The following is a 54612-nucleotide window of genomic DNA, read 5'->3' on the forward strand; positions in this document are numbered from 1 at the left end:
AGTCGGAGCAGGCTTGTCCTGTGACGGCGTACCTTTTGTATAATGGGTCCGCGAGTTCGTGTTGGCAGCGAGCTTAAGCCGTTAGGTGTAGGCGCAGCGAAAGCGAGTCTGAACAGGGCGTATAGTTGCCGGCATGAGACCCGAAACCGAGTGATCTAGCCATGGCCAGGCTGAAGGTGGGGTAACACCCACTGGAGGGCCGAACCCACGCCTGTTGAAAAAGTCGGGGATGAGCTGTGGCTAGGGGTGAAAGGCCAATCAAACTCGGAAATAGCTGGTTCTCCGCGAAATCTATTGAGGTAGATCGTTCGGTGGTCACCCTCGGAGGTAGAGCACCGGAAGGGCTAGGGGGGCCCAAAGCCTTACCAAACCCTACCGAACTCCGAATGCCGAGGAGTGCAGCCGGGCAGACAGACGGTGGGTGCTAAGGTCCATCGTCGAGAGGGAAACAGCCCAGACCACCAGCTAAGGTCCCCAAATCGTGGCTAAGTGGGAAAGCATGTGGGACGGCCAAAACAACCAGGAGGTTGGCTTAGAAGCAGCCATCCTTTAAAGAAAGCGTAATAGCTCACTGGTCTAATAGCTGTCCTGCGGCGAAAATGTAACGGGGCTCAAGCCACGTACCGAAGCTGTGGATGCTCGAAAGAGCGTGGTAGCGGAGCGTTCCGTAGGCCTGTGAAGGTGGCTCGCGAGGGCTGCTGGAGGTATCGGAAGTGAGAATGCGGACATGAGTAGCGACAAGGAGAGTGAGAAACTCTCCCGCCGAAAGTCCAAGGGTTCCTGCGCAAGGTTAATCCGCGCAGGGTGAGCCGGCCCCTAAGGCGAGGGCGACAGCCGTAGCCGATGGGAACCAGGTGAATATTCCTGGGCCCGCCAGAAGTGACGGTCCTGAAGTTCTGTTCGGTCTTATTGGATTGATCGGGCAGTTGGATGGATCCGGGAAACAGCTCTGGCATTGGACCGTACCCGAAACCGACACAGGTGGACTGGTAGAGCATACCAAGGCGCTTGAGAGAACCATGTCGAAGGAACTAGGCAAATTGCTCGCGTAACTTCGGGATAAGCGAGACCCTGTCCTGGGCAACCAGGGCGGGGTGGCACAGAGCAGGGGGTGGCGACTGTTTAGTAAAAACACAGGGCTCTGCGAAGTCGAGAGACGACGTATAGGGTCTGACGCCTGCCCGGTGCCGGAAGGTCAAGGGGAGGAGTGCAAGCTCCGAACCGAAGCCCCGGTAAACGGCGGCCGTAACTATAACGGTCCTAAGGTAGCGAAATTCCTTGTCGGGTAAGTTCCGACCTGCACGAATGGCGTAACGACCTCCCCACTGTCTCCGGCATGGGCTCAGCGAAATTGAATTCCCCGTGAAGATGCGGGGTACCCGCGGTTAGACGGAAAGACCCTATGAACCTTTACTGCAACTTCGCAGTGGCGCCAGGAAGGGACTGTGTAGGATAGGTGGGAGGCTTTGAAACCGGGGCGCCAGCTTCGGTGGAGCCAACCTTGAAATACCACCCTGTGCCTTTTTGGCGTCTAACCGAGCCTGGTGATCCCGGGCCGGGACCCTGCGTGGTGGGCAGTTTGACTGGGGCGGTCGCCTCCCAAATGGTAACGGAGGCGCGCGATGGTGGGCTCAGGCCGGTCGGACATCGGCTGTTGAGTGCAAAGGCATAAGCCCGCCTGACTGCGAGCGTGACAGCGCGAGCAGAGACGAAAGTCGGCCTTAGTGATCCGGTGGTTCCTCGTGGACGGGCCATCGCTCAACGGATAAAAGGTACTCTAGGGATAACAGGCTGATCTCCCCCAAGAGTCCACATCGACGGGGAGGTTTGGCACCTCGATGTCGGCTCATCGCATCCCGGGGCTGGAGCAGGTCCCAAGGGTTCGGCTGTTCGCCGATTAAAGCGGTACGTGAGCTGGGTTTAGAACGTCGTGAGACAGTTCGGTCCCTATCTGCCGTGGGTGTCGGAGACTTGAGAGGATCTGTCCCTAGTACGAGAGGACCGGGATGGACGCACCTCTGGTGCACCAGTTGTCACGCCAGTGGCACAGCTGGGTAGCCAAGTGCGGACGGGATAACCGCTGAAGGCATCTAAGCGGGAAACCCACCTCAAAACCAGGTCTCCCCGAGGGCCGTGATAGACCATCACGTCGATAGGTCGCAGGTGTACGCATGGCAACATGCTCAGCCAAGCGATCCTAATCGCCCGATAGGCTCACTCCACACACCACACCGTCTCCCCACAAGGAGACAACGCACGCAGCACCAAGCCTCGCACCACACCCCCACCCCATCCAGCCAACCATCCGCCACCTGAACCACATCCCTCACACGAGGGCGGTTCGGTGGCCTGGTGCCCATCGCGGCGTTGACACACCCGATCCCATCCCGAACTCGGCCGTGAAACACGCCAGCGCCCATGGTACTGCCGCTCAAGCGGCGGGAGAGTCGGTCAGCGCCAGGCCACCCAACCGATCACCACCACACACGCGGGGTGGAGCAGCCCGGTAGCTCGTCAGGCTCATAACCTGAAGGTCACAGGTTCAAATCCTGTCCCCGCATCCCTCTTGATTCGCACACACAAAGCCTCGGCCACCTCGCCGGGGCTTTTGGCGTTTCAAACAGCCTTTCCCATCGCCGCAGCGGTTCGGGCATGCGCCCGCTCAGTTGATACAGACGGCATACCCTCCCGCCCGTATCGCCTGCAGGGTTGGCGTGGCGGCGGCGCGCCAAAACAAAGGCGTGCCAGCGACCGCGCCGCCTTCTCAAACAACTGAGAAGCGGCGGCCGCTGGTATGGGATCATCGCCGCGCCGTCAGCAATCCGGGCCGAATCGAACGGCCCGATGGGGACAGCTCCACCCGCCCCCATATGGCGCTCCGCAGGCCGCGCCCGTAAATGAAGGCGATGCGAGAGACGCCACGCGATGTCTGACGAGGAGTGGGAAGTCCCGGAGGCCTTCCAGCCCGAACCCTCCGAATACGCCTTCCCGCTGGAGGAGCGTCTGGCGAGCGTGCTCGCCCTCAAATCCCTGGTGCCGCCGGATGCGAGTTCCGCCGCCACGCTCGGCGTGGAGCGCGAGGGCTCAGGCGTGTGGATCGAGTCCTCGGGGCTCGTGCTCACCATCGGCTATCTGATCATGGAAGCCGAGACGGTGTGGCTCACCGCCCAGGATGGGCGGGTGGTGGAGGCCACGCCCATCGGCGTGGATTTCGAGAGCGGCTTCGGGCTGCTGCAGGCGCTGGGGCGCATGCCCGGCCTGCCCGTGGCCCCGCTGGGCGATTCGGATTCGCTGACCTTCGGCGCCGGCTGCGTGCTCGCGGCCGCGGGCGGGCGCAGCCATGCGCTGGCCTGCACGGTGGCCGCCCGCCAGCCCTTCGCGGGCTATTGGGAATATCTGCTGGAGAACGCGATCTTCACCGCCCCGGCGCACCCGCATTGGGGCGGGGCAGGGCTCTTCGGGCCGGATGGGCGGCTCTGCGGCATCGGCAGCCTGATCCTCCAGCAGGGGCAGCGCGGCGGCAAGCGGCTCGACCTCAACATGGTGGTCCCGATCGCGGAACTGCTTCCGGTGCTGGAGACCCTGCGCCGCACCGGCGGCTCGGGCAGGCCGCCGCGCCCCTGGCTCGGCCTCTACGCCACCGAGGAGGAGGAGGCGGTGGGCGTGGGCTCCCTGGCCAAGGGCGGGCCGGCCGAGCGCGCGGGGCTGCGGCCGCGCGACCGCATCCTGGCCGTGGACGGCCGGGCGGTGACCGATCTGGCCTCGCTCTGGCAGGCGGTGCGCGCAGCCGGGCCCGCGGGGGCGGAACTGCGCCTCACCGTCGCGCGCGGCGACCGGCAGATGGAACTGCGCGTCACCAGCGCCGACCGAAGGCGGCATCTGCGAACGCCCCGGCTGCATTGAGCGGCGGGCCCTGGCCTCCGCCATCAATGCGCCAGAATGCTCCCGTTTCCCTCGCGCCAGCACGGCCCTCGCGGGGCCCCAGAAAAGGAGAATCGCCATGACCCCCACCCGGTTGCGCCCGCTGGTTCTGGCCGGCGGCCTGCTGCTCGGCCTCGGCGCCTGCACCAACCCCTACAGCCCGGGCCAGCGCGCGGCGGGCGGGGCGCTGATCGGCGCGGGCGGCGGGGCGGCGCTGGGCGCGCTGGCCGGGGGCGGCGAGGGCGCGGCCGTGGGCGCGATCGCGGGCGGGCTCGCCGGCGCGGCCATCGGCGCGGCCACCACGCCGAGCCCGCCGCCGCGCCATTACCGCCGCCCCCCGCCGCGCCGTCATCATCATCACCACCACCGCCACTGGTGAGGCGGCGCGCTTCCTTGACAGGTGGGTGCCCCTGGGCTTGATCCGCGCCACCCCCTGGCGGACGGATCATGGCGAAGAGCGCACCCTCGATGGCGAAGAAGAAGTCGGGCGGCTGGCTCGAGAGCGTCAAGACCATCCTCTACGCCGCCCTCATCGCCATCGGCATCCGCACCGTGGCCTTCGAGCCCTTCAACATCCCCTCGGGCTCGATGATCCCCACCCTCCTGGTGGGGGACTACCTCTTCGTCTCGAAGTATTCCTACGGCTATTCGCGCCACTCCATGCCCTTCAGCCCGAACCTGTTCTCGGGCCGGATCTGGGCCGCCATGCCCGAGCGCGGCGATGTGGCGGTGTTCAAGCTGCCGCGCGACACGGGGCAGGACTACATCAAGCGCATCATCGGCCTGCCCGGGGACCGCATCCAGGTGATCCGCGGCGTGCTGCACGTGAACGGCGAGCCCGCCCGGCGCGAGCCGCTGGGGCCCTATGTTGCCGAGGGCGACGGGCCGCGCATGACCGTGCAGATGTACCGGGAGTTCCTGCCCGGCGGGCGGGCGCACCTGATCGTCGAGCAGTCGGACGACGGGCCGCTCGACAACACGCCCGAGTTCGTGGTGCCGCCCGGCCATGTCTTCGCCATGGGCGACAACCGCGACAACAGCCTCGATTCCCGCGTCCCCGGGGCGGTGGGCGTGATCCCGGTCGAGAACCTGGTCGGCCGGGCGGAGTTCATCTTCTTCTCCGTGGATGGCAGCGCCCGCATCTGGGAGGTCTGGGCCTGGCCCTTCGCCATCCGCTGGTCGCGCCTGTTCAGCGCGGTCAGATGAGCGCGGACGCCCTCGAGGAACGTCTCGGCCACCGCTTCACCGACCGCGCGCTGCTGGAGCGCGCCCTGACGCACCGCTCGGCCGCCGGCAAGGGCATCGAATCCAACGAGCGGCTGGAGTTCCTGGGCGACCGGGTGCTCGGCCTCGTCATCGCCGAATGGATCCTCGAGCGCTTTCCGAAGGAGCGCGAGGGCGATCTGGGCAAGCGGCTCGCCCGCCTCTGCTCGCAGGAGGCCATCGCGCCCATCGCCGAGGCGATGGGCATCGCCGCGGCGCTGCGCGTGCCGCCCTCGGAGGCGCGCGGCGGCGTGCGCGAGCGCGCCACCGTGCTCTCCGACGCGCTGGAGGCGGTGCTGGGCGCGCTCTACCTCGATGCGGGGCTCGATGCGGCGCGCCGCGTGATCCGTCGCGAATGGGAGGCGGCTGTGGAAGGCCAGCGCCGCCCGCCCAGCAGCGCCAAGAACCGGCTGCAGGAATGGACGCTGGGGCGCGGGCTCGGCCTGCCGGAATACCGCCATCTCGGCGCCGAGGGCCCGGCCCATGCGCCGCGCTTCGTCGTGCTGGTGCGCGCGGCGGGGCGCGAGGCGCGCGGCAGCGGCGAGACCAAGCGCGCCGCCGAGGCGGCCGCCGCCGAGGCCTGGCTCGCGGAGGCCGAACGGTGAGCGGCGCCGCGCACACCCCCGCCCCCGGCGGCGGCGAGAGGCGCTGCGGCTTCGTCGCCGTGCTCGGCGCGCCCAATGCGGGCAAATCCACGCTGGTGAACGCGCTGGCGGGGGCCAAGGTCAGCATCGTCTCGCCGAAACCCCAGACCACGCGCTTCCGCATCCGCGCCGTGCTCGTCGAGGGCCCGGCGCAGATCGTGCTGGTGGACACGCCGGGCATCTTCGCGCCCCGCCGGCGGCTCGACCGCGCCATGGTCGGCGCCGCCTGGGGCGGGGCGAAGGACGCCGACTTCGCGCTCCTGGTGGTGGACGCGAGGACCGGGCTGACCGAGGCGGTGCGCGCCATCATCGCCCGCCTCGCGGGGCAGCGCCGCCCCGTCTGGCTGGTGCTGAACAAGGTGGACCTGATCCCGCGCGAACGGCTGCTGCCGCTGGCGGCGGAGTGCAACGCCCTGCTGCCCTTCGCCGAGACCTTCATGGTCAGCGCCCAGAAGGCGCAGGGGCTGGAGCGGCTGCGCGCCAGGCTCGCCGAGGCCGTGCCGCCCGGCCCCTGGATGTTCCCCGAGGACGAGCTGTCGGATCTGCCCAACCGCATGCTGGCCGCGGAGATCGTGCGCGAGCAGATCCTCCGCCAGACGCATGAGGAGGTGCCGCACCACGCCACGGTGGAGACGGAGCAGTGGACCGAGCGCGCCGACGGCAGCGCGCGGGTGGACTGCACCATCTATGTCGCGCGGCCCTCGCAGAAGGCCATCCTGATCGGCGATGGCGGCGCGCGCATCCGCGAGATCGGCCGCCGCGCGCGGGCCGAGCTCTCGCAATTGCTGGAGCGGCCCATCCATCTCTTCCTCAACGTCAAGGACCGTCCGGGCTGGGACGAGGAGACGGGCCGGCTGCGCGCGCTCGGCCTCGACGAGGAGGAGGGCTGAGGCGCCATGGCCGTGGAATGGGCGGCGCCGGCGGTGGTGCTCGCGGCCCGGCCGCATGGCGAGGGCGGGGCGGTCGTGACGGTGCTGACCGAGGCGCTGGGCCGCCACGCCGGCCTCGTGAAGGGCGGGGCGAGCCGCGCGCAGGCCGGGCTCTGGCAGCCCGGCAACCTGATCGAGGCGCGCTGGGTGGCGCGGCTGCCCGAGCAGCTCGGCAGCCTCTCGGGCGAGATGGTGCATCCGGCCGCGGCGCTGGCCATGGAGGATGGGCTGGCGCTCGCCACGCTCAGCGCCGCCTGCGCCGTGGCGGAGGGCGCGCTGCCCGAGCGCGAGGCGCACCCCGCCTGTTTCCACGGCCTCGTCGCCGTCATCGCCGCCCTGGCCCGCGGGCCGGAGGCGGCCCTGCCGCTGCTCGTGCGCTGGGAGCTCTCGCTGCTGGCAGAACTCGGCTACGGGCTCGATCTCGACCGCTGCGCCGCGAGCGGGGCGACGGAGGGGCTCGTCTGGGTCTCCCCCCGCTCGGGCCGGGCGGTCAGCGCGCAGGCGGGCGCGCCCTATGCGGCGCGGCTGCTGCCCCTGCCCGGCTTCCTGCGCGATCCGGAACAGCCCGGGGATGCGCCGGAATGGCTTGCGGGACTCCGCCTGACCGGGTTCTTCCTGGCGCGCGACGCCTTCGGCCTCCAGCACCGCCCGCTGCCCGCGGCGCGCGAGGCGCTGGAGGCGCGGCTCGCGGATCGAATCGGAAGGACGGCTGATGCCTGACGACATCGTGCCAGCGGATGGCGGCGCGATCCGCCCCACGCGGCTCTCGGAGGCGCTGTCCGAGCGCTACCTCGCCTACGCCATGAGCACCATCATGGCGCGCTCCCTGCCCGATGTGCGCGACGGGCTGAAGCCGGTGCACCGCCGCCTGCTCTGGGCGATGCACCAGTTGAAGCTCGACCCCGCGAGCGGCTTCAAGAAATGCGCGCGCGTGGTGGGCGACGTGATCGGCAAATACCACCCGCATGGCGATGCGGCCGTCTATGAGGCGCTGGTGCGGCTCGCGCAGGATTTCGCCGCGCGCTACCCGCTGGTCGAGGGCCAGGGGAATTTCGGCAACATCGACGGCGACAACGCCGCGGCCATGCGCTACACCGAGGCGCGGCTGACCGAGGTGGCGCAGGCGCTGCTCGCGCAGATCGACGAGGACACCGTCGATTTCCGCCTTACCTATGACGGCGAGGACCGCGAGCCGGTGGTGCTGCCGGCCGCCTTCCCCAACCTGCTGGCGAACGGCGCGAGCGGCATCGCGGTGGGCATGGCCACCTCCATCCCGCCGCACAACGCGGGCGAGCTCTGCGCCGCCGCGCTGCACCTGATCGCGCACCCCGAGGCGACGACGGCCGAGCTTCTGGCGCATATGCCCGGCCCCGACTTCCCCACCGGCGGCGTGCTGGTCGAGGGGCGCGAAAGCCTGATCGAGGCCTATGAGACGGGCCGCGGCGGCTTCCGCCTGCGCGCGAAATGGGAGGTGGAGCGCCAGAAGGGCGGCGGCTGGCAGATCGTCGTCACCGAGATCCCCTACCAGGTCGCGAAGTCACGCCTGATCGAGCAGATCGCGCTGCTGCTGGAGGAGAAGAAGCTGCCGCTGCTCGGCGATGTGCGCGACGAGAGCACCGAGCGGGTGCGCATCGTGCTCGAGCCGCGCAGCCGCACCGTCGAGCCGGCCGTGCTGATGGAGACGCTGTTCCGCGCCACCCAGCTCGAAAGCCGCTTCCCGCTCAACATGAACGTGCTGGACGCGAGCCGCACGCCGCGCGTGATGTCGCTGCGCGAGGTGCTGCGCGCCTGGCTCGATCATCGCCACGAGGTGCTCAAGCGCCGCAGCGCGCACCGGCTGGCCGCCATCGCGCGGCGGCTGGAGGTGCTGGAGGGCTACCTCATCGTCTATCTCAACCTCGACGAGGTGATCCGCATCATCCGCACCGAGGAGGAGCCCAGACCGAAGCTGATGGCCGCCTTCTCGCTCAGCGAGGTGCAGGCGGAGGCGATTCTCAACATGCGGCTGCGCGCCCTGCGCCGCCTCGAGGAGATGGAAATCCGCCGCGAGCACGAGAAGCTGCTCAAGGAGCAGAAGGGCCTCGCCGCGCTGATGGGCAGCGAGGCGAAGCGCTGGGCCGCCATCGGCCGGGAGATCGAGGAGACTCGGCGGAAGTTCGGCGAGGGCGCGCTGGGCGCGCGCCGCACCGCGGTGGCCGAGGCGCTGCCCGCCCTGGCGGTGGACGAGAGCGCCTTCATCGAGCGCGAGCCGCTGACGGTGGTGCTCTCGCAGAAGGGCTGGATCCGCGCGCTGAAGGGCCATCTGCCCGAGGATGCGGAGCTGCGCTTCAAGGAGGGCGACGGGCCGGCCTTCCGGCTGCACGCGCAGAGCACCGACCGGCTCGTGCTCTTCGCCAGCAACGGGCGCGCCTATACGCTGAAGGCCGATGCGCTGCCGCGCGGCCGCGGCGACGGCCAGCCCGTGCGGCTGCTGGTGGATCTGCCCAACGAGGAGGAGCCCATCGCGCTTTTCGTGCCGGTCGAGGGCAGGAAGCTGCTTCTCGCCGCCAGCGACGGCAAGGGTTTCCTCGTGGAGACGGCGGAGCTTCTGGCGGAGAAGCGCACCGGCAAGCAGGTGATGACGCTCGAAGGCGGGGCGCGCGCCGTGCTGTGCAGGCCCGCCGAGGGCGACCATGTCGCGGTGATCGGCGAGAACCGCAAGCTGCTCGTCTTTCCGCTCGAGCAGCTTCCGGTGCTGGCGCGCGGGCGCGGCGTGCAGTTGCAGTCCTACAAGGATGGCGGGCTGTCGGACGCCAAGGTCTTCACCCTGGCGGAGGGCCTCTCCTGGCGCCTGGGCGACCGGCTGCGGGTGGAGCATGATCTCAAGCCATGGCAAGGGCATCGCGCGGGCGCCGGCAGGCTGCCGCCCAATGGCTTCCCGCGCGGCAACAGCTTCGGGGAGTGACCATGCGCCTCGGCATCATGCTTGCGCTGCTGCTGGCCGCCTCTCCGGCGCTGGCGCAGCGCGCGCCCGGCCCGCATGACGGCATCTATGACGGGGTGATGTTCCAGGAATGCCGCGGCGGCGGCCGGGTGCGGCAGGACCGCACCTCGGCCGAGGTGCGCGGCGGCGAGATCGTCATCGCCGGGCTGCCGGGGGATGCGCCCATCACCGGCCGGATCGGCGCGAACGGGGCGGTGACGCTGCCGCCCGTCGGGCTGTTCCAGGCCGGGCAAGGGCAGATCTTCATCGGCGCGAACAACGCCCGGCGTTTCACCGGCAGCCATCCGGGGCGCGGAACCTGCAGCCTGGGCTACGATCTGCGGCGCAGCGGGCCCCTGCCGCGCGGCCGCTGATACGGCCGGCATGACATGCCGGCCGTATCGCGCGCAGGGTTGGCGTGGCGGCTGCGCGCCAAGACAAAGGCATACCAGCGGCCGCCCCGGCTCCTCAGGAGTCGAAATCAGCGGCCGCTGGTATGACACGGCCGGCATGACATGCCGCCCGCCTCAGCCCAGCGCCTCCCGCGCGGCGGTGGCGAGCGCGTCCGCCCTTTCGTTCATCGGGTCGCCCGCATGGCCGCGCACCCAGCGCCACTCGATCTCGTGCGGCCTGGCGGCGGCGAGCAGCCTCTGCCACAGTTCGAAGTTCTTCACCGGCTCGCGCGCCGCGTTGCGCCAGTTGTTGCGCACCCAGCCCGTGATCCAGCGCTCCATCCCGTTGCGGAGATATTCGCTGTCCGTGTGCAGGATCACGCGGCAGGGGCGCTTCAGCGCCTCCAGCGCCGCGATGGCGGCGGTGAGTTCCATGCGGTTGTTGGTCGTCTCCGCCTCGGCGCCGGAGAGTTCGCGCTCCACCTTCCCGTAGCGCAGGATGGCGGCCCAGCCGCCCGGGCCCGGGTTGGGCTTGCAGCCGCCATCGGTCCAGATTTCGACCAGGGTCTCGCCCCCCGGCGCCTGCCGCGTCTCAGCCACCGATGGCCCCCGCATGCGTGGCGTGGCGGAAGAAGCGCAGCTTGTGCAGGTATTCCAGCGGGTCCTTGCGCGTGACCATCGCCCCGGGTGGCGTGTTCACCCAGTCGTAGAGGCGGGTGAGCAGGAAGCGCATGGCCGCCCCGCGGCAGAGCACGGGCAGGGCCTGCCATTCGGCGGGCGCGATCTCGCGCCGCCCGCCATAGGCGCGCAGGATGGCGCGCGCCTTGGTGACGTTGAAGCTGTGGTCGGGCTCGAAGCACCAGGCGTTCAGCACCACCGCGATGTCGTAGGCGTAGAGGTCCGTGCAGGCGAAGTAGAAGTCGATCAGGCCAGAGACGCGCGGCCGCCGCCCGTCATCCTCCAGGAAGAACACGTTGTCGGGGAACAGGTCGGCATGGATGTGGCCGACGGGCAGGCGGCCCGGCTCAGGCCACTGGGCGAGGATCTCGGCCAGCGCCGCGTCGAGCTCCGCGATCAGCCCGGGCTGCACGGATTCGCCGTCGCCGCGGCAGCGGTCGAGCAGCGGGCCCCAGGAATCGGGGCCGAGCGCATTGCGCCGCACCGGCGCATAGCCCTCCCCGGCGCGATGGAGCTGCGCCAGCGCCTCGCCGAGAGGCGCGCAATGCGAGGGGCGCACGCGCCGCGGCCAGAAGCCGGGCAGGAAGGTGCAGATGGCCGCCGGCCGCCCCTCCAGCACGCGCAGCGCCGCCCCGTCCCGCCCCGGCACGGGCTGCGGGCAGGAGAGCCCCCGCGCCGCGAGGTGCTGCATCAGGCCGAGGAACCAGGGCAGCTCCGCGGGGTCCACGCGCTTCTCGTAGAGGGTGAGGATGAAGTCGCCCTGGGTGGTCTTGAGCGCGTAGTTGCTGTTCTCCACCCCCTCGGCGATGCCGCGATAGGCCAGCAGCTCGCCGATGGCGTATTGCGCGAGGAACGCGCGCAGCGCCTCGTCGGAGACCTCGGTATAGACGGCCACGGATCAGGCGGCGGGGGTGGCGGCCAGGGCGGCGGGGAGCTTGAAGATCACCTTCTCCTCGGCGACGACGATCTCCTCGATGTCGAGATCGAAGCGCTCGCGCAGCCGGGCCAGAACCTCCTCCACCAGCAGTTCGGGCGCGCTGGCGCCGGCGGTGACGCCCACGCTGGCGTAGCCGTTGACCAGGTCGAGGTCGAGCTCGCGCCCGCGCTGGACCATCACGGCCTTCTCGCAGCCCGAGCGGCTCGCCACCTCGACGAGGCGCAGGGAGTTGGAGGAGTTCGGCGCGCCCACCACGATCATCATCTGCACGCGCGGCGCGATCTCCTTCACCGCGGCCTGGCGGTTGGTGGTGGCGTAGCAGATGTCCTCCTTCGCCGGGGCCGAGATCTCGGGGAAGCGGTGGCGCAGGATGTTCACGATCTCGGCCGTGTCGTCCACCGAGAGCGTGGTCTGGGTGATGAAGGAGAGGGCCTTGCCCGCGGGCGCGGCCACGCTGCGCGCCTGGTCCTCGTCCTCGACCAGGGTGATGGCGCCGGCGGGAAGCTGGCCCATGGTGCCGATCACCTCCGGGTGGCCGGCATGGCCGATGAGGAAGATGTGCCGGTCGCGCGCGAAATGATGCTCCGCCTCGCGGTGCACCTTGCTGACCAGGGGGCAGGTGGCGTCGAGGAAGAACATCCTCCGGCGCTCGGCCTCGGCGGGGATGGACTTGGGCACGCCATGGGCGCTGAACACGACGGGCTGGCCGTCGTCGGGGATTTCGTCGAGCTCCTCGACGAAGACGGCGCCGAGCTTCTCGAGGCTTTCCACCACGAAGCGGTTGTGCACGATCTCGTGCCGGACATAGACGGGCGCGCCGTAGCGTTTCAGCGCCTCCTCGACGATCTTGATCGCGCGGTCCACGCCGGCGCAGAAGCCGCGCGGGCCGGCGAGGAGAACCTTGAGGGTGGGCTTTTCGGCCATTCGCGTGAGCATCCCAGCACTGGTGCGGCGGGAGACTACCGCTTCGGCCGGATCGGTGCCAGAGACGCCGCGACGGCTCGGTTCCGGAGAGGGAGGTGCGGCATGCGGCTCGGGGTGATTCTGGCGGCGGGGCTGGTGCTGGCGGGCTGCGGCTCGGGGCGCATCGAGGATCTGCTCATCGCCTGCCCCGAACTCAGCCTCCCCGCCGACACGGCGGACCTGACGCGCTACCGCCCCGACGGCCCGCCCGATCTCTCGGCGATGGTGATGGACGCGCGCATCACGGCCATCGAGGGCTCCTGCGTGCGCGGGCGGCGCGACCGCAGCGTGGTGGCGCGCATCGCGCCCCGCTTCCAGGTGGAGCGCGGCCCCGCCGCGCAGGGGCGGGCGGTGGAGCTGCCCTGGTACCTCGCGGTGGTGGAGGAGGGGACGGAGCGGATCGCCTCGCGCGCCACCTTCCGCATCCCCGCCGCCTTCCCGGCCAACACGCCGCGCCTGACCATCACCTCCGCGCCCATCGAGATCGAGTTCCCGGTGGCCGAGGGGCGGCGCGTGCAGGATTACCGCATCATGGTCGGCTTCCTGCTGAACGAGGAGGAGCTGGCGCTCAACCGCCGGCGCGGGGCGCGGTGAGAGGCTTGACTCGCCGGGCCGGCCGCCGCTAAACGCCGCGCTCCCGGGCGGCGCTGGCGTGCCGCCCGCGGTCGTTCGCGGGCCTGCATCGTCAGGGCCGCGGGCACCGGAATGTTCCAGTGATGCGGGCCCGTCCACGCCACGCGGCGGCCCAAAGGGTTTCTCGGTCAAAGGCGCGTGTGATGACCTTCGCAGTGATCCGCACCGGCGGAAAGCAATACCGGGTGACGCCGAACGCGGTGCTCGCCGTCGAAAAGCTCGAGGCCGAGCCCGGGGCGACCGTCACCTTCCACGAGGTGCTGGCGCTGGGCGGCGAGGCCGGGCTGCAGCTCGGCGCCCCCACCGTGCCGGGTGCCACGGTGACGGCCACCGTGCTGGAGCAGAAGAAGGGCGAGAAGGTGCTGATCCTGAAGAAGCGCCGCCGCCAGAACAGCCGCCGCAAGCGGGGCCACCGCCAGCAGCTGACGGTGCTGCGCATCTCCGCCATCGCGGCCTGAAGGAGACACTCTCATGGCGCACAAGAAGGCCGGCGGCTCCTCGCGCAACGGCCGCGACTCTCCCGGGCAGCGGCTCGGCGTGAAGAAGTTCGGCGGCGAGCACGTGCTCGCGGGCAACATCCTGGTCCGCCAGCGCGGCACCAAGATGAAGCCGGGCCGCCACGTCGGGCTCGGGCGTGACCACACGCTGTTCGCCCTCGTCGAGGGGCATGTGAAGTTCGAGCGCAAGGCCGAGGGCCGGGTGCACGTCTCCGTCGTGCCCCTCCCGCAGGCGGCGGAGTGATCCGCACGCGCTGAGCGTGTTTCGGGCGGGGGCCTCGCGGCCCCCGTTTTCGTTTCCGGCCCCGCCCCACGCCCCCCCCCCCCGGCCGAGCCGGGGGGGGCTTAGGGGGGGGCCAAGCCCCCCCTTGCCGCGATGCAGCTAGGGTTGGCGTCGCGGCTACCTGCATCGCGGCACAGACAATGAAATTCCTCGACGAAGCCAAGGTCTATGTCCGCTCCGGCGATGGCGGCGATGGCGTCGTCGCCTTCCGGCGCGAGAAGTTCATCGAGTTCGGCGGGCCCGATGGCGGCAATGGCGGCCGCGGCGGCGATGTCTGGGCCGAGGCGGTGGAGGGGCTGAACACCCTCATCGACTACCGCTACACGCAGCATTTCCGGGCGCGGAAGGGCGGCAACGGCGCGGGCAGCGACCGCACCGGCGCCAAGGCCCCGGACGTGGTGCTGAAGGTGCCCGTCGGCACCCAGATCCTCGACGAGGACAAGGAGAGCCTGATCGCGGACCTCGACGCGCCGGGCAAGCGCGTCCTGATCTGCAAGGGCGGCGACGGGGGCTTCGGCAACGCGCACTACAAGTCGAGCACGAATCGGGCACCGCGCCGGGCCGACAAGGGCTGGCCGGGCGAGGAACGCTGGATCTGGCTGCGCCTCAAGCTCATGGCCGATGCCGGGCTGGTAGGGCTGCCCAATGCCGGGAAATCCACCTTCCTCGCCGCCGTCTCGGCCGCGCGGCCGAAGATCGCGGACTACCCCTTCACCACCCTGCATCCGCAGCTCGGCGTCGTGCGGCTGAACGCGACCGAGGAGTTCGTGCTGGCGGACATCCCCGGCCTGATCGAGGGCGCCTCGGAGGGGGCGGGGCTGGGCACGCGCTTCCTCGGCCACATCGAGCGCTGCCGGGTGCTGCTGCACCTGGTGGATGGCAGCCAGGCCGACCCGGGGGCGGCCTATCGCCTGATCCGCCGCGAACTCGCCGAATACGGCGCGGGGCTCGAGGAGAAGCCCGAGGTGGTGGTGCTGAACAAGACGGACGCGATGACGCCCCAGGCCATCGCCAGCCGGCGCAAGGCGCTGGAGCGCGCCTGCGGCGGCCCCGTGATGCTCGCCTCCGGCGCCACGGGCGCGGGCGTGCCCGAGGTGCTGCGCCGCCTGATGGACGTGATCCGAAAAGCGCGCTGAAGCAGGCGCAGGCTTGGTTGCCGTGCAGCAAGGCCTGTGTTAAGGCGCGCGCGCCGCAAGGGGAGGGCCCTTCCGGCGCTTCAGGAACAGGACCGGACCCGCCCGTGGCCGCCGAGACCATTTCCCCAGACGCGCCCCCAGCAGACGTGACGGCGGGGGGCGGCGTGGCCGAGCGCTACGCGCTGGCCCTGCTCGCGCTCGCCGACGACAAGCGCCAGGCCGATCCCGGCGCGCTGGACCGCATCGCCGCCGACCTCGACGCGCTCTTCGCGCTCTACCGGGGCGATCCCGCCTTCCGCGCCTTCGTGGCCGATCCGCGCCTCTCCGCCGCGGACCAGAAGCGCGCGCTGTTCGCGCTGCTGGAGAAGGCGGGTGCGGGCGTGGAGATCCGCAATTTCGTCGGCGTGCTGATCGCCAACCGGCGCCTTTCGGCGCTGCCCGCGATCGCCGCCGCCTTCGGCGCGAAGCTCGCCGCGCGGCGCGGCCAGCAGGTCGCGCATGTGACGACCGCCTTCCCGCTTTCCGACACGCAGCGCGCGCAGATCACGGCGCGGCTGACGGAGGCCGGATTCTCCGGCGTGAAGCTCTCCGAGACGGTGGACCGCGCGATCCTCGGCGGGCTGATCGTGCGGATCGGCTCGCGCCTCTACGACAACTCGATCAAGTCCAAGCTGCAGCGCCTGCAGTACGCCATGAAGGGGGCCGCCTGAGATGGACATCCGTCCGGCTGAGATTTCCGAGATCCTGAAGCAGCAGATCGCGAGCTTCGACGCCGAGGCGAACGTCGCCGAGGTGGGCACGGTGCTGACGGTGGGCGACGGCGTCGCGCGCGTCTATGGCCTGCAGAACGTCATGGCGGGCGAGCTGGTGGACTTCCCGGCCTCCGGCGTGAAGGGCATGGCGCTCAACCTCGAGAGCGACAATGTCGGCGTCGTGATCTTCGGCGACGACAAGTCGGTGAAGGAGGGCGACACGGTCAGCCGCACGGGCTCGATCGTGGACGTGCCGGTGGGCAAGGGGCTGCTCGGCCGCGTGGTGGACGGGCTCGGCAACCCGATCGACGGCAAGGGCCCGCTGACCGACGTGACGCGCCGCCGCGCCGAGCTGAAGGCGCCCGGCATCATCCCGCGCAAGTCGGTGCATGAGCCGATGCAGACGGGCATCAAGGCGATCGACGCTCTGATCCCGATCGGCCGCGGCCAGCGCGAACTGATCATCGGCGACCGTCAGACCGGCAAGACCGCCGTGATCGTGGACACGATCATCAACCAGAAGGGCGTGAACGCCACCGGCGACGAGAAGCAGAAGCTCTACTGCATCTACGTGGCGGTCGGGCAGAAGCGTTCGACGGTGGCGCAGCTCGTCAAGCAGCTCGAGGAGAACGGCGCGCTCGAGTATTCGATCATCGTCGCCGCCACGGCCTCCGACCCGGCGCCCATGCAGTTCCTCGCGCCCTACACTGGCTGCGCGATGGGCGAGTTCTTCCGCGACAACGGCATGCACGCGGTGATCTTCTACGACGACCTCTCCAAGCAGGCCGTCGCCTACCGCCAGATGTCGCTGCTGCTGCGCCGCCCGCCCGGCCGCGAGGCCTATCCGGGCGACGTGTTCTACCTGCACTCGCGCCTGCTCGAGCGCGCGGCGAAGATGAACGACGATTTCGGCGCGGGCTCGCTCACGGCGCTGCCGGTGATCGAGACCCAGGCCGGCGACGTCTCCGCCTACATCCCGACCAACGTGATCTCGATCACGGACGGGCAGATCTTCCTGGAGACGGAGCTGTTCTACAAGGGCATCCGTCCGGCCGTGAACGTCGGCATCTCGGTGAGCCGCGTGGGCTCGGCCGCGCAGATCAAGGCGATGAAGCAGGTCGCGGGCAAGATCAAGCTCGAGCTCGCGCAGTATCGCGAGATGGCGGCCTTCGCGCAGTTCGCCTCCGACCTCGACGCCACGACGCAGGCGCTGCTGGCGCGCGGCGCGCGGCTGACGGAGCTGCTGAAGCAGCCGCAGTTCAAGCCTGTGCCGGTGGAGGAGCAGGTGGTGGCGATCTTCGCCGGCACGCGCGGCTACCTCGACAAGCTTCCCGTGACGAAGGTCGGCGATTACGAGAGCCGCATGCTCTCCGAGATGAAGGCCACCGCGCCCGAGATCCTGAACGCGATCCGCGCCGACCGCGAGATCAAGAAGGAGACCGAGGCGAAGCTGGTGGCCTTCCTCGACGCCTTCGGGAAGTCCTTCGCCTGAGCGCCGGCGCGGCGGGATGGCCCGCCGCGCCCCCTTCGCACGCATCCGGCCGCCCCGCGGCGGCAGAGGTGAGACGAGATGCCGAGCCTGAAGAGCCTGCGCACGCGGATCAACAGCGTGAAGTCCACGCGCAAGATCACGCAGGCGATGAAGATGGTGGCCGCCGCCAAGCTGCGCCGGGCGCAGACCCAGGCCGAGCAGGCGCGCCCCTATGCCGAGCGCATGGAGCGCATGCTGGCCTCGCTCGGCGCCTCGGTGGCCGGCAGCCCCGATGCGCCGAAGCTGCTGGTGGGAACGGGGGCGGAGCGGACGCATCTGCTCGTCGTCGTCACCTCCGAGCGCGGGCTGTGCGGCCCGTTCAACACCAATGTCGGCCGCTTCGCGCGCAACCGCGCGCGCGCCCTGGAGGCCGAGGGCAAGGTGGTGAAGATCATCACCGTCGGCCGCAAGGGCGCGACCTATCTGCGCCGCGACCTCGGCAGCCGCTTCGTCGGCGAGATCAGCTTCGCCGGCAAGAAGAAGATCGGCTTCGAGGACGCGGCCGAGATCGCCGCGCGCATCACGGCGATGCTGGACGAGGGCGGCTTCGACGTCTGCGGCCTGATCTACAACCGCTTCAGGAGCGTGATCAGCCAGACGCCGGTGGAGCAGCGCCTGATCCCGGCACCCCTGCCCGAGGCGGCGGCCGGCGGCGCGGGCGGTGCGCTCTACGAGTTCGAGCCGGCGGAGGAGGAGATCCTTGCCCGGCTGCTGCCGCAGAACCTCGCGATCCAGATCTACCGCGCGCTGCTCGACAGCCAGGCCGGCTTCTTCGGCAGCCAGATGACGGCCATGGACAACGCGACCCGCAACGCGGGCCAGATGATCAACAAGCTCACGCTGAACTACAACCGCACCCGTCAGGCCAACATCACCAAGGAGCTGATCGAGATCATCTCCGGTGCCGAAGCGGTCTGAGAAAGGAACGCACGCCATGAAGAACAATGTCGGTCAGGTCACGCAGGTGCTCGGCGCCGTGGTGGACGTGCAGTTCCCCGCCGAGCTGCCGGCCATCATGAACGCGCTCCACGTGAAGGTGGGCGAGAGCACGCTGGTGCTCGAGGTGGCGCAGCACCTCGGCGAGCGCACCGTGCGCTGCATCGCCATGGACACGACGGACGGCCTGGTGCGCGGCGCCGAGGTGACGGACACGGGCGCGGGCATCGCGGTGCCGGTGGGCAACGGCACGCTCGGGCGCATCCTCAACGTGATCGGCGAGCCGATCGACGAGCGCGGGCCGGTGAAGGCGGAGAAGACCTACACCATCCACCGCGACGCCCCGGCCTTCGAGGAGCAGGCCACCGCGGCCGAGATCCTCGTCACCGGCATCAAGGTGATCGACCTGCTGGCCCCCTACCTGAAGGGCGGCAAGATCGGCCTGTTCGGTGGCGCCGGCGTGGGCAAGACCGTGACCATCCAGGAGCTGATCAACAACATCGCCAAGGCGCATGGCGGCGTGTCGGTCTTCGCCGGGGTGGGCGAGCGCACCCGCGAGGGCAACGACCTCTACCACGAGATGATCGATGCGGGCGTCATCAAGCTGAACGAGGACGGCTCGACCGACGGCTCCAAGGTGGCGCTGGTCTATGGCCAGATGAACGAGCCGCCGGGGGCGCGCGCGCGCGTGGCGCTCTCGGGCCTCTCCATCGCGGAATATTTCCGCGACGAGCAGGGCCAGGACGTGCTGTTCTTCATCGACAACATCTTCCGCTTCACCCAGGCGGGCGCGGAGGTCTCCGCGCTGCTCGGCCGCATCCCCTCGGCGGTGGGCTATCAGCCGACGCTGGCCACCGACATGGGCGCGCTGCAGGAGCGCATCACCTCCACCAAGAAGGGCTCCATCACCTCGGTGCAGGCCATCTACGTGCCCGCCGACGACCTGACGGACCCCGCGCCGGCCACCTCCTTCGCGCACCTCGATGCGACGACGGTGCTGAACCGCTCCATCGCGGAGCTCGGCATCTTCCCGGCGGTGGACCCGCTCGACTCCACCTCCCGCGCGCTCGACCCGCGCATCGTGGGCGAGGAGCACTACAAGACGGCGCGCGAGGTGCAGCGCATCCTGCAGACCTACAAGTCGCTGCAGGACATCATCGCCATCCTCGGCATGGACGAGCTGTCGGAGGAGGACAAGCTGATCGTGGCGCGCGCGCGCAAGATCCAGCGCTTCCTCAGCCAGCCCTTCCATGTGGCCGAGGTGTTCACCGGCACGCCGGGCGTCTTCGTGAAGCTCGAGGACACGATCCGCAGCTTCGCGGCGATCTGCGCCGGCGAGTACGACCACCTGCCCGAGGCGGCCTTCTACATGGTGGGCACCATCGAGGAGGCGGTGAAGAAGGCCGAGGCGCTGAAGCAGGCGGCGTGATTCCTCGCCCTCATGCACCGGGCGGCCGCGGCCTGCGCCGCGCCGCCCGGGCGCCTGGGGGAGAGCGATGTGGGCGGCGCCGGCCGCTGCGGCCGGAGGCTCTGAACTGGGCGCGGGCGCCGTGCGGGCGTCCTGCGGTGTGAAGGATCGGGTGCGCAGATGGCCACGTTTCAACTCGAACTCGTCTCGCCCGAGAAGCTGCTGCTCTCGCGGCCCGTCGAGATGGTCGTCATCCCCGCCGCCGAGGGCGAGATGGGCGTGCTGCCCGGCCATGCGCCGATGATCGTGGCGCTGCGCGGCGGCGTGATCTCGGTGCGCGAGGGCGGGCAGGAGAAGGAGCGCCTCTTCGTCGCCGGCGGCTTCGCCGAGGTGGGGCCGGAGCGCGTGACCATCCTCGCCGACGAGGCGACCCCGGTGGCGGAGCTCTCCCGCGCCGAGGCGGATTCGCGCATCGCCGCCGCCGAGCAGGAGTATCTGGCCGCCGCGGCCGAGAGCCCGGAGAAGCGCGAGGCGGCGATGAACCGCCTGCTGGCCATGCGCGCCATGCGCGAGGCCGCCCAGGCGGGTTGAATTCGGCCGCCGCCCGTCGCATGTCCAGCCCGGGGAGTGGGGTGGCATGAAGCATTGGACGATCGAGCAGGTGGCCTGGGACCGCTTCGACCCCGCCAAGGTCGAGCCGGAGGTGATCCCGCTGGTCAAGGCGGCCGCCATGGTCGAGCGCAACGGCGACGACTACGCGCTCTACCTCAAATCCGTCTTCAAGGACGACCCGGACTTCCAGCAGGCCGCCGACAACTGGGCGGTCGAGGAGGTCCAGCACGGCGACGCGCTCGGCAAATGGGCGACCCTCGCCGACCCTTCCTTCGACTATCCGGCCGCCTTCGCGAAATACCGCGAGGGCTTCAAGATAGACGTGAAGGCCGACGCCTCCATCCGCGGCTCCCGCACGGGCGAACTCATCGCCCGCTGCATGGTGGAGACGGGCACCTCCAGCTACTACACCGCCCTCGGCGAGGCCTCGGAGGAGCCGGTGCTGAAGGAGATCTGCCGCCTGATCGCGGCGGACGAATACCGGCACTTCAAGCTCTTCTACGACCACATGAAGCGCTATCTGGAGCGCGAGAACCTCTCCTTCCCGAAGCGGCTGCGCGTGGCGCTCGGGCGCATCGGCGAGACGGAGGACGACGAGCTCGCCTTCGCCTTCCACTGCAGCAACGACCCGCCCGGCCTCGCCTATGACCATGACCGCTGCCTCGCCGGCTACATGGGCCGCGCCATGGGCTTCTACCGCTTCCGCCACATCGAGCGCGGCATGGGCATGATCTTCAAGGCCATCGGCCTCGAGCCGCGCGGCCGCATGGCCGACATCGCGGCCAAGGGGGCTTGGCGCCTTCTCTGCTGGCGGCGGGACCGCTACCGCCAGGCCCTGGCGCAGCAGGCCGTCGCCAACAGCGAATCGGCCAGCCTCGCGCGGGCGGCGTGATCTCGCGCCGGCGGGCGCTGGCGGGGCTGGGCGCGCTGCCGGCCTGCGCCGCGCCGCCGCTGGGCGCCCAGGAGGCGCCGCTGCGCCAAGTCGCCCGGGCGCGGGGCCATGTCTTCGGCACCGCCGTCCGCGCCGATCTGCTGGCCGATGACGCCGCGCTCGCCGCGCTGGTGGCCCGCGAGGCCGAGCTGCTCGTCCCCGAATGGGAGGGCAAATGGGATGCGCTGCAGCCCGAGGAGGGGCGCTTCGAGTTCGCCCCGCTGCGCGCCATCATCGGCTTCGCGCAGCGCCACCAGCAGCGGGTGCGGGGCCATGCGCTGATCTGGCATGCCGCCATGCCGCCGTGGCTGCCCGCGGCGCTGGCCGAAGGCCCGCGCCGGGCGGCCGCCGTGATGGAAGCCCACCTCACCGCCGTGCTGCGCGAAACGCGCGAGGCCATCCGCGACTGGGACGTGCTGAACGAGGTGATCGCCAACCCAGAGGGCAGCGACAACCCGAGCCCGACCGACGGCGACCTGCGCCCCACCCCCTGGCTCTCCGCCCTCGGCCCCGGCTATCCCGAGCGCGCGCTGCGCCTCGCGCGCCAGCTCGACCCCACCCTGCGCCTCACCCTCAACGATTACGGGGTGGAGGCGGACACGCCGCACGCCGAGGTCAAGCGCCAGCGGCTGCTGCGCGTGGTGCGCGGCCTCGTGCAGCGCGGCGCGCCGCTGGATGCGGTGGGCATCCAGGCGCATCTGCAGATGCGCGACCCCTTCCGGCCCGAGCCCTTCATCGCCTTCCTGCGCGCGCTGCGCGAACTCGGCCTCGCGGTTCTGGTCACCGAACTCGACGTGCGCGAGCCGGATGCGCTCGCGCCCAGCCTCGCCGAGCGCGATGCGGCGGTGGCGGAGTATGCAGGGCGCTTCCTCGCCGCGGCCATCGAGGGGGGCGTGCGCAGCGTGCTCACCTGGGGCCTGACCGACCGCGATTCCTGGCTGGTGAAGGAGCCCGCGGTGGCGCGCGGCGATGGCGCCGCCACCCGCGGCCTGCCCTATGACGAGGCGCTCCAGCCCAAGCCCCTGCGCGCGGCGCTGGCCCGGGCGCTGGGCGGGGGGTAGCTAGCCCGCCGCCGCGCGGGCCGCCGCGGCGATGGCCTCGAGCCCTTCGCCCAGCGCGCCCTCCGCGATGGCCTCGGCGAAGCCCCGCAGGCTCTCCCGCGCCCGCTCCGGCGGCAGGCCGCCCGTCACCATCCACCAGCGCAGCGCGAGCAGCCAGGTGGCGGCGAGGTCGGTGCGGCAATAGGCGGCGATGCGCGCGTGCTCCCCTGCCGCCCAGAGCGCCTCCACCCGCTCCCCGTCGATCTCCGCCTTGAGCGAGAGGCCGAGCAGCGCCGCGCATTCCCCGAGGCTCGGCGCGGGCGAGGCGCGGAAGCCCGAGAGCCGGTCCATCAGGTCGAGATGCCGCTCGCCGAAGCGGTGCAGATAGGCGAAGCCGGGCGCGTGCAGATGCGGCATGGGCACGCCCAGCGTCAGGGCGCGGTAGCGCAGCACCGGCAGGTCGAAGCCGCCCGTGTTGAAGCCGATGAGCCCCGGGCCGCCGCGCAGCGCCGCGTCGAAGCGGGCGAGCAGCGCGGCCTCCGGCTCCTCGGCCACGGTGCGGGCGCGCAGCCGCGCCACGCGCCAGGGCTCGTCGGGGGCGGCGCGCTCGGCCACCAGCAGGCCGAGGCAGCAGAGCCGGTGCAGGGGGGGCTTGAGGAAGGCGCGCTCCGGCGCCTCGCCCGGGCGGGCGTAGCGGGCGCCGAGGGCGGCGCGCACCGCCTCCTCCTCCGCCTCCGGCATGTCCAGCAGCGCGCGGCCCGCCGCGAGATCGGGCAGGGTCTCGATGTCGAGGACGAGGACGCGCTGCACGCCGCGGGTTCAGCCGGCGCCCGCGGGCTGCCAGGTCAGCACCAGCACGTCGCGGCAGGAGGGCAGGGCGGGGTCGGCGGGCTCCACGGGCGTCACGCCGTGCATCACGCGCCGGTCGTCCAGCACCGCGAGGTCGAGCATCCCGTCGAGGGTGAAGCGGGCGAGCTCTTGGCCCGCGGGGTCGGTCACCAGGGTCTCGCCGCCCCGCAGATTGGTGCGCGCGATCATGGCGATGAGCACCACCGCCACGCCGTCATGGTGCACGCCCTCGGGGGTGGGCAGGCCGGGCGCGCCGGGGCGGGCCTCGATGCGGAACTGGTGCATCTCGACGAACCAGGGCGTGCCGGGGTGCAGCGAATCCGCCACCGCCCGGCCGAGGCCGAGCAGCCCCTCGCAGGCGGGGTGGCGCGCCACCGCCTCCTCCACCGGGGCGAACCAGCGATCCACCCCGCCATTGAGCCGGTTGTGGACGGTGGCCTGGAAATGCGGCCGGTGCAGGCCGCGGCGGTGCCCGGCCTCGCCCGGCAGGGCCAGGAAATTGGCGTGGCGGCGGCGGCGGTAGCGCCCGCCATCGGCCATGAAATTGTCCGGCTCCAGCCGCGCCCAGCTCGCGGCGAAATCCGCCAGCGCGGCCGGGCAGAGGCCGAGGGCGGCGGCCGCCTCGGCGGGGGGCAGGCGCGCGAAGCCCTCGGCGCGCACGCGCTCGGGCAGCGTCATCCCGCCTCCCCGATGGCGGGCGCCTCGCCCGTCATGCCGGCCAGAACCTCGGCCACATGGCGCACCTGCACGGGGCTGCCCTCGCGCTTCAGCCGGCCTGCGATGTTCAGCAGGCAGCCCATGTCGCCCGCCAGCAGCAGATCGGCCCCGGTGGCGGCGATGTCGGCCGTCTTGTCGCTGACCATGCGGGTGGAGATGTCGGGATACTTCACGCAGAAGGTGCCGCCGAAGCCGCAGCAGATCTCGGGCTCCTTCATCTCGGTCAGGGTGAGGCCCGCCACGCTCTCGAGCAGGGCGCGCGGCTGCGCCTTCACGCCGAGCTCGCGCAGCCCCGAGCAGGAATCGTGATAGGTGGCGCGCGCCTCCAGCCGCGCGGGGACGGCGCGCAGGCCCATGACATCGGTCAGGAAGCTCGTCAGCTCATGGGTCTTGGCGGCGAGGCGCTCGGCGCGGGCGCGGTATTCGGGGTCCAGCTCCGCGAAGAGGGCGGGGTAGTGGCGCGCGATCATCGCCGCGCAGGAGCCCGAGGGCGCCACGACGAAATCGAAGCCCAGGAAGGCGTCGATCACCTGGCGGGCGATCTCCTGGGCGGTGGCGCGGTCGCCCGCATTGTAGGCGGGCTGGCCGCAGCAGGTCTGGGCGGGCGGCACCTCGACGCGGCAGCCCGCCTCCTCCAGCAGCCGGATGGCGGCGAAGCCGACGGCGGGGCGGTGGATGTCCACCAGGCAGGTGACGAAGAGGGCGACGCGGGGAGAGGCCATGGCCTGAAACTAGGCGCGAAGCGGGCCGGCGTGAATGGCGCGGCCGCCCGTATCAGTTACCCACCGGCGGTCCCGACCCGCCGTGAATGAAACTGTGGCACTCTGGTTTGGCTGGTGGCGAGGTCGGCATGGTCATGGTGCGCCAGAGCCCGCGTGTCAGTTTCTGTCTAGGCGGGCTGGCCGCAGCAGGTCTGGGCGGGCGGCACCTCGACGCGGCAGCCCGCCTCCTCCAGCAGCCGGATGGCGGCGAAGCCGACGGCGGGGCGGTGGATGTCCACCAGGCAGGTGACGAAGAGGGCGACGCGGGGAGAGGCCATGGCCTGAAACTAGGCGCGAAGCGGGCCGGCGTGAATGGCGCGGCCGCCCGTATCAGTTACCCACCGGCGGTCCCGACCCGCCGTGAATGAAACTGTGGCACTCTGGTTTGGCTGGTGGCGAGGTCGGCATGGTCATGGTGCGCCAGAGCCCGCGTGTCAGTTTCTGTCTAGACGAACTCGCCGCGCAGGAAGCCGAGCGCGGGAAGCGGCGCCCATTTGCGCGGAAGATCGGACCGGCGGATGGGCGTGACCGAATAGTGCGGCACGGGCTGTTTCGAGCGGCGCAGGAAATCCTCGTAGGCACGGACCTGCTGGGCCCTCCAGGCGCGGTCCTCCAGCGCGGCGGCGCGGGAGCGATAGACCTCGGCCACGCGGTTCTTCCGGCCGACCGTGGCGATGACGGCCCAGAGCGTGTCCTCGTCGGAGCGCGGCAGCGCCGCCAGATCGCGCATGCCGATAGAGAAAGGAACGCGGCCGCGCCGGGTCAAGCGGCAAGGCGGCCGGAACGGAAAAGGGGCGGCCCGAAGGCCGCCCCCGCATGGACATGGTGCTGACGGAGGGCGCTTCAGCCCAGCCGCTCGCCGTGCTGGGTCACGTCGAGGCCCTCGCGCTCCTCCTCCTCGGTGACGCGCAGGCCCATGATCGCGTCCACGATCTTGAAGAGGATGAAGCTCGCCACCGCGGTGAAGACGAAGGTGGCCGCCACCGCATAGAACTGGATGACGAGCTGCGCGACCGAGCCCGAGGTGCCCTCGGGCGAGGCCTCGGTGGCCGAGAGCGCGCCATAGGCCAGCACGCCGGTCAGCAGCGCGCCGACGATGCCGCAGACGCCATGCACGCCGAAGGCGTCGAGGCTGTCGTCGTAGCCCAGCCACTTCTTCAGTGCGGTCGCGCCCCAGAAGCCCGCGATGCCGCCCGCGACGCCGATGATCAGCGCGGAACCCGGCAGCACGAAGCCCGCCGCCGGGGTGATGGCGACGAGCCCCGCCACAGCGCCCGAGATGGCGCCCAGCACGGAGGGCTTGCCCTTGATCATCCACTCCGCGAAGAGCCAGGAGAGGGTGGCGGCCGCGGCGGCCGTGTTCGTCACCAGCAGCGCCATGCCCGCGCGCCCGTCGGCGGCGACGGCCGAGCCCGCATTGAAGCCGAACCAGCCCACCCACAGCAGCGCCGCGCCGATCACGGCATAGGCGAGGTTGTAGGGGGCGAGGTTGTCGGTCCCGTAGCCCATGCGCTTGCCGACCACGAGCGCGCCGATCAGGCCCGCCACGCCCGCATTGATGTGCACCACCGTGCCGCCCGCGAAGTCGAGCGCGCCGAGGGCGAAGATCCAGCCATTCGGGTGCCACACCCAGTGCGCCACCGGCGCATAGACCAGCACCGTCCACAGCGCGGTGAAGACGAGCAGGGCGGAGAACTTGATGCGGTCCGCCAGCGCGCCGGTGATCAGCGCCGCGGTGATGACGGCGAAGGTCATCTGGAAGGCGATGAAGACGCTCTCGGGGATGGTGAGCGCCACCGCGCCGTCCCCGCTGCCCAGGGTGAAGGGCTTGTCCCAGCCCTCCGAGACGCCGGCCAGCAGGAACTTCGAGAGGTCGCCGAAATAGGGGCCGCCCTCGCCGAAGGCGATGCTGTAGCCGATCACCACCCACATCACCGACACCAGCGCGCAGATCACGAAGGACTGCGCGAGGGTGGAGAGCACGTTCTTCTTGCGCACCATGCCCGCGTAGAACAGCGCCACGCCGGGGATGGTCATCATCAGGACGATGGCGGTCGAGATCAGCATCCAGGCGGTGTTGCCGGCGTCGATCTTCGCCTCGTCGCCCGCGAAGGCGGGCAGCGCCGAGAGCGCGAGAAGGGGGGCGGCGGCCAGCGCGCGCCGCATCCAGGACATCATGGTCGGGGTTCCCTTGGTGAAGGTCATGGGCGGGGGCGGGGCGTCAGAGCGCCGCCGCGTCGGTCTCGCCCGTGCGGATGCGCAGCGCGCGGTCCACGTCGAGCACGAAGATCTTGCCGTCGCCGATCTTGCCGGTGCGCGCGGCGCTGGCGATGGCCTCGACCACCGCGTCCACCATCTCGGAGGGCACGGCGATCTCGACCTTGAGCTTCGGCAGGAAGCTCACCTGATACTCGGCGCCGCGGTAGATCTCGGTCTGGCCCTTCTGCCGGCCGAACCCCTTCACCTCCGTCACCGTCAGCCCCTGCACGCCGAGCGGGGTGAGCGCGTCGCGCACCTCGTCCAGCTTGAAGGGCTTGATGATCGCCATCACGAGCTTCATCAGCCTGCCTCTCTCCGATCGGCCGCGGCGGGGCGCCGCTGGCTCCGCTCCCGCCTTCCAAGAGTCGTGCCAGCGACGGAAGGCGAGGCGCTTCCGTGGGTTGCGGTGGTTCCTGCCTCGAAAATGGGCAGATCGCCCCCCCTCCTGATGGGCGGCGCGCCCGACTCTTGCGCGCGCGCCGAATGGCCTAAGCTGTGTCGCATGACCGATGCGATCGAGACCGAAGTGGCCATCCTGGGCGCGGGCCCGGTGGGCGCCACCCTCGCCGCGGCGCTGGCCGCGCGCGGGGTGCCCTGCGTGATCCTCGATGCCCAGCCGCTCCCGCCGATGGAACTGCAGGGCTTCGACGGGCGCGCCTACGCCATCGCGCTCGCCTCGCAGCGGCTGCTGGCCGAGGCCGGGGTGTGGGAGCGCCTGCCCACCACCCCCTGTCCCATCCAGGAGATCAAGGTGGCCGATGGCCGGGTGGGCGAGGCGCCCTCCGCCCTCGACCTCGACTTCCGCGCCGCCGAGGTGGCGGAGGAGCCCTTCGGCTGGATGGTGGAGGCGCGGGCCCTGCGCGTCGCGCTCAACGCCCGGCTGCCCGAACTCCCCGGCGTGCGCGTCTTCGCGCCCATGACGGCCGAGGTGGCGCGCGACGAGGCCGGCGCCACCCTCACCCTGCGCGACGGCACGCGCATCCGCGCGCGCCTGGCGGTGGGGGCGGAGGGGCGCAACTCACCGCTGCGCCAGGCGGCCGGCATCGGCACGGCGCGGCACGATTACGGGCAGATCGGCCTCGTCGGCGCCTTCGCCCACGAGCGGCCGCACCGCAACCGCGCGCTGGAGCTGTTCCTGCCCGCCGGCCCCTTCGCGCAGCTTCCGCTGACCGACATCGCGGAGTTCGGCGAGAGCCGCCTGCCGCACGCCAGCGCCTTCGTCTGGACCGAAAGCCGCGGCGTGGCGCAGCGGCTGCTGGCGATGGAGCACGCCGCCTTCGCGCGCGAGCTGCGCCGCCGCCTGGGCGACTGGCTGGGCGAGATCGAGCCCATCGGCCGCCGCTGGTCCTATCCGCTGACGGCCATGCACGCCACGCGCTATGTGGCGCCGCGCATGGCGCTGGTGGGGGATGCGGCGCATGGCATGCACCCCATCGCGGGGCAGGGGCTCAACATCGGCTTCCGCGACGTGGCGGCGCTGGCGCGGCTGGTGGGCGAGGCGCATGCGGCGGGCGGCGATGTGGGCGCACCGGCCCTGCTCCGCGCCTATCAGGCCGAGCGCCGGCCGGACGCGCTGCTGATGATCGGCGCCACCCATGCGCTGGAGAGGCTGTTCGGCAACGACATCGGGCTGCTGCGCCTCGCGCGGCGGCTCGGCATCGCCGCGGTGGACCGGATCGGGCCGCTCAAGCGCGCCTTCGCGCGCCAGGCGATGGGGCTGCACGCGGCGGGATAGGCCCGCGCCCCCACCCCCGGTTGCCCAGCCGCCCCCCGCCGTGTAAGCCCGCCGCCACACCGCAACCCGCAGAGTTCCAAGGGGCCCTTCCATGGCGAAGATGCAGGCCAACCAGATGCGCGCCGGCATGGTCATCGAGTTCGAGGGCCAGCGCTACACCATCCTCAAGCAGAACATCATGATCCCCGGCAAGGGCGCCGCCGTGATCCAGGTCGAGATGCGCAACATCAAGACCGGCGCGAAGAAGGACCAGCGCTGGCGCACCGCCGACACCGTCGAGCGCCTGACCACCGAGGACAAGGAGTTCACCTACTCCTACGACGACGGCGACATGCTCGTGCTCATGGACCCCGAGACCTACGAGCAGACCCAGGTGCCCAAGGACATCCTGGGCGACCGCCTGCCCTTCCTGCAGGAGAACATGACGGTCAACGTCCGCCTCATCGAGGGCGAGCCCGTCTCCCTCGACCTGCCCGAGACGGTGGTGCTCGAGGTGGCCGAGGCCGACCCGGTGGTGAAGGGGCAGACCGCCTCCTCCTCCTACAAGCCCGCCGTGCTCTCGAACGGCGTGAAGACCATGGTGCCGCCCTTCGTCACCGCCGGCGAGAAGATCGTGGTCCGCACCGAGGACGGCTCCTACGTCGAGCGCGCGAAGGGCTGAAGCGAGGTCCGCCCGCATGTCCGGCGCCTCGCCCCGGCTTTCGCCCGCGCTCAACGTGGTCGTCGCCGCCGTCCGCAAGGCCGGCCGCCGCCTGCTGCGCGACTTCGCGGAGGTGGAGACGCTGCAGGTCGCGAGCAAATCGCCCGGCGATTTCGTCAGCCAGGCCGATCTGCGCGCCGAGCAGTCGCTGCGCGAGGATCTGAAGAAGGCCCGCCCCGGCTTCGCCTTCCTGATGGAGGAGAGCGGCGCGAGCGGCGAGGCCGACTGGGACTGGCGCTGGGTGGTGGACCCGCTGGACGGCACCAGCAACTTCCTGCACGGCATCCCGCACTGGGCGATCAGCGTCGGCATCGAGAAGCGCCTCTCGGAGACCAGCTCGGAGGTGGTGGCCGGGGTGATCTACAACCCCGCCTCGGACGAGCTGTTCTGGGCCGAGAAGGGGATGGGCGCCTTCCTCAACGACCGGCGCCTGCGCGTCTCCGGCCGGCGGGATCTGCGCGAGGCGCTTTTCGCCACCGGCATTCCCTTCGCCTCCGTGCCGCGCAAGGGCGAGTTCACCCATGCGCTGGTGCGCCTCATGCCGCAGGTGGCGGGCATCCGCCGCTTCGGCTCCGCCGCGCTCGACCTCGCCTGGACGGCCGCCGGCCGCTACGACGGGTTCTGGGAGCTCGGGCTGAACAAGTGGGACATCGCCGCCGGCATCATCCTGGTGCGCGAGGCGGGCGGCTACGTCACCAGCCCCGATGGCGGGGACGCCTATGCCGAGGGCCATGTGGTGGCCGGCAATCCCCACCTGCACGGCAAGCTGCGCGAGACGGTGGCCGAGAGCATCGCCGCGGCGCAAAAGGCCCGGGCCGAGGGCCGCGGCGAGGCCCACTGAACCGCCCCGCGCCCATGCGCCCCGCCCGCCGCGCCCTGCTGCTGCTGCCGCTGGCCGGCCCCGCCGCGCGCGCCCAGCCCCGCGCGGCCCTGCCCGAGCCCGTGCCGGCCCCGGGCGTCGTCGCCCTGCCGGGCGGCGGCTGGCGCCTCCTCTTCGCGCGGGAGGAGGAGCGCCCGAGCCCGGAACAGCGCCTGACGCTGATGGAGATCGGCAACATCCTCGCCGCCTACACCCAGGGCCGGGTCACGCTCTGGGCCGAGGTGGCGCTGGGCGAGGATGTCTCGGAGGCGCGCCGCCTCTCGTTGCGCCGGGCGCTGGCGGTGCGCGAGGCGCTGGTGCTGGGCGGCCTGCCGGAGACGCGGGTGGATTTGCGCCCCCTGGGCCGCACCGAGGCGCGGCAGGATGTGGTGGACATCCTGCCCCCCGGCGCGGCGAGGCCCTGAGACGCGCAACTGGTGCGCCCGCCCCCCAGCGCCTACCCTCTGCGGCGATGACGCGCCCCCTTCCTTACCTGTGGCGGATGCTGGGCTTCCTTGCGGGGGCGCTGGCGCTCGCCGCCGTGCTCGCGCCCACGCTGGCGCGCGCCTTCGCCGCCAACCCGCTGCTGAACGGGCTGATCCTGGCCGTGCTGCTGGGCGGCGTGGCCTGGAACATCCTGCAGGTGCTGCGCCTGCGCGAGGAGGTGGAATGGGTCGAGGCCTTCCGCCAGGCGCGGCGCGGCGCGCCGGCGCGGGCGGAGCCGCGGCTGCTCGCCCCGCTCGCCGCGCTGCTGGCCGCGCGCCGGTCGGAACGGCTCGCCCTCTCCGCGGGCGGGCTGCGCTCGGTGCTGGACGGGATCGTGGCGCGGCTCGACGAAACCCGCGAGCTCTCGCGCTACATGACGGGGCTGCTGATCTTCCTCGGCCTGCTCGGCACCTTCTGGGGGCTGCTGCTCACCATCGCCGCGGTGGCGGAGGTGATCGGGGCCATGCGCCTTTCCGGCGGCGAGGCGATGGAGCTGTTCGACCAGCTCAAGGCCGGCCTGGCCGAGCCGCTGCGCGGCATGGGCATCGCCTTCTCCTCCTCGCTGTTCGGGCTGGCGGGGGCGCTGGTGCTGGGCTTCCTCGACCTCACCGCCGGCCAGGCGCAGAGCCGCTTCGCCACCGAACTCGAGGACTGGCTGGCCGGCCAGGCGCTGCTCTCGGGCGGGCTGTCCGAGGGGGGCGCGGGCGAACTCGCGCCCCTGCTCGACCAGCTCGGCGCGGCGGTCGAATCCGTGCAGGCGGCGCTGGAGCACGGCGGCGGCCCCGCCTCCCTCGCCCTGCTGGCCGACCGCATGTCGGTGCTGGCCGAGCAGGCGCGCGCCACGCAGTACCTCCTGGGCCGCGTGGCCGAGCAGCAGGCGCAGATCCTCGAGCGCGAGGAGGAGCGGCGGCAGGAGATGCAGCAGCTCCTGCGCGCGCTCGCCCGGCGCGATGGCTAGGCGGCTGCGGCGCGCCGCGCCCTTCGACGCCTGGCCGGGCTATGTGGACGCGCTCTCCACCCTGCTCATGGTCGTCATCTTCGTGCTGCTGGTCTTCGTGCTGGGGCAGGGCTTCCTCGCCTCGGCGCTGAGCGGGCGGGACAGGGCGCTGGCGGCGCTGGAGCGGCAGCTCGCCGCGCTGTCGGAGCAGCTTCGCGTGGAGCGGGCCGGGGCCGCCGCCCTGCGCGCCGAGGCGCAGCGGCGCGAGCAGGCCCTCTCCGCCGCCGCCGCGGATGGCGAGCGCCTCGCGCGGGAGCTCGCGGAGCTGCGCGCCCAGCTCGCCCGGCTGGTGGCGGCGCTCGATGTCTCGGAGGCGCGGGTGCGCACGGGCGAGGCGCGGCTCGCCGACCTCCAGGCCCGGCTGGACGCCGCCCTGCTCGCGCGGGTGGAGGAGCTGCAGCAGACGCGCAGCGAGTTCTACGCCCGGCTGCGCGGCGCGCTGGGCGACCGGCCGGAGCTGCGCGTGGTGGGCGACCGTTTCGTCTTCCAGGCCGAGCTTCTCTTTCCCGCCGCCTCGGCCGAGCTCTCGCCCGCGGGCCAGGCGCAGCTTCGCCAGATCGCGCGGCTGCTCGGCGAGATCGCGCCGCGCATCCCGCCCGGCACTCCCTGGATCCTGCGCGTGGACGGGCATGCGGACCGCAACCCCATCCGCGGCGGGCGCTTCGCCGACAACTGGCAGCTCTCGGCCGCGCGGGCGCTCGCGGTGGTGCAGCTTCTCATCGAGGCGGGGGTGCCGGCGAACCGCCTCGCCGCCACCGCCTTCGGCGACCAGCAGCCGCTGGAGGAGGCGGACACGCCCGAGGCGCACGCCCGCAACCGGCGGATTGAACTGCGCCTCACCGACCGGTAGGGGAGGGCGGATGGAGTCCACCTTCCGCGTGCCGCGCCACGCCCTTCTGCGCGCCAAGCTCACCCTGATCCGCCGCCGCGAGACGGACAGCGCCACCTTCCGCCGCGTGCTGGCGGAGATCGGCGCCATCCTCACCGCCGAATCGCTGCGCGACCTGCCCGAGGCCAGCGCGCGCATCGAGACGCCTCTGGCGCCGATGGAGGCGCCGATCCTGAGCGCGCCCGAGCCCTGCCTCGTCGCCGTGCTGCGCGCGGGGCTCGGCCTGCTGGAGGGCGCGCGCATGGTGCTGCCCGACGCGCCGGTGGGCCATCTCGGCCTGGTGCGGGACGAGCACACGCTCAAGGCCAGCGAATACGTGGTGCGCCTGCCGCGGGATCTCTCGCGCCGCGGGGCGCTGGTGCTCGATCCCATGCTCGCCACCGGCGGCTCGGCCATCCAGGCCATCGCGCGGGTGAAGCAGGCCGGCGCGCGCGCCGTGCGCTTTGCCTGCGTCGTCGCCGCGCCCGAGGGGGTGCAGGCGCTGCAGGCCGCGCACCCGGACGTGCCCATCCTCTCCGCCGCGCTGGACGAGCGGCTGAACGAGCAGGGCTACATCGTCCCCGGCCTCGGCGACGCCGGGGACCGCTGCTTCGGCACCGAGTGATGGACGGGACCCCCGCCGGCCTCGTGCCGGTCCTGCGCACGCAGCGCCTGCTGCTGCGGGGTTTCCGCGAGGATGATCTCGACGCGCTGGCCGCCATGCAGGCGGACCCGGAGGTGATGCGCCATCTCGGCGTGGGCGAGAGCGCCGGCCGCCCGCGCGGGCGCATCGAGAGCTGGCAGCACATGGCCCAGTTCATGGGGCAATGGGCGCTGCGCGGCTGCGGCCTCTGGGCGGTGGAGCATGCGGGGCGCTTCGTCGGCCGGGTGGGCATCCTCCATCCGGAGGGCTGGCCGGGGCCCGAGCTGGCCTATGCGCTGGCGCGCGAGGCCTGGGGCCAGGGCCTTGCGGTGGAGGCGGCGCGCGCCGCCCTCGAGTGGGCGGACGCCCATCTGGGCGGGCGCCGCCTCTTCAGCCTGATCCGCCCCGAGAACGAGGCCTCGCGCCGCGTGGCGCGCAGCCTGGCCGGGATGTGCACCGGCCGGGTGCTCGTCATGGGCGTGGAGGCGGAGCGCTGGGAGTATGCGCGGCTGATGTGATGGGCGGGGTGGCGTGCCAAAGCGGGGCATGCCCGGAACCGCCGGTGAGAAAGCACGCGGCCGCTGGGATGACTACTGGACCCGCGCCCCTGCCCGGATCCAGGCGATGATCTGGGCGCGCTGCGTGTCGGTCATGTCCGTCAGGTTGCCCGGCGGCATGGCCTCCGTCTCGATCTGCACGCGCATGGCGGCCGCGTGGCGGCGCAGATCGGCGGGCGCCTCCAGCACCACGCCCTTGGGCGGGCTCGCGATGCCCTCGAAACTCGGCCGTGCGGCGTGGCAGCTCGCGCAATGGGCGGCGACCAGCGCCTGGACCTCCGCGAAGGGCGGCGCCTCCACGCCCGCGAAGCGCGCATCGGGGCGCGGCGCCACCAGCACGAAGAGCAGCGCCACCGCCACCGCCCCGCCCGCCGGCAGCGCCCAGTTGGAGCGGCCCGAATGGCGCAGCACGAAGAACTGCCGCACCAGCGCGCCGGCCAGCGCGATGAGCAGCAGGGCCAGCCAGTTGTAGCGGTGCTGCGTCAGCATCGGGTAGTGCGGGCTGATCATCAGGAACAGCACCGGCAGCGTCAGATAGGTGTTGTGCACGCTGCGCTGCTTGCCCCAGAGCCCGTAGCGCGGGTCGGGCGCCTCGCCCTTCTCCATGGCGGCGACCATCTTCCGCTGGCCGGGGATGATCACCATGGCCACATTCGCCACCATGATGGTGCCCGTCATCACGCCGACCAGGATGAAGGCGCCGCGGCCGGAGAACAGGTGCGTCGCCAGCAGCGTCACCGCCACGAGCATCGCCGCGCCGGCGGCGAGCAGCTTCGCCTCGTCCTCCCCGAAGCGCGACCTGCACAGCCGGTCATAGGCCACCCAGCCGCCCAGGATCATCGCCGCCGAGAGCAGGATGGCGAGCCAGGCGGGCATGTCCAGCACCCGCGGGTCCACCAGGTAGGTGCCGGCCTGGCCCCAGTAGATCAGCACGAACAGCGCGAAGCCGCTGATCCAGGTCCAGTAGGCCTCCCACTTGAACCAGTGGAGTTTCGCGGGCAGCGCCTCGGGCGCGCCGACATATTTGCGCTTGTAGTAGAAGCCCCCGCCGTGGATGGACCATTGCTCCCCGCGCACGCGGGGGTTGCCGTCGGCCGGCGGCTCCAGGCTGTTGTCGAGGGCGATGAAGTAGAAGCTCGCGCCGATCCAGGCGATGCCGGCGATGATGTGCAGCCAGCGCAGCAGCAGATTCGCCCATTCGGCGATGTAGCCCCACTCGATCTCCATCGCTCAGCTTCCGCGATAGGTGGTGTAGCCGAAGGGCGAGACGAGCAGCGGCACATGGTAGTGCCCGTCCTCGGCCATGCCGAAGCAGAGCGTGACCTCGTCGAGGAAGGGTGGGTCGGGCAGCGCCACGCCCAGCGCGCGGAAATAGGCGGCCACCCGGAAGACCAGCATGTAGCGGCCGGGCCGGAAGGCCTCCCCCTCCAGGAGCGGCTTCGGCGCGCGCCCGTCCTCGTTGGTCACGCCCTCGGCCAGCTTCACCCGCGCCTCGCCCTCGACGCGATAGAGGGCGAAGGCCATGCCGGCGCCGGGGCGCCCGCGCGAGGTATCGAGAACATGGGTGGACAGCCGGCCCATCGGGAACCCCTCTGTTGCGCCGCGACATTGCGGCCGGCGCCGCCGGGCTGGCAAGCGCCGCGCGATGGCTGCCGCGCGCCCCCCGCGCTTGATCGCCCAGGGCTTGGGCCGTAAGGCGCGCAGACCGCCCAGGGAGAGTTCCCATGCCCGATGCCGTCGCCCCCAACCTCGTCGCCGCCGTCGATGCCGCCCGCCACTGGCGGGACATGATGGCCATGGCCGAGATCGGCGGCTTCATCGACGAGGCGGGGCATCCGGGCGTGAACCGCCCCTGCCTCTCGCCGCTCGACCGCCAGGCGCGGCGGCTGCTGATCTCCTGGGCGGAGAAGGCGGGGCTCGGCGTCTCGGTGGACCGTCTGGGCAACCTCTTCCTGCGCCATGAGGGCAGCGCGCCGGGCCTCGCCCCCGTGCTGACCGGCAGCCACATGGACAGCCAGCCCAATGGCGGGCGCTTCGACGGGATCTGGGGGGTGATCGCGGGGCTCGAGGCGGTGCGCGCGCTGCGCGAGGCTGGGGTGGCGACGAAGCGCCCCATCGAGGTGGTGGCCTGGACGAACGAGGAGGGCGGCCGCTACGCGCCGGGCTGCATGGGCAGCATGGCCTATGCCGGCTTCGCGCCGCCCGACACATGGGACGATGTGACGGACCGCGACGGCATCCGCTGGGCGGACGCGCTGGCCGAACAGCTCGCGCTGGAGGCCGACATCGCCCGCCGCCCGCTCGGCGTGGTCGAGGGGCAGGCGCCCTTCGCCTATGTCGAGGCGCATATCGAGCAGGGCCCGCTGCTCGAGGCGAAGGAGATGGACATCGGCGTCGTCACCGGCATCCAGGGCAGCCGCTGGTTCGTGGTGGAGCTGAAGGGCAAGAGCGACCACGCCGGCACCACGCCGCTCGCCATGCGCAAGGATGCGGTGCAGGACATGCTGCGCGCCATCAACGCGCTCAACGCCCTGATGCACGACCCGAAGGACGTGCTGCGCTTCACGGTGGCGAGCATCGAGGTGCAGCCCAACACCTCCAACTCGGTGGCGGGCCTCGTGCGCTTCACCATCGATTTCCGCCACCCCGACAACGCGGTGCTGCAGGCCCGCGGCAACGCCATCGAGGGCGTGATCCAGGCCGCGGTGCGCGACTGCGCGGTGAAGGTGACGGAGCGCTTCCACGCCGTGCCCGTCACCTTCCAGCCCGAGGTGCCGGACGCGGTGGAGGCCGCCGCCCGCGCCCAGGGGCTGCGCCACATGCGCCTGCCCTCGGGCGCCTTCCACGACAGCCAGTTCATGGTCCCGCTCTGCCCGACGGGGATGATCTTCGTGCCCTGCCGCGCCGGCGTCTCGCATCATCCGAGCGAATACGCCACGCCCGAGGCGCTGGCCGCCGGCGCCCGCGTCCTCGCGCAGGTGCTGGCCGATCTCGCCAACCGCTGATGCCCTTCTGGAGCGCGCCCGTGAGCGAACAGCTCTCCCTTCCCAAGGACCGCATTCGCACCCTGCTGCTCGAGAACATCGCCGAGACGGCGGTGACCCTGCTGGCGGAGGACGGCTACACCAATGTCGTGCGCGAGAAGAAGGCGCTCGAGGGCGAGGCGCTGCGCGAGGCGCTGCGCGGCGTGCACATGCTCGGCATCCGCAGCCGCACCACGCTCACGGCCGAGGTGCTGGAGGCCGCCGACCGCCTGATCGCCGTGGGCTGCTTCTGCATCGGCACCAACCAGGTGGACCTGGATGCGGCGCGCCGCCTGGGCATCCCGGTCTTCAACGCCCCCTTCTCCAACACCCGCAGCGTGGCGGAGCTGACGATCGGCGAGATCGTGATGCTGCTGCGCGGCATCTTCCCGAAATCCGTCGCCGCCCATGCGGGGGAATGGGACAAATCGGCCGAGGGGTTCCGCGAGGTGCGCGGGCGCACGCTCGGCATCATCGGCTACGGCAACATCGGCTCCCAGCTCTCCGTGCTGGCCGAGGCCTTCGGCATGCGGGTGATCTATTTCGACACGGCGGCCAGGCTGCCGCTCGGCAACGCCTCGCGCTGCGCCACGCTGGAGGAGCTGCTCCACTGGTCGGACGTGGTGAGCCTGCATGTGCCCGAAACGCCCGAGACCATGGGCATGATCGGCGCGGAGCAGATCGCGAAGATGCGCCCGGGCGCCTTCCTCATCAACAACGCCCGCGGCACGCTGGTGGATGTGGAGGCGCTGGCCCTGGCGCTGCGCGAGGGCCGGCTCGCGGGTGCCGCGCTCGACGTCTTCCCCGAGGAGCCCAAGCGCAACGGCGACCCCTTCGTGACGCCGCTGCAGAACATCCCCAACGTGATCCTCACGCCGCACATCGGCGGCAGCACGGAGGAGGCGCAGTCGCGCATCGGCGAGGAGGTGGCGCGCAAGCTGGCCGATTATTCCGACACGGGCAGCACGGTGGGCGCGGTGAACTTCCCGCAGGTGGCGCTGCCCGCGCGCCCCACCGGCACGCGCTTCATGCATGTGCACCACAACGCGCCCGGGGTTCTGGGCGCCGTGAACCAGGTCTTCGCCCGGCGTGGCGTGAACATCGCCGGCCAGTATCTGCAGACGGACGGCGAGATCGGCTATGTGGTGGTGGACGCGGGCGCCACGCGCGACAGCGAGGCGATCCTGGCGGAGCTGCGCGCGCTGCCGCACACGATCCGGGCGAGGTTGTTGTACGAGAGGGAGTAGGGGGGCATACCAGCGGCGGCGGGTATGCCTTTGTTTTTGCGCGCCGCAGCCCGCATCAGCGCAGCCGCCTCCCCCTCCGGAACCGCCACCAATCCTGCAGCGGCCCGAGGGCCAGCAGCGGCAGGGCCGCCAGCGTCAGCAGCGCGAACACCGCCGCCGCCCCGCGCGCGCCCGAGGCCAGGGCGGCCACCGTCAGCCCCGCCAGCGCCCCGATCACCAGCAGCGCCAGGGCGAAGAGCGCCAGCACCAGCCGGTGCCGCGGCGAAAGCCACTCGGGCGGCGGCGCCGCATCGGCCCGCGGCGTGCCGTCGCGCGAGACCTCGAAGGTCCGGGCAGGGTCGAGGCCGAAGGGCCGTTCCTCTCTCAGCGTCTCACCACGATGCGAATGCCGCCGGGCTCGATGCCCATCTTCCGCAGCCGGCGCCGCCGCCACCAGAGGGAGAGCGCCGCCACCCCCACCGCGCCCAGCAGGACCGGCAGCAGCAGCCCGATGAAGAAGATGGCGAGCGCGGCGAGGATCAGCCCGCCCGCCATCGCGCCGATCAGCACCGCGGCGCCGCCCAGCCGCGCGAGGAAGGCGTCGAGGCCGCTCGGCTTCGGCGGTTCGCGGAATTCTCCCTCCGGCGTCATGTCCAGCACCGGCGGGGGGCGGCGGAAATCGCTCATGCCCGCCATCTGGCCCCGCCGCCCCGGGCTGTTCAAGCCCCGTTGCGCGCGCCGCAACACTCCGTAAAGGAGGGGCGCCACGGAGACGCTTCCCATGCCCCTGCTCGGCTGCATCGCCGACGACTTCACCGGCGCCACCGACCTCGCCAGCATGCTCGTGCGCCACGGCATGCGCGCGGTGCAGGTGATCGGCGTGCCGCAGGCGCCGCTGCCCGAGGCGGATGCGGTGGTCGTCGCGCTCAAGTCCCGCACCATCCCCGCGGCCGAGGCGGTGGCGCAGTCGCTCGCGGCCTGCGAGGCGCTGCTCGGCGCCGGCGCGCGGCAGATCCTGTTCAAGTACTGCTCTACCTTCGACAGCACGGATCAGGGCAATATCGGCCCCGTGGCGGAGGCGCTGATGCGGCGGCTCGGCGCGGGCTTCGCCATCGCCTGCCCCGCCTTCCCCGCCAATGGCCGCACGATCTACCAGGGCCACCTCTTCGTCGGCGCGAGCCTGCTGAACGAGAGCGGCATGGAGAAGCACCCCCTCACGCCGATGACGGACGCGAACCTCGTGCGCGTGCTCGGCCGGCAGACGCGGCTCGGCGTGGGGCTTCTCCCCTTCGCGGTCGTGGAGCAGGGCCCGGCCGCGATCCGGCGCGAGATGGCGCGCCTCTCCGAATCCGGCCGCGCGCTCGCCATCGCGGATGCGGTGACGGAGGCGCATCTGATGGCGCTGGGCGAGGCCTGCGCGGAGCATCCGCTCGTCACCGGCGGCTCGGGCATCGCCATGGGGCTGCCGGAGAATTTCCGCCGCGCGGGGCTGCTGCCCGCCCGCACGGACGCCGACGCGCTGCCCCCTCCCGGCGGCTTCTGCGCCGTGGTCGCGGGCTCCTGCTCGCGCGCCACGCTCGGGCAGATCGGGCTCGCGCGCGATCACGTGCCGGTGCTGGAGCTCGACGCCCTCGCGACCCCCGATGCGGCCGCCCTCGCCGCTGAGGCCGCGGCCTGGATGGAGGGCAGGCTGGAGGCGGCGCGCCCCGTGGTGATCGCCGCCTCCGCGCCGCCCGAGCGCGTGGCCGCGCTGCAGGCGAGGCTCGGGCGCGAGGCCGCCGGCGCGCTGGTGGAGGAGGCGCTGGCCGAAATCGCGGCGCGCCTGGTCGCGCGCGGGGTGCGCCGCCTGGTGGTGGCGGGCGGCGAGACCTCGGGCGCGGTGGTGCAGCGCCTCGGCGTGCGCGAGCTGCGCATCGGCGCGGAGATAGATCCGGGCGTGCCCTGGACCCACACCACCATTCCCGCCGCGCCCGAGGGGCTGCACCTCGCGCTCAAGAGCGGCAATTTCGGCGCGCGCGACTTCTTCCTGAAGGCCTTCGCGGCATGAGCGAAGAGGCGCTGCGCGAGGAGCTGGTGGCGCTCGGCGCCTCGCTGTTCCAGCGGGGCTTCTCGGTGGGCAGCGCGGGCAACATCTCCGTCCGCCTGCCCGACGGCTATCTGATGACGCCGACCAACTCCTGCCTCGGCCGGCTGGAGGCGGCGCGGATCAGCAAGCTCGACCTCGCATGGAACCATGTGGGCGGCGACAGGCCGACCAAGGAGGTGTTCCTGCACCGCGCCTTCCTTGAGGCGCGGCCCGATGCGGGGGCGGTGGTGCATCTGCACTCCACCCACGCCACCGCCCTCTCCTGCCTCGATGGCGCGATCCCGCCGCTCACGCCCTATTTCGTGATGCGGGCGGGGCGCGAGGTTCCGCTCATTCCCTATTACCGGCCCGGCGATGCGGCGATGGAGCCCGCCATCCGCGAGGCGGCGCGCCGCGCCAAGGCCGTGCTGCTCGCCAACCACGGCCCCGTGATCTGCGGCCCCAGCCTGACCGACGCGGTGAACGCCGCCGAGGAGCTGGAGGAGGCCGCGAAGCTCGCGCTGCTGCTGCGCGGCGCGAACCCCCGCCTGCTGACGCCGGCGCAGGTGGACGACCTGCTCCGCACCTTCGGCTGAGCGAACCCACCGACAACCCGGAGAGAGAGCCCATGGACCGCACCGCGCCCACCGACCATCCCGTGCTGCCCGCCATCGCCGCGCGCTGGAGCCCGCGCAGCTATCTGGAGGAGGCGATCCCCGACGCCGATCTGCGCCGCGTGCTGGAGGCGGGGCGCTGGGCGGCCTCGGCCTACAACGAGCAGCCCTGGCTCTACCTCGTCACGCGCAGGCATGTGGAGCCGGAGGCGCATGCGAAGCTGCTCGCCTGCCTCGTGCCCTTCAACCAGGGCTGGGCCGTGCGCGCGCCGGTGCTCATCCTCGCCTGCTACCGGCAGACCATGGCGGGCAAGGGCACGCCCAACCGCTGGGCCGCCTACGACACGGGCCAGGCGAGCAGCGCCATGGCCATCGAGGCCGCCGCCCTCGGCCTTCAGATCCATCAGATGGCGGGCTTCGACGCCGCGGCCGCGCGCGCGGCCTTCGCCATTCCGGAGGATGCGGAGCCGATCGCGGCCATGACGCTCGGCAAGCCCGGCCCGGCGAGCGCGCTCGACGAGGCGCTGGCGCAGCGCGAGACGGCCCCGCGCGCGCGCAAGCCCTTCGGCGAGCTGTTCTTCGCCGGCGCCTGGGGCAAGGGGCTGTAGCAGCGCAAAGGGCGCCGCCCCTTTCGGAGCGGCGCCCTGGCCTGGTCGCACCGGCTGGCGCGGTTCAGGTGCTCGGCGTTTCGCTCGGCGCGGGAGCGGCCGGGGCGGCAGCCGCGGCGGCGGCGGCGGCCTTCTTCGCGGCGCGCGTGGCGGCGGCCTTCTTCGCGGCCTCCGCGCGCTTCGGGTCGGCGGCCTTCTTCGCGGCGGGCTTGGCGGCGGCCTTCTTCGGCGCGGCGGCCTTCTTCGCGGCGGGCTTGGCGGCGGCCTTCTTCGGCGCTGCGGCCTTCTTCGCGGCCGGCTTCCTGGCGGCGGCCTTCTTCGGCGTGGCGGCCTTCTTCGCGGCCGGCTTCTTGGCGGCGGCCTTCTTCGGCGCGGCGGCCTTCTTCGCGGCCGGCTTCTTGGCGGCGGCCTTCTTCGGCGCGGCGGCCTTCTTCGCGGCCGGCTTCTTGGCGGCGGCCTTCTTCGGCGCGGCGGCCTTCTTCGCGGCCGGCTTCTTGGCGGCGGCCTTCTTCGGCGCGGCGGCCTTCTTCGCAGCCGGCTTCTTGGCCGCGGGCTTCTTGGCCGCGACGCGCGCGCGCGCGGAGGCGGGCTTCGCCGTGCGGCGGCCGGTCGCCATCGCCATCGCCATCGCGCGTGGGGCCTTCTTGGGGGTGTCGGTGCTGTCGGTCACTGTGGATCTCCTCATTGCGCGCGTCGCGCGTCACCTGTGGGGCGTTGAGACGGTTCCGGCCGCCGCGCCCTCTCGCGGACATGGCCGGTGCAGAACTGCGCAGGCCGGGATTCCGGCGAAGGAGGAAAGCCCAGCGCGCCCAATGCGCCTCCGCCCGGCATCAGGCGACGGCCTCATGCCCTTCCTCCGAATCACCAGGGAGGCTTCTCCCATCGGACCCTGATCGCGAATCACGGATCACCCATCCTGCACGACGCCCGCCCTGGCCTGCGATCCCTTGCGTTCCCCTCGCTCTCGCGGCCGGCGCGGATGTGCGAGCGTGCAGTCGAATCGCGCGTCAATGCGTGCGTGCGCAACGCTATCGGAATGCGCATCGCGCGTGTCAAACACAATCTGGAGTCGCGCGCGCATTTTCGTCGCGCGTGAGTCGCGCGCGCATCATCCGCGTGCGGCGTGTCGCGGATGCGAAGAGGGCGAGGGAGCATTCCCTCGCCCTCCCGCGGAGAGATCGGAACAGCGCGGCGCACACCCCGCTGCGCGAGCGGCGAGCTTTTCCCCGCGCGCCGCTGGTCGCGCAGCGCTAGCCGCGCTGCGCGAGCGGCACGCCCGCCTCGCGCGCCGCTGGCCGCGCAGCGCTAGCCGCGCTGCGCGAGCGGCACGCCCGCCTCGCGCGCCGCTGGCCGCGCAGCGCTAGCCGCGCTGCGCGAGCGGCACGACAGGCCGCTGCTCCACGCCGGTGTAGCGCGAGAGCGGGCGGATCAGGCGGTTGTCGGCGGCCTGCTCCAGCACATGCGCGGCCCAGCCCGTGATGCGCGAGCAGACGAAGATGGGCGTGAACATCGGGATGTCGAAGCCCATCAGGTAGTAGGCGGGCCCGGCCGGGAAATCGAGGTTGGGGTGGATGCGCTTCTCCTCCAGCATCACCCGTGCGAGCACGGCGGAGGTGTTCATCCAGCGCTTGTCGCCCACCACCTCGGCCATCAGCTCCGCATACTTCTTCATGGTCGGCACGCGGCTGTCGCCGTTCTTGTACACGCGGTGGCCGAAGCCCATGACCAGCGCCTTGTGGTCGAAGCGCTCGCGCAGCCAGGCCTCGGCGGCCTCGGGCCCCGGGATTTCCTTCAGCATGTGCATCACCGCCTCGTTCGCGCCGCCGTGCAGCGGGCCCTTCAGCGCCGCGATGGCCGCGGTGATGGCGCCATGCATGTCCGCCATGGTCGAGGTGACGGTGCGCGCGGTGAAGGTGGAGGCGTTGAAGGTGTGCTCGGCGTAGAGGATCATCGAGACGTCGAAGGCCTTGATCACCTCCTTCTGCGGCACGCGCCCGAACACCATGTGGAAGAAGTTCTCGCACCAGGGCAGGGCCGGATCGGGCGCGATGGGCTCGAGCCCCTTGGAGAGCCGGTTGGTCGCCGCCACCGCGCAGGGGATCTTCGCCAGCAGCCGCATCGCCTTGCGGCGCTGCGCGGCGTCGCTGATGTCGGCCGTCTCGGGATCCTCCATCCCCATGAAGGAGACGGCGGTGCGGATCGCGTCCATCGGGTGCGCCTCCTTCGGGAACTCCCGCAGCACGCGCAGCAGGGCGGGGCTCAGGCCCCGCTCGGCCTTCTCCGCCGCCTGGAAGGCCGCAAGCTCGGCGCGCGTCGGCAATTCGCCGTTCCAGAGCAGATAGGCGACCTCGTCGAAGCTCGCCTCCTCGCAGAGATCCTGCACCGCATAGCCGCGATAGGTGAGGCTGTTCGTCTCCGGCATCACCTTGGAGATGGCGCTGTCATCGGCATAGACGCCGACCAGCCCCTTGCGCACTTCGATGGCGTCCGACATGGCGTGTCTTCCTCTTCCCCAGTCTTGTTGCGCCGCAGCTTAAGCGCGCGCGCCGGGGCGGCAAGGTGGGGCGGCCGCGCCCTATCCGCGCGGCGCGGCGGCGCGCGCGAGCCGGTCGCGGATGGCGGGCGCGAGGCCGCCGCCCGGCACCGGCATGGCCGCGATGCCGCGCAGCCCGAGGCGACGGCCCTCCGCATCCAGCCGGCGCAGCGCGCCGAAGAGGCGGCGCGCCGCCTCGCGGTCGTCGCGCGCGAGCGAGAGCTGCTCGGTGATCGCCGCCCCTGCGAGGGGCGGGCCGAAGGCGAGCAGCGCCTCGTCCGCCGCCACCTCCCGCGCATCGAGCCGCAGCGGCAGCACGGGCGCGTAGTGCGAGAGCAGCAGGCCAGGGCTGCGCAGCGTCGGCGCGGGCGCGGCCTCGGGCGAGAGCGGCCGCCCCACGGGGCCGATCACCGCCTCGATCGCCTCCACCGGCACGCCGCCGGGCCGCAGCAGCGCCGCCCCGCCCGCGCCGAGGTCGAGCACGGTGGACTCCACGCCCACCGCGCATTCCCCGCCATCGAGGATGGCGGCGATGCGCCCGCCCAGCTCCTCCATCACATGCGCGGGGCTTGTGGGGCTCACGCGGCCAGAGCGGTTGGCCGAGGGCGCGGCCACCGGCCCGCCGAAGGCGCGCAGCATGGCGAGCGCGAGATCATGCGCGGGCACGCGCACCGCCAGCGTGTCGAGCCCCGCCCCCGCCAGCAGCTCCACCCGGCAATCGGCCCGGCGCGGCAGTACGAGGGTGAGCGGCCCGGGCCAGAAGCGCGCGGCGAGCGCGCGGGCGCGCGCATCGGCGCGCACCTCGGCGAAGGCGGAATCGGCGTCGGCGAAGTGGCAGATCAGCGGGTTGAAGTGCGGCCGCCCCTTGGCAGCGAAGATTTCGGCCACCGCCGCGGCGTTGCGCGCATCCGCGCCCAGCCCATAGACCGTCTCTGTCGGGAAGGCGACGAGCGCGCCCGCGCGCAGCAGCGCCGCGGCGTCGAGCGGATCGTCGAGCAGCGCCGTCACGCCGCCCTCAGCCCTCGCGCCCCCAGGCGATGAAGCCCTCGTTGCGGTAGCCCGGCTTGCCGTAGCGCAGCCGCGCGCCCGCGGCGTCGAACATGCGCCCGCCGGCCGCCTCCAGCACCGCCTGCGCGGCCGCCGTGTCCCATTCCATGGTGCGGCCATCGAGCCGCGGCGAGACATCGGCCAGCCCTTCCGCGATGCGCGCGTATTTGAGCGCGGAGCCCATCACCAGAGTCTCCGCCACCGGGATCGGCGGCTGGAAGCCCGCCTCGCCCGTGTCCTTGCGGTGGCTGCGGCTCGCCATGAGCGTGAGCCCCTGGGGCGGCGGGCGGCGGGCGGCGATGGGCCGGCGCACCCCGTCGCGCTCCACCCAGGCGCCGTGCCCCGGCAGCCCGGCGTAGATCGCGGGCTCGGCCGGCGCGCCGAGCACGCCCAGCGTGGCGTAGCCCTCCTCCACCAGCGCGATGCACACGCAGTATTCCGGCAGACCCGCTGCGAACTCCTTGGTGCCGTCCAGCGGGTCCACCAGCCAGAAGCGCGGCGGGGGCGGCGGGGGTTCGCCGCCCGCGGCCATCGCCTCCTCGGCGATGATGGGGATCTCGGGCGCGGCGGCGCGCAGCCCCTCGATGATGATGCCCTCCGAGAGATGGTCGGCGGCGGTGACGGGGCTCGCATCGCCCTTGCGCTCCACCGCGAAGCCGGCGCGGCGCACGGCCTCGATCGCCGCCCCCGCCTCGCGCGCGAGGCGGACGGCCAGTTCCAGGAGATCCTCGTGGGTCATGGGCGGTGGTTAGGGCCTCGGGCGGGATGACGCAATGCGCGCGCGCGCCTATCGTGGACCGACACGGAATCGCCGCACAGGACAGCCCCATGCTCGAGATCGCCTTCGCCAAGCCCGCGCTGCCGAAAGCGGGCGCCCTCGCGCTGCTGCTGCCGGAGGGGATGCCGGGCGAGGCGCCGCTCGCCGGCCTCGCCGCGCAGCTCGACGCGGCGATGCAGGGCGGCCTCGCGCGCGCGCTGGAGGCGGCGGGCTTCAAGGGGCGCAAGGGCCAGTCCGTCACGCTCTGGGCGCCGGCGCCGGGGCTCACGCGCGTGCTGGTGCAGGGCACGGGCAAGGCCGAGGGCGCGGAGTGGGAGAAGGCCGGCGCCGCCGCCGCCGCCGCCCTCGCGGCCGAGCCCGCCGCGCTGCTCGCCGCCGAGGGCGCGGACGCGACCGCGCTCGCCGCCATCGCCATGGGCGCGGTGCTGCGCCGCTACCGCTTCGACCGCTACCGCACCACCGAGAAGCCCGAGGACAAGCCGAAGCTCGCGAAGCTCACCCTCGCCACGGCCGAGGCCGCCGCCGCCCGCGCCGCCTTCGCGCCCATGAAGGCGGTGGCGGAGGGCGTCTTCCTCACCCGCGACCTCGTCTCCGAACCGGCCAATGTGCTCACCCCCGCCGTCTTCGCTGAGCGCTGCCTCGGGCTCGCGAAGCTCGGGCTGGAGGTGGAGGTGCTCGGCCCGAAGGAGATGAAGAAGCACGGCATGGGCGCGCTGCTCGGCGTCGCGCAGGGTTCGGCGAACGAGCCGCGCCTCGTCGTGCTGCGCTGGAACGGGGCCTCGGCCGGCAAGGGCAGGGGCGCGAAGGCCGAGAAGCCGGTGTGCTTCATCGGCAAGGGCGTCACCTTCGACACGGGCGGCATCTCCATCAAGCCCGCCGCCGGCATGGAGGACATGAAGTGGGACATGGCCGGCGCCGGCGCGGTGGCCGGGCTGATGGCCGCGCTGGCCGGCCGCAGGGCGAAGGTGGATGCGGTGGGGCTGCTCGGCCTCGTCGAGAACATGCCCTCCGGCACGGCCCAGCGCCCGGGCGATGTGGTGAAGAGCGCCTCGGGCCAGACCATCGAGGTGATCAACACCGACGCCGAGGGCCGCCTGGTGCTGGCCGACGTGTTCCACTACGCCATCGAGCGCTTCGACCCGCAGTTCATGGTGGACCTCGCCACCCTCACCGGCGCGATCATCATCGCGCTCGGCCACGAGCATGCGGGGCTCTTCTCCAACGACGACGAGCTCGCCGCGCGCATCGAGGCGGCCGGCCGCGCCACGGGCGAGCTGTGCTGGCGCATGCCGCTGGCCGAGGCCTACGACAAGCAGCTCAAGTCCGACATCGCGGACATGAAGAACGTGGGCGGGCGCCCGGGCGGGGCCATCACCGCCGCGCAGTTCCTGCAGCGCTTCGTGCAGGGCAAGCGCTGGGCGCATCTCGACATCGCCGGCACGGCCTGGAGCAGCAAGGACCGGGACACCGTGCCCAAGGGCGCCACCGCCTTCGGCGTGCGGCTGCTCGATCGCCTGGTCGCGGATCACTGCGAGGGCTGAGCCGTGCTGCGCCTGCGCCGCGCCGCACCGGCCGGCGCGCTGCTGCTGCGCCCGGTGCTGGAGGGCGGGCCGCCGCACCCCTCGGGCTTCGCCGGGCGGCCGGGCGAGATCCTCGACATCGGCCCGCGCGAGCGCTGGGTGGGCGCGGACGGCGCCGCCACCCCCGCGCAATGGGAGCGCGTGGGCGCGGAGTGCGTCGCCGCCGCCGGCGAGGCGGGGCGCGTGGCGCTGGACGCGCGCGGCCTGCCCGATGCGGTGGCCGTCGCCCTCGGCGTGGGGGCCGCGCTGCGCGCCTGGCGCTTCACCGCGCTGCAGGGCAAGCCGCCGCCCGGGCCGCGCCGCATCGCCCTGCTGCTCGACGACCCCGAGCGGGCGCGGCCGCTCTGGGCGCGGGCCGAGGCGGGGCTCGCCGGGACCTTTCTCGCGCGGGAACTCTCCGCCGAGCCGGCCAACCGCCTCACCCCGCGCGTTTTCGCGAGGCGGCTGAAGGCGCTGGAGGCGGAGGGGCTCTCCGTCCAGGTGATCAAGCCCGCGCGGCTGCGGCGCATGGGCGCGGGGGCGCTGCTCGCCGTGGGCGGGGCGGCGGCGGAGGGGCCGCGCCTCGTCGTGCTGCGCTGGAAGGGCGGCTTCGCCGCGCCCCCCGTGGTCTTCGTGGGCAAGGGCGTCTGCTTCGACACGGGCGGGGTGTCGGTGAAGCCCGCCGCCGGCATGGAGGCGATGCGCCAGGACATGGCCGGGGCCGCCGCCTGCGCGGGCGCGATGCTGGCGCTGGCGCGCCGCCGCTCGCCCTGCCCCGCGGTCGCGGTGCTCGCCATCGCCGAGAACGCGCTGGGGGCTGCGAGCTATCGGCCCGGCGATGTGCTCACCACCCTCTCCGGCCGCAGCGTCGAGGTGGTGGACACCGACGCCGAGGGCCGCCTGATCCTCGCGGATGCGCTGCACCACGCGATCCAGCGCTTCCGCCCCCAGGCGGTGATCGACGTGGCGACGCTGACGGGCAGCGTGATCACCGCGCTCGGCCATCACCGCGCGGGGCTGTTCGGCAATGACGCGGCGCTGGGCGCGCTGATCGCCGCGGCGGGCGAGGCGGTGGGCGAGCGCGTCTGGCCCCTGCCCATCGGCGAGCGGCACCGCGAGGATCTGCGCTCCGACATCGCGGACCTGCGGCAATGCGCGCCCGCGGGCTCCGGCGCCTGGGGAGGGCGGCTGCTGCCCGACGCTTGCCACGCCGCCGCCTTCCTGCGCGAGTTCGTGGGCGGGCTGCCCTGGGCGCATCTCGACATCGCGGGCGTGGATTCCGCCGAGAGCCCGGAGCTGCCGGCCGCCAAGGGCCAGCCCACCGGTTTCGGCGCGCGGCTGCTCGATGCGCTGATCGAGCGGCATTTCGAGGATCCGCACCGTATATAGCGGAAGGCCCACCCCGAGGGAGGAACACGCCGCATGAAGGCCGTCTGGTACGAACGCACGGGCCCGGCCCGCGAGGCGCTGGTGTTCGGCGAGATGCCCACGCCCTCGCCCGGCCCGGGCGAGGTGCTGGTGCGCCTCGCCGCCTCCGGCGTGAACCCCTCGGACTGGAAGGCGCGGGCGGGCAGCCGCCCCATGGTGGCGCCGCGCGTCATCCCGCACAGCGACGGGGCGGGCGTGATCGAGGCGGTGGGCGCGGGCGTGAACCCCGCACGCATCGGCGAGCGCGTGTGGATCTGGAACGGCCAGTGGAAGCGCGCCTTCGGCACCGCGGCGCAGTACATCGCCCTGCCCTCGGCCCAGGCGGTGCGGCTGCCCGACACCACCTCCTTCGTCGAGGGCGCCTGCCTCGGCATCCCCGCCCTCACCGCCCTGCGCGCGGTGCTCACCGATGGCGGGGTGGCGGGGCGGAGCGTGCTGGTGGCCGGCGGCGCGGGGGCGGTGGGGCATTACGCCATCCAGTTCGCGCGGCGGCTCGGCGCGCGGCAGGTGATCGCCACCGTCTCCAGCCCCGAGAAGGCGCGCCGCGCCATGGAGGCCGGGGCGGACGCCTGCGTGGACTACCGCCAGGAGGATGCGGCCGAGCGCGTGAAGGAACTGACCGACGGCCGCGGCGTGGACCGCATCGTGGAGGTGGACATCGCCGCCAACGCGCCCCTGCTGCCGCGGCTTCTGGCGCAGGATGGGCTGTGCGTCGTCTATGGCTCGGGCGCGCCCGAGTTCACCCTGCCCTTCTTCCCGATGATCCTGGGCGGCTTCGGGCTGCGGTTCTTCATCGTCTATGAGCTGAGCCCGCCCGCGCGCGCGGAGTGCGAGGCGCTGCTGACGCGCTGGCTCGCCGAGGGCGTGCTGATCCACGCCATCGCGGGGCGGCTGCCGCTCGCCGAATGCGCCGCGGCGCACGAGATCGTGCAGGCGGGCAGCGCCATCGGGAACATCGTGCTCGACATCGCCTGATGGCGGAGATCGGCTTCTACCACCTCACGCGCTCCAGCCTCGAACAGGCGCTGCCGCGCCTGCTGGGGCGGGTGCTGGCGCTGCCCGCGCGCGCCCTGGTGCTCTGCGCCAGCGAGGAGCGGCTGCGCGCGCTGGACGATGCGCTCTGGACCTGCCCGGAGCCCGACTGGCTGCCGCACGGCACGCGGGATGCGGAGTGCCAGCCCATCTTCCTCACGCTCGAGGACGCCCCGCCGGCCAATGGCGCGCAGCATCTGTTCCTGACCGAGGGGGTGGAGAGCGCGCATCTCGATCTCTACGCGCGCGTCTTCGACCTGTTCGACGGGGGCGACGCGGCGCAGGTGGAGGCCGCGCGGCGACGCTGGGCGGCGGCCAAGGCGGCGGGCCATGGGCTGACCTATTGGCGGCAGACGGCGCGGGGGTGGGAGCGGGGGTGAGTGGCTCCCCACGACGCCGCTGCGCGCCGTCGCGGGGGCCCCGGGAGAACTCCCCACGACGCCGCTGCGCGTCGTCGCGGGGGCCCCGTTGAGGCTCTGAATCTGGGAGGGTGGCGCCTCCTTCCGCGGCAGAGCCGCGGAAGGGCTCCGCCGGGGGCGAGGCCGGAGGGCGTGCGTTTCCTGGCCATTCGCGCGAGGCGCGGAGGAGGAGATGGCCGGCGTCATTCGCCCGCTCCGGGCGGAGGCGCGGCTTCGCCGCGCCGGAGCAGCGCGCCCCGCACAGGCCGGGCGCCCATGGGGCCCCCGCGACGGCGCGCAGCGGCGTCGTGGGGAACTCGGGGGGCCCCCGCGACGGCGCGCAGCGGCGTCGTGGGGAACTCAAGAATCCATCATGATCCCCGTCAGCGTCGCCATCTCGCGCCAGCGCGCCACCTCCTCCTGCTGGAAGGCGCCGAACTCCAGCGGCATCAGCGGCGCGGCGTTCAGCCCCGCCGCCACCGCGCGCGCCGCGACGGCGGGCTCGCCCAGCGCCTGCAGGAAGGCCGCGGCGATCTGCTCCACGCGCGGCAGCGCCGTGCCGCGCGGCGCGAAGAGGCCGAACCACGCATCCACCGCCATGAAGGGGAAACCCGCCTCCGCCGCCGTGGGCAGCTCCGGAAACTCGGCGAGCCGCGCCGCCGCGCCGATGGAAAGGGCGCGCAGCCGCCCCTCGCGCACCAGGCTCACCACGCCGGGCCAGGTGGAGACGTAGAAATCCACCACCCCCGCCACCGTGTCCTGCGTCGCCGGCCCGCCGCCGCGATAGGGCACATGCGTCGCGTCCATGCCGGTGCGGCGCACGAAGGTCTCCGCGATCACATGCGAGGCCGAGCCCGCCTGCGAGGAGGCGTAGGAAACGCGCCCGCCATTGCGGCCCATCGCCACCAGCCCCGCCATGTCGCGCGCGCGCGAGCCGGCGGGCACCACCGTCGCGTGGTGCACGGTGGCGAGCCGCGCGACGGGCGTGAAGCTCTCGATCACATGGTAGGGCAGGTTGCGCGCCATCCACTGGTTCGAGGCGTGGGTCTGGTTGTGGCCGAGCACCACCGTGTTGCCGTCGGGCGCGGCGCGCGCCGCGGCCTCGGTGCCGATGATGCCGCCCGCGCCGCCGCGATTGTCCACCACCACCGGCTGGTTGAGCAGCGCGCCCGCGCGCTCGCCGACCACCCGGGCCAGGATGTCGGTCGAGCCCCCTGGCGGGGCGGGCACGATCACGCGCAGCGGCGCGGATTGCGCGCGCGCCACGGCGGGCGCGGCGAGCAGCGCGAACAGCGGGCGGCGGGAAAGGCGCATCGGGGTCACTCCGGCAGGGTGGCGAGGAAATCGAGAAGATGGCGCGTCACGGCCGCGGGCTGCTCCTGCTGCACCCAATGGCCCGCGCCGGGGAGGAGGTGCACCGCGCGCATCGCGGTGCAGGCCGTGCCGTTCATCCGCTCGAGCGCGCCCGGAACCTGGTGGATGCCCCAATCCGCTGCGCCCGCGATGAACAGCGAGGGCACGGCGATGGCCTGCCCCGCGAAGGCCTCGAGATCGGCGTCGAAGCGGCGCGAGGTGCGGATGCGATACCAGTTCAGCCCGCCCTGGAAGCCGGTGCGCGCATACTCGCCCGCATAGACGGCGAGCTCCGCCTCCGTCAGCCAGGGCGCCGCGCGCGCGGGCGTGTGGGGGGCCACCGTCTGCGCCATCGTCTCGTGCAGCTTCATCACGTAGTAGGTGGGCAGCTTCGCCAGCTCCTCCGCCGTCCAGGCGGCGAGCGGGTGCGGCGCGTTGTGCGGCCAGTCCGCGCTCTTCATGTGGTAGTAGCCGCGCAGGAAGGCGGCGAGCCCCTGCGGCGCGCCGCGCATGTCGGCATCGGCCTCGGGCGTCGAGTAGTACCAGTGGTAGTGCTTGCGCCCGATGGCGGCGAGCTCGGCCTGGATGTCCTGCCCCGGCGGGGGCGCGCCGTCGCCGAGCCGCGCGGGCGGGCCGGCGAAGGGCGCGGACATCAGCACCAGGGCGGGGAAGAGGTCGGGCCGGATCAGCGCGGCATAGGCCGCGACGGGCGAGCCGAAATCATGCCCCACCAGCAGCCGCACCCGCGGCGCGCCGAGCGCGGCGACCAGCCCCATCGCGTCCCGCGCCAGGTTCATCAGGCGATAGGCGGCGAGATCGGCCTCGAAGCGCGTGTCGGCGCCGGTGGTGCGGCCATAGCCGCGCTGATCGGGCGCGACGACGTGATAGCCGGCCGCCGCGAGCGGCCCCATCACATGCCGCCAGGAATAGGCGAGCTCCGGGAAGCCGTGCAGCAGCAGGATGAGCGGCCGCCCCGGCTCGCCCGCCTCCAGCACATGCATGTGCAGGCCGTTGACGTGCCGGATGACGCGCGCGCGGAGGCCCGGCGGCAGGGGAAGGGGCGGGAGGCTCTCCTCGGTCATGGCGCGTCCTGGCGTTTCCGCCCCGAGGATAGGGCGCGAATCAGGCGGCCTCCAGGGCCTCGCTCAGCGTCAGCCACTCCGTCTCCAGCGCCTCCATCTCGCGCGCGATGGCCGCGCGGCGGGCGGTGGCGCGGGCGATGAGGTCGGGCTTGTTGCGCTCGTAGAGGCGCGGGTCGGAGAGCGCGCCGTCGATCACCCGCGCCTCCTCGCCGAGCTTCGCCATCTGCGCCTCCACGGCCTTGAGGCGCTGGCGCAGGGGGGCGAGGTTCTGGCGCTGCTCGGCGCGTTCGCGGCGTTCGTCGCGGCGCGCCGGCGCCTCGGCGGGCCTCGCCGCGCCGCGCGCGCGCTCGGCCAGATGCGCGCGGTAGTCCTCGAGATCGCCCTCGAAGGGGCGCACCGTGCCGTCGGCCACGAGCCAGAGCCGGTCGGCCACCAGCTCCACCAGATGCGGGTCGTGGCTGATGAGCAGCACCGCGCCCCGGTAGTCGGCCAGGGCGCGCACCAGCGCCTCGCGCGCGTCGATGTCGAGGTGGTTGGTCGGCTCGTCGAGGATGAGCAGATGCGGCGCCTCGCGCGTGGTCAGCGCCAGCAGCAGCCGCGCCTTTTCGCCGCCCGAGAGCGAGGCCACGCGCGTCTCCGCGCGATCGGCGTCCAGGCCGAAGCGGGCGAGCTGCGCGCGGTGCTGCGTCTCGTTCGCGCGCGGCAGCGCCTCGGCCATGTGCGAGAGCGGCGTGCCGGCGGGGTCCAGCTCATCGGCCTGGTGCTGGGCGAAATAGCCCACGCGCAGCCGCCGGTCGCGGTGCATCTCGCCCGCGAGCGGCGCGAGACGCCCCGCGAGCAGCTTGGCCAGGGTGGACTTGCCGTTGCCGTTCGCGCCCAGCAGGGCGATGCGGTCCTCCTGGTCGAGCCGGATGTCGAGGCCGCGCAGCACCACGCGCTCGCCATAGCCCGCCACCCCGTTGCGGAGCTGCAGGATGGGCGGGGGAAGCGGCTCGGGCTCGGGGAAGGCGAAGCGGGTCGGCGCCTCCTCCACGATGGCCTCGATGGGGGGCAGCTTCTCCAGCGCCTTGAGGCGGGATTGCGCCTGGCGCGCCTTGGTGGCCTTGGCGCGGAAACGGTCCACGAAGGCCTGCATGTGCGCGCGCTGGGCGGCGATGCGCGCGTTCAGCGCCGCCTGCTGCTGCGCGCGCTCGGTGCGGATGCGCAGGAAGCTCTCGAAATTGCCGGGGTAAAGGGCGATGCGGCGCTGGTCGAGATGCGCGATCGCGTCCACGCAGCGGTCGAGCAGGCCGCGGTCATGGCTGATGACGATGGCCGCGCCGGAGAATTTCCGCAGCCATTCCTCGAGCCAGAGCGCGGCCTCGAGGTCGAGGTGGTTGGTCGGCTCGTCGAGCAGCAGCAGATCGGGCTCGAGGAACAGGGCGCGCGCGAGGGAGACGCGCATGCGCCAGCCGCCCGAATACTCGCGCGAGGGGCGGGCCTGGGCGGCGGCGTCGAAGCCGAGCCCGGCGAGGATGGCGGCCGCGCGCGCGGGGGCGGCCTCGGCGCGGATGGCGATCAGCCGCTCATGGATTTCGGCGGCGCGGCCGGGCTCGGGCCCGGCCTCCAGCTCGGCCAGCAGCGCGGCGCGCTCCGCATCGGCGGCGAGCACCACCTCGAGCAGCGACTCCTCGCCCGCCGGCGCCTCCTGCGCCACATGGCCGAGGCGCGCGCGCGCGGCGAGGCGGATTTCGCCGCCATCGGGCGCGACCTCGCCCAGGATGGCGCGGAGGAGGGTGGACTTGCCCGCCCCGTTGCGCCCGACGAGGCCGATCTTGCGGCCTGTGTCCACCTGCAGCGAGGCGCCCTCCAGCAGCGGCCGCCCGGCCATGCGCAGCGTGAGGTCGCGGATCGTGAGCACCGTCATGGCGGGGGTGTAGCTTCCTCGGGGCTTGCGCGGGAAGCGGCGGCAGGCTTGAAGGCGCGCGATCCGACGTCAGAGGACGCC

The 54612-nt window shown here is 72.4% G+C and carries 57 protein-coding genes, 1 tRNA gene and 2 rRNA genes; 39 read left to right on the forward strand and 21 right to left on the reverse strand.

Annotated features, from left to right (window positions below; genetic code table 11):
* From H596_RS0109885 to H596_RS0109935, 11 genes are all read left to right on the forward strand, one after another.
* Window positions 1-2222, forward strand: a 23S ribosomal RNA gene (locus H596_RS0109885); the annotation flags it as partial.
* A gap of 126 nt (window positions 2223-2348) precedes the next feature.
* Window positions 2349-2463, forward strand: a 5S ribosomal RNA gene (gene rrf, locus H596_RS0109890).
* Window positions 2464-2487: 24 nt separating this feature from the next.
* Window positions 2488-2561: transfer RNA gene (locus tag H596_RS0109895), tRNA-Met, on the forward strand.
* Between the two features lie 364 nt (window positions 2562-2925).
* Window positions 2926-3903, forward strand: a complete 978-nt coding sequence (locus H596_RS0109900; protein ID WP_027284758.1) for a S1C family serine protease — start codon at window positions 2926-2928, stop codon at window positions 3901-3903.
* Between the two features lie 97 nt (window positions 3904-4000).
* Window positions 4001-4300, forward strand: coding sequence for a YMGG-like glycine zipper-containing protein (locus tag H596_RS20965; RefSeq protein ID WP_051212754.1), 300 nt, complete (start codon window positions 4001-4003; stop codon window positions 4298-4300).
* Window positions 4301-4368: 68 nt separating this feature from the next.
* Window positions 4369-5127: a signal peptidase I gene (lepB, locus tag H596_RS0109910; RefSeq protein ID WP_245583982.1), complete on the forward strand. Its 759-nt coding sequence runs from the start codon at window positions 4369-4371 to the stop codon at window positions 5125-5127.
* Window positions 5124-5789 (forward strand): ribonuclease III, encoded by a 666-nt coding sequence (gene rnc / locus H596_RS0109915; RefSeq protein ID WP_027284760.1) that lies wholly within the window; start codon window positions 5124-5126, stop codon window positions 5787-5789. The genes lepB and rnc overlap by 4 nt, the downstream gene beginning before the upstream one ends.
* Window positions 5786-6718: a GTPase Era gene (gene era / locus H596_RS20970; protein ID WP_051212756.1), complete on the forward strand. Its 933-nt coding sequence runs from the start codon at window positions 5786-5788 to the stop codon at window positions 6716-6718. Before rnc ends, era begins: the two co-directional genes overlap by 4 nt.
* A gap of 12 nt (window positions 6719-6730) precedes the next feature.
* Complete coding sequence (gene recO / locus H596_RS0109925) at window positions 6731-7477, forward strand: DNA repair protein RecO (protein WP_027284761.1); 747 nt, start codon at window positions 6731-6733, stop codon at window positions 7475-7477.
* On the forward strand, window positions 7470-9701 hold the full coding sequence (parC, locus tag H596_RS0109930; RefSeq protein WP_027284762.1) for a DNA topoisomerase IV subunit A: 2232 nt from the start codon (window positions 7470-7472) through the stop codon (window positions 9699-9701). Before recO ends, parC begins: the two co-directional genes overlap by 8 nt.
* Complete coding sequence (locus H596_RS0109935) at window positions 9698-10093, forward strand: hypothetical protein (RefSeq protein WP_027284763.1); 396 nt, start codon at window positions 9698-9700, stop codon at window positions 10091-10093. The genes parC and H596_RS0109935 overlap by 4 nt, the downstream gene beginning before the upstream one ends.
* A gap of 153 nt (window positions 10094-10246) precedes the next feature.
* On the opposite strand, the gene rnhA is transcribed toward H596_RS0109935, so the two are convergent.
* Genes rnhA through ispH form a run of 3 tightly spaced genes read right to left on the reverse strand, consistent with a single transcriptional unit; the run spans window position 10247 to window position 12650 of the window.
* Window positions 10247-10711, reverse strand: a complete 465-nt coding sequence (gene rnhA, locus H596_RS0109940) for a ribonuclease HI (protein WP_037300827.1) — start codon at window positions 10709-10711, stop codon at window positions 10247-10249.
* Window positions 10704-11684, reverse strand: coding sequence for a homoserine kinase (locus H596_RS0109945; protein WP_027284765.1), 981 nt, complete (start codon window positions 11682-11684; stop codon window positions 10704-10706). The genes rnhA and H596_RS0109945 overlap by 8 nt, the downstream gene beginning before the upstream one ends.
* 3 nt (window positions 11685-11687) lie before the next feature.
* Window positions 11688-12650 carry a 4-hydroxy-3-methylbut-2-enyl diphosphate reductase gene (ispH, locus tag H596_RS0109950; RefSeq protein ID WP_084602664.1) on the reverse strand — a complete coding sequence of 321 codons (963 nt, stop codon included), beginning with the start codon at window positions 12648-12650 and terminating at the stop codon, window positions 11688-11690.
* 102 nt (window positions 12651-12752) lie between these two features.
* Between ispH and H596_RS0109955 the strand changes: the two genes are divergently transcribed.
* The 11 genes from H596_RS0109955 to H596_RS20975 all read left to right on the forward strand — a co-directional run bounded on the left by H596_RS0109955 (window position 12753) and on the right by H596_RS20975 (window position 22469).
* Entirely contained in the window at window positions 12753-13283 is a 531-nt protein-coding gene (locus H596_RS0109955; RefSeq protein WP_027284767.1) for a hypothetical protein, read from the forward strand.
* A gap of 182 nt (window positions 13284-13465) precedes the next feature.
* On the forward strand, window positions 13466-13780 hold the full coding sequence (gene rplU / locus H596_RS0109960) for a 50S ribosomal protein L21 (protein WP_037300830.1): 315 nt from the start codon (window positions 13466-13468) through the stop codon (window positions 13778-13780).
* A 13-nt stretch (window positions 13781-13793) separates the two neighbouring features.
* A complete protein-coding gene (gene rpmA, locus H596_RS0109965; RefSeq protein WP_027284769.1) occupies window positions 13794-14063 on the forward strand; it encodes a 50S ribosomal protein L27 in 270 nt (89 codons plus the stop codon).
* Window positions 14064-14242: 179 nt separating this feature from the next.
* A complete protein-coding gene (gene obgE, locus H596_RS0109970) occupies window positions 14243-15238 on the forward strand; it encodes a GTPase ObgE (protein ID WP_027284770.1) in 996 nt (331 codons plus the stop codon).
* Window positions 15239-15342: 104 nt separating this feature from the next.
* Complete coding sequence (gene atpH, locus H596_RS0109975) at window positions 15343-15948, forward strand: ATP synthase F1 subunit delta (RefSeq protein ID WP_027284771.1); 606 nt, start codon at window positions 15343-15345, stop codon at window positions 15946-15948.
* A 1-nt stretch (window position 15949) separates the two neighbouring features.
* Window positions 15950-17482, forward strand: a complete 1533-nt coding sequence (gene atpA, locus H596_RS0109980; protein ID WP_027284772.1) for a F0F1 ATP synthase subunit alpha — start codon at window positions 15950-15952, stop codon at window positions 17480-17482.
* Between the two features lie 78 nt (window positions 17483-17560).
* Window positions 17561-18439: a F0F1 ATP synthase subunit gamma gene (locus H596_RS0109985; protein WP_027284773.1), complete on the forward strand. Its 879-nt coding sequence runs from the start codon at window positions 17561-17563 to the stop codon at window positions 18437-18439.
* A gap of 16 nt (window positions 18440-18455) precedes the next feature.
* Complete coding sequence (atpD, locus tag H596_RS0109990; RefSeq protein ID WP_027284774.1) at window positions 18456-19886, forward strand: F0F1 ATP synthase subunit beta; 1431 nt, start codon at window positions 18456-18458, stop codon at window positions 19884-19886.
* A 159-nt stretch (window positions 19887-20045) separates the two neighbouring features.
* Window positions 20046-20456, forward strand: coding sequence for a F0F1 ATP synthase subunit epsilon (locus tag H596_RS0110000; protein WP_027284775.1), 411 nt, complete (start codon window positions 20046-20048; stop codon window positions 20454-20456).
* 46 nt (window positions 20457-20502) lie between these two features.
* Window positions 20503-21369, forward strand: a complete 867-nt coding sequence (locus H596_RS0110005; protein WP_027284776.1) for an acyl-ACP desaturase — start codon at window positions 20503-20505, stop codon at window positions 21367-21369.
* The gene (locus tag H596_RS20975) at window positions 21366-22469 is read left to right on the forward strand and encodes an endo-1,4-beta-xylanase (protein WP_245583983.1); all 1104 of its coding nucleotides are present in this window, start codon (window positions 21366-21368) and stop codon (window positions 22467-22469) included. Before H596_RS0110005 ends, H596_RS20975 begins: the two co-directional genes overlap by 4 nt.
* On the opposite strand, the gene H596_RS22895 is transcribed toward H596_RS20975, so the two are convergent.
* From H596_RS22895 to H596_RS0110045, 7 genes are all read right to left on the reverse strand, one after another.
* On the reverse strand, window positions 22470-23258 hold the full coding sequence (locus tag H596_RS22895; RefSeq protein WP_051212760.1) for a 3'-5' exonuclease: 789 nt from the start codon (window positions 23256-23258) through the stop codon (window positions 22470-22472).
* Between the two features lie 9 nt (window positions 23259-23267).
* Window positions 23268-23975, reverse strand: a complete 708-nt coding sequence (locus tag H596_RS0110020) for a 2OG-Fe dioxygenase family protein (protein ID WP_027284777.1) — start codon at window positions 23973-23975, stop codon at window positions 23268-23270.
* Window positions 23972-24736, reverse strand: a complete 765-nt coding sequence (locus H596_RS0110025) for a (Fe-S)-binding protein (RefSeq protein ID WP_027284778.1) — start codon at window positions 24734-24736, stop codon at window positions 23972-23974. The genes H596_RS0110020 and H596_RS0110025 overlap by 4 nt, the downstream gene beginning before the upstream one ends.
* A 167-nt stretch (window positions 24737-24903) precedes the next feature.
* A complete protein-coding gene (locus H596_RS23390; protein WP_084602666.1) occupies window positions 24904-25053 on the reverse strand; it encodes a heterodisulfide reductase-related iron-sulfur binding cluster in 150 nt (49 codons plus the stop codon).
* Window positions 25054-25220: 167 nt separating this feature from the next.
* On the reverse strand, window positions 25221-25505 hold the full coding sequence (locus H596_RS0110035; protein WP_027284779.1) for a hypothetical protein: 285 nt from the start codon (window positions 25503-25505) through the stop codon (window positions 25221-25223).
* Between the two features lie 113 nt (window positions 25506-25618).
* The gene (locus H596_RS0110040; RefSeq protein WP_027284780.1) at window positions 25619-26953 is read right to left on the reverse strand and encodes an ammonium transporter; all 1335 of its coding nucleotides are present in this window, start codon (window positions 26951-26953) and stop codon (window positions 25619-25621) included.
* Window positions 26954-26996: 43 nt separating this feature from the next.
* Window positions 26997-27335, reverse strand: coding sequence for a P-II family nitrogen regulator (locus H596_RS0110045; protein ID WP_027284781.1), 339 nt, complete (start codon window positions 27333-27335; stop codon window positions 26997-26999).
* Between the two features lie 201 nt (window positions 27336-27536).
* Between H596_RS0110045 and H596_RS0110050 the strand changes: the two genes are divergently transcribed.
* The 8 genes from H596_RS0110050 to H596_RS20990 all read left to right on the forward strand — a co-directional run bounded on the left by H596_RS0110050 (window position 27537) and on the right by H596_RS20990 (window position 33840).
* The gene (locus H596_RS0110050) at window positions 27537-28769 is read left to right on the forward strand and encodes a UbiH/UbiF/VisC/COQ6 family ubiquinone biosynthesis hydroxylase (RefSeq protein ID WP_027284782.1); all 1233 of its coding nucleotides are present in this window, start codon (window positions 27537-27539) and stop codon (window positions 28767-28769) included.
* A gap of 91 nt (window positions 28770-28860) precedes the next feature.
* The gene (gene efp, locus H596_RS0110055; protein ID WP_027284783.1) at window positions 28861-29430 is read left to right on the forward strand and encodes an elongation factor P; all 570 of its coding nucleotides are present in this window, start codon (window positions 28861-28863) and stop codon (window positions 29428-29430) included.
* Window positions 29431-29446: 16 nt separating this feature from the next.
* Window positions 29447-30310, forward strand: a complete 864-nt coding sequence (locus H596_RS0110060; RefSeq protein ID WP_027284784.1) for an inositol monophosphatase family protein — start codon at window positions 29447-29449, stop codon at window positions 30308-30310.
* Window positions 30311-30324: 14 nt separating this feature from the next.
* Window positions 30325-30753, forward strand: coding sequence for an OmpA family protein (locus tag H596_RS0110065; RefSeq protein WP_027284785.1), 429 nt, complete (start codon window positions 30325-30327; stop codon window positions 30751-30753).
* A 47-nt stretch (window positions 30754-30800) separates the two neighbouring features.
* Entirely contained in the window at window positions 30801-31772 is a 972-nt protein-coding gene (locus H596_RS20985) for a hypothetical protein (RefSeq protein WP_037300837.1), read from the forward strand.
* Window positions 31765-32661, forward strand: a complete 897-nt coding sequence (locus H596_RS0110075; protein WP_027284786.1) for an OmpA family protein — start codon at window positions 31765-31767, stop codon at window positions 32659-32661. The genes H596_RS20985 and H596_RS0110075 overlap by 8 nt, the downstream gene beginning before the upstream one ends.
* Before the next feature lie 10 nt (window positions 32662-32671).
* Window positions 32672-33304, forward strand: a complete 633-nt coding sequence (gene upp, locus H596_RS0110080) for a uracil phosphoribosyltransferase (protein WP_027284787.1) — start codon at window positions 32672-32674, stop codon at window positions 33302-33304.
* Window positions 33304-33840 carry a GNAT family N-acetyltransferase gene (locus tag H596_RS20990; RefSeq protein ID WP_037300840.1) on the forward strand — a complete coding sequence of 179 codons (537 nt, stop codon included), beginning with the start codon at window positions 33304-33306 and terminating at the stop codon, window positions 33838-33840. The genes upp and H596_RS20990 overlap by 1 nt, the downstream gene beginning before the upstream one ends.
* 72 nt (window positions 33841-33912) lie before the next feature.
* Here the strand turns inward: H596_RS20990 and H596_RS0110090 are convergent, their stop codons facing one another.
* Both H596_RS0110090 and uraH read right to left on the reverse strand, forming a co-directional pair.
* A complete protein-coding gene (locus H596_RS0110090; protein ID WP_027284788.1) occupies window positions 33913-35106 on the reverse strand; it encodes a urate hydroxylase PuuD in 1194 nt (397 codons plus the stop codon).
* A 3-nt stretch (window positions 35107-35109) separates the two neighbouring features.
* Window positions 35110-35460, reverse strand: a complete 351-nt coding sequence (uraH, locus tag H596_RS0110095) for a hydroxyisourate hydrolase (protein WP_027284789.1) — start codon at window positions 35458-35460, stop codon at window positions 35110-35112.
* A gap of 143 nt (window positions 35461-35603) precedes the next feature.
* Between uraH and H596_RS0110100 the strand changes: the two genes are divergently transcribed.
* Window positions 35604-36884, forward strand: a complete 1281-nt coding sequence (locus H596_RS0110100) for a M20 family metallo-hydrolase (RefSeq protein ID WP_027284790.1) — start codon at window positions 35604-35606, stop codon at window positions 36882-36884.
* A complete protein-coding gene (serA, locus tag H596_RS0110105) occupies window positions 36884-38149 on the forward strand; it encodes a phosphoglycerate dehydrogenase (RefSeq protein ID WP_027284791.1) in 1266 nt (421 codons plus the stop codon). The genes H596_RS0110100 and serA overlap by 1 nt, the downstream gene beginning before the upstream one ends.
* A 55-nt stretch (window positions 38150-38204) precedes the next feature.
* Here the strand turns inward: serA and H596_RS0110110 are convergent, their stop codons facing one another.
* Together H596_RS0110110 and H596_RS20995 are read right to left on the reverse strand one after the other, a co-directional pair.
* Entirely contained in the window at window positions 38205-38396 is a 192-nt protein-coding gene (locus tag H596_RS0110110; RefSeq protein WP_027284792.1) for a hypothetical protein, read from the reverse strand.
* A 116-nt stretch (window positions 38397-38512) separates the two neighbouring features.
* Window positions 38513-38815, reverse strand: a complete 303-nt coding sequence (locus H596_RS20995) for a hypothetical protein (protein ID WP_051212778.1) — start codon at window positions 38813-38815, stop codon at window positions 38513-38515.
* A gap of 94 nt (window positions 38816-38909) precedes the next feature.
* On the opposite strand from H596_RS20995, the gene otnK reads away from it, so the two are divergent.
* From otnK to H596_RS0110130, 3 genes are read left to right on the forward strand one after another with little or no spacing between them, the layout of a single operon-like run.
* Window positions 38910-40175 carry a 3-oxo-tetronate kinase gene (gene otnK / locus H596_RS0110120; protein WP_027284793.1) on the forward strand — a complete coding sequence of 422 codons (1266 nt, stop codon included), beginning with the start codon at window positions 38910-38912 and terminating at the stop codon, window positions 40173-40175.
* Window positions 40172-40789, forward strand: a complete 618-nt coding sequence (gene otnC / locus H596_RS0110125; protein WP_027284794.1) for a 3-oxo-tetronate 4-phosphate decarboxylase — start codon at window positions 40172-40174, stop codon at window positions 40787-40789. The genes otnK and otnC overlap by 4 nt, the downstream gene beginning before the upstream one ends.
* A 32-nt stretch (window positions 40790-40821) precedes the next feature.
* Entirely contained in the window at window positions 40822-41415 is a 594-nt protein-coding gene (locus H596_RS0110130; protein ID WP_027284795.1) for a nitroreductase family protein, read from the forward strand.
* 64 nt (window positions 41416-41479) lie between these two features.
* On the opposite strand, the gene H596_RS23395 is transcribed toward H596_RS0110130, so the two are convergent.
* The 4 genes from H596_RS23395 to H596_RS24570 all read right to left on the reverse strand — a co-directional run bounded on the left by H596_RS23395 (window position 41480) and on the right by H596_RS24570 (window position 45734).
* Entirely contained in the window at window positions 41480-42085 is a 606-nt protein-coding gene (locus tag H596_RS23395) for a hypothetical protein (protein WP_211225269.1), read from the reverse strand.
* Between the two features lie 690 nt (window positions 42086-42775).
* Window positions 42776-43909, reverse strand: a complete 1134-nt coding sequence (locus H596_RS0110140; protein WP_027284796.1) for a bifunctional 2-methylcitrate synthase/citrate synthase — start codon at window positions 43907-43909, stop codon at window positions 42776-42778.
* An 81-nt stretch (window positions 43910-43990) separates the two neighbouring features.
* Complete coding sequence (locus tag H596_RS0110145; protein ID WP_027284797.1) at window positions 43991-44956, reverse strand: L-threonylcarbamoyladenylate synthase; 966 nt, start codon at window positions 44954-44956, stop codon at window positions 43991-43993.
* A 7-nt stretch (window positions 44957-44963) separates the two neighbouring features.
* Window positions 44964-45734 carry a 3'(2'),5'-bisphosphate nucleotidase CysQ family protein gene (locus H596_RS24570; protein ID WP_027284798.1) on the reverse strand — a complete coding sequence of 257 codons (771 nt, stop codon included), beginning with the start codon at window positions 45732-45734 and terminating at the stop codon, window positions 44964-44966.
* Between the two features lie 89 nt (window positions 45735-45823).
* Between H596_RS24570 and H596_RS0110155 the strand changes: the two genes are divergently transcribed.
* The 4 genes from H596_RS0110155 to H596_RS0110170 are packed head-to-tail and all read left to right on the forward strand — an operon-like array spanning window position 45824 to window position 50172.
* Entirely contained in the window at window positions 45824-47314 is a 1491-nt protein-coding gene (locus tag H596_RS0110155; RefSeq protein WP_027284799.1) for a leucyl aminopeptidase, read from the forward strand.
* A gap of 3 nt (window positions 47315-47317) precedes the next feature.
* Complete coding sequence (locus H596_RS21005; protein WP_051212764.1) at window positions 47318-48721, forward strand: leucyl aminopeptidase family protein; 1404 nt, start codon at window positions 47318-47320, stop codon at window positions 48719-48721.
* Window positions 48722-48754: 33 nt separating this feature from the next.
* Complete coding sequence (locus H596_RS0110165) at window positions 48755-49735, forward strand: NADPH:quinone reductase (protein ID WP_027284800.1); 981 nt, start codon at window positions 48755-48757, stop codon at window positions 49733-49735.
* Complete coding sequence (locus H596_RS0110170; RefSeq protein ID WP_027284801.1) at window positions 49735-50172, forward strand: DNA polymerase III subunit chi; 438 nt, start codon at window positions 49735-49737, stop codon at window positions 50170-50172. Before H596_RS0110165 ends, H596_RS0110170 begins: the two co-directional genes overlap by 1 nt.
* Before the next feature lie 378 nt (window positions 50173-50550).
* On the opposite strand, the gene H596_RS0110175 is transcribed toward H596_RS0110170, so the two are convergent.
* The 3 genes from H596_RS0110175 to H596_RS0110185 are packed head-to-tail and all read right to left on the reverse strand — an operon-like array spanning window position 50551 to window position 54531.
* Window positions 50551-51504, reverse strand: coding sequence for a Bug family tripartite tricarboxylate transporter substrate binding protein (locus tag H596_RS0110175; protein ID WP_027284802.1), 954 nt, complete (start codon window positions 51502-51504; stop codon window positions 50551-50553).
* 5 nt (window positions 51505-51509) lie between these two features.
* A complete protein-coding gene (locus tag H596_RS0110180) occupies window positions 51510-52625 on the reverse strand; it encodes an alpha/beta hydrolase (RefSeq protein WP_027284803.1) in 1116 nt (371 codons plus the stop codon).
* A 40-nt stretch (window positions 52626-52665) separates the two neighbouring features.
* Window positions 52666-54531 (reverse strand): ABC-F family ATP-binding cassette domain-containing protein, encoded by a 1866-nt coding sequence (locus H596_RS0110185; RefSeq protein ID WP_027284804.1) that lies wholly within the window; start codon window positions 54529-54531, stop codon window positions 52666-52668.
* Between the last annotated feature and the right edge of the window lie 81 nt (window positions 54532-54612).

It is taken from the genome of Rubritepida flocculans DSM 14296 (genome assembly GCF_000425365.1).
GTDB lineage: Bacteria > Pseudomonadota > Alphaproteobacteria > Acetobacterales > Acetobacteraceae > Roseococcus > Roseococcus flocculans.

What these genes read in the sequence shown, in the direction of transcription:
- H596_RS0110050 (WP_027284782.1), top strand. Translation starts at nt 27,537, where the DNA reads ATGACCGATGCGATCGAGACCGAAGTGGCCATCCTGGGCGCGGGCCCG.
- H596_RS0110000 (WP_027284775.1), top strand. Translation starts at nt 20,046, where the DNA reads ATGGCCACGTTTCAACTCGAACTCGTCTCGCCCGAGAAGCTGCTGCTC.
- parC (WP_027284762.1), top strand. Translation starts at nt 7,470, where the DNA reads ATGCCTGACGACATCGTGCCAGCGGATGGCGGCGCGATCCGCCCCACG.
- H596_RS0110140 (WP_027284796.1), bottom strand. Translation starts at nt 43,909, where the DNA reads ATGTCGGACGCCATCGAAGTGCGCAAGGGGCTGGTCGGCGTCTATGCC.
- H596_RS0109900 (WP_027284758.1), top strand. Translation starts at nt 2,926, where the DNA reads ATGTCTGACGAGGAGTGGGAAGTCCCGGAGGCCTTCCAGCCCGAACCC.
- H596_RS0110175 (WP_027284802.1), bottom strand. Translation starts at nt 51,504, where the DNA reads ATGCGCCTTTCCCGCCGCCCGCTGTTCGCGCTGCTCGCCGCGCCCGCC.
- H596_RS0110040 (WP_027284780.1), bottom strand. Translation starts at nt 26,953, where the DNA reads ATGATGTCCTGGATGCGGCGCGCGCTGGCCGCCGCCCCCCTTCTCGCG.
- H596_RS0110180 (WP_027284803.1), bottom strand. Translation starts at nt 52,625, where the DNA reads ATGACCGAGGAGAGCCTCCCGCCCCTTCCCCTGCCGCCGGGCCTCCGC.
- H596_RS0110060 (WP_027284784.1), top strand. Translation starts at nt 29,447, where the DNA reads ATGTCCGGCGCCTCGCCCCGGCTTTCGCCCGCGCTCAACGTGGTCGTC.
- H596_RS0110075 (WP_027284786.1), top strand. Translation starts at nt 31,765, where the DNA reads ATGGCTAGGCGGCTGCGGCGCGCCGCGCCCTTCGACGCCTGGCCGGGC.
- H596_RS0110100 (WP_027284790.1), top strand. Translation starts at nt 35,604, where the DNA reads ATGCCCGATGCCGTCGCCCCCAACCTCGTCGCCGCCGTCGATGCCGCC.
- H596_RS0110035 (WP_027284779.1), bottom strand. Translation starts at nt 25,505, where the DNA reads ATGCGCGATCTGGCGGCGCTGCCGCGCTCCGACGAGGACACGCTCTGG.
- efp (WP_027284783.1), top strand. Translation starts at nt 28,861, where the DNA reads ATGGCGAAGATGCAGGCCAACCAGATGCGCGCCGGCATGGTCATCGAG.
- rplU (WP_037300830.1), top strand. Translation starts at nt 13,466, where the DNA reads ATGACCTTCGCAGTGATCCGCACCGGCGGAAAGCAATACCGGGTGACG.
- H596_RS24570 (WP_027284798.1), bottom strand. Translation starts at nt 45,734, where the DNA reads ATGACCCACGAGGATCTCCTGGAACTGGCCGTCCGCCTCGCGCGCGAG.
- H596_RS0110155 (WP_027284799.1), top strand. Translation starts at nt 45,824, where the DNA reads ATGCTCGAGATCGCCTTCGCCAAGCCCGCGCTGCCGAAAGCGGGCGCC.
- otnK (WP_027284793.1), top strand. Translation starts at nt 38,910, where the DNA reads ATGCCCCTGCTCGGCTGCATCGCCGACGACTTCACCGGCGCCACCGAC.
- obgE (WP_027284770.1), top strand. Translation starts at nt 14,243, where the DNA reads ATGAAATTCCTCGACGAAGCCAAGGTCTATGTCCGCTCCGGCGATGGC.
- H596_RS20985 (WP_037300837.1), top strand. Translation starts at nt 30,801, where the DNA reads ATGACGCGCCCCCTTCCTTACCTGTGGCGGATGCTGGGCTTCCTTGCG.
- H596_RS0110005 (WP_027284776.1), top strand. Translation starts at nt 20,503, where the DNA reads ATGAAGCATTGGACGATCGAGCAGGTGGCCTGGGACCGCTTCGACCCC.
- H596_RS0110130 (WP_027284795.1), top strand. Translation starts at nt 40,822, where the DNA reads ATGGACCGCACCGCGCCCACCGACCATCCCGTGCTGCCCGCCATCGCC.
- H596_RS0110025 (WP_027284778.1), bottom strand. Translation starts at nt 24,736, where the DNA reads ATGGCCTCTCCCCGCGTCGCCCTCTTCGTCACCTGCCTGGTGGACATC.
- H596_RS0110045 (WP_027284781.1), bottom strand. Translation starts at nt 27,335, where the DNA reads ATGAAGCTCGTGATGGCGATCATCAAGCCCTTCAAGCTGGACGAGGTG.
- H596_RS0110185 (WP_027284804.1), bottom strand. Translation starts at nt 54,531, where the DNA reads ATGACGGTGCTCACGATCCGCGACCTCACGCTGCGCATGGCCGGGCGG.
- H596_RS0109955 (WP_027284767.1), top strand. Translation starts at nt 12,753, where the DNA reads ATGCGGCTCGGGGTGATTCTGGCGGCGGGGCTGGTGCTGGCGGGCTGC.
- rpmA (WP_027284769.1), top strand. Translation starts at nt 13,794, where the DNA reads ATGGCGCACAAGAAGGCCGGCGGCTCCTCGCGCAACGGCCGCGACTCT.
- rnc (WP_027284760.1), top strand. Translation starts at nt 5,124, where the DNA reads ATGAGCGCGGACGCCCTCGAGGAACGTCTCGGCCACCGCTTCACCGAC.
- H596_RS0110165 (WP_027284800.1), top strand. Translation starts at nt 48,755, where the DNA reads ATGAAGGCCGTCTGGTACGAACGCACGGGCCCGGCCCGCGAGGCGCTG.
- H596_RS20965 (WP_051212754.1), top strand. Translation starts at nt 4,001, where the DNA reads ATGACCCCCACCCGGTTGCGCCCGCTGGTTCTGGCCGGCGGCCTGCTG.
- H596_RS0110065 (WP_027284785.1), top strand. Translation starts at nt 30,325, where the DNA reads ATGCGCCCCGCCCGCCGCGCCCTGCTGCTGCTGCCGCTGGCCGGCCCC.
- lepB (WP_245583982.1), top strand. Translation starts at nt 4,369, where the DNA reads ATGGCGAAGAGCGCACCCTCGATGGCGAAGAAGAAGTCGGGCGGCTGG.
- otnC (WP_027284794.1), top strand. Translation starts at nt 40,172, where the DNA reads ATGAGCGAAGAGGCGCTGCGCGAGGAGCTGGTGGCGCTCGGCGCCTCG.
- atpD (WP_027284774.1), top strand. Translation starts at nt 18,456, where the DNA reads ATGAAGAACAATGTCGGTCAGGTCACGCAGGTGCTCGGCGCCGTGGTG.
- upp (WP_027284787.1), top strand. Translation starts at nt 32,672, where the DNA reads ATGGAGTCCACCTTCCGCGTGCCGCGCCACGCCCTTCTGCGCGCCAAG.
- uraH (WP_027284789.1), bottom strand. Translation starts at nt 35,460, where the DNA reads ATGGGCCGGCTGTCCACCCATGTTCTCGATACCTCGCGCGGGCGCCCC.
- H596_RS0110170 (WP_027284801.1), top strand. Translation starts at nt 49,735, where the DNA reads ATGGCGGAGATCGGCTTCTACCACCTCACGCGCTCCAGCCTCGAACAG.
- H596_RS23390 (WP_084602666.1), bottom strand. Translation starts at nt 25,053, where the DNA reads ATGGCCTCTCCCCGCGTCGCCCTCTTCGTCACCTGCCTGGTGGACATC.
- atpA (WP_027284772.1), top strand. Translation starts at nt 15,950, where the DNA reads ATGGACATCCGTCCGGCTGAGATTTCCGAGATCCTGAAGCAGCAGATC.
- ispH (WP_084602664.1), bottom strand. Translation starts at nt 12,650, where the DNA reads ATGGCCGAAAAGCCCACCCTCAAGGTTCTCCTCGCCGGCCCGCGCGGC.
- H596_RS0109985 (WP_027284773.1), top strand. Translation starts at nt 17,561, where the DNA reads ATGCCGAGCCTGAAGAGCCTGCGCACGCGGATCAACAGCGTGAAGTCC.
- H596_RS20995 (WP_051212778.1), bottom strand. Translation starts at nt 38,815, where the DNA reads ATGAGCGATTTCCGCCGCCCCCCGCCGGTGCTGGACATGACGCCGGAG.
- H596_RS20990 (WP_037300840.1), top strand. Translation starts at nt 33,304, where the DNA reads ATGGACGGGACCCCCGCCGGCCTCGTGCCGGTCCTGCGCACGCAGCGC.
- H596_RS0110090 (WP_027284788.1), bottom strand. Translation starts at nt 35,106, where the DNA reads ATGGAGATCGAGTGGGGCTACATCGCCGAATGGGCGAATCTGCTGCTG.
- H596_RS0110020 (WP_027284777.1), bottom strand. Translation starts at nt 23,975, where the DNA reads ATGACGCTGCCCGAGCGCGTGCGCGCCGAGGGCTTCGCGCGCCTGCCC.
- serA (WP_027284791.1), top strand. Translation starts at nt 36,884, where the DNA reads ATGCCCTTCTGGAGCGCGCCCGTGAGCGAACAGCTCTCCCTTCCCAAG.